Here is a 57,397-nt window from a genome sequence, read left to right as displayed (position 1 = left end):
CCTATCAAAAGTTGCCAACCGGAATGGAATAACAAAAAAGAGCAGGGAAGATGTCCTTGCTCTTTTTTTGTCGTGAGGTGGATGCGCTATGACCATTTGAATTTTAGTTAGTAAAATTTTATAAAAAATAGAAGACATTACAAGATATGCATGGGACCGCAGCAAACTAGTAGTGCCATACTATCCATACTTCACCACCACCTCAAAAAATAAATTCAATTTTCGTTTATTTTTTATGGAAAAATTATGCCAAAAAGACAATAATAAAAAAGTATTTTAGTATGTATCGAATGGTTGTGAGGATAAGATGATTAATCGATTACTAAATTTCTCAGCTCAAGTTAGAAACACTAAGTTAGCCAGTGCTGTACGTAATACCTTAACGTTGTTGTTTCCAATTATGCTGCTAGGCAGTTTTGCGGAAACTATAAAATTCGTTTTTCTAAATAAAAATGGTTATATGTCTCAGATGTTTGGCATCTATCATTGGTTGCCGTATGACAAGGAAATCAGTTGGGTCATGGGAGTTATTTTCCACTGTACCATTGACATGATTGCCTTGTATGCTGCATTTGGAATAGCCTATTACACCGCTAAAGAATATCAAAAAGAAGGAGCAATCGCTGGAGTCATTGGATTACTGGCCTACTTAATTGTTTCTTTTCAGCCACTGGAGGGTGGAATCCCAAATTTTAGCCATTTTTTGATGTCTGAAGGAATGCTATTCGCTTTAGTTGTAGGCTATTTTAGTAGTCGCCTGACAATTTTTTTTGAAAACACAAAGATCAGTGATCATTTAAAAATTATTTTACCAATTTTTATCGTGATGTTGGTTGCAGCCGTGCTTAATTTAGCCAGTTTAAGCTTATTAAGATTAGAAATTCCAACTTATGTAGCCAGCTTTGTCGTTAAGCATACGCAATTCAATGCTTTGTTGTACGTTTTAGGGATGGGTGTCTTAACTAATATTTTATCTTGGATGGCAGTCGGGGGACCATTTTCTGGAAGTCCAACTTTTACCGATACGGCATCGATGGGAAATATGAATGCGGCATTAAAGGCAGGTAATTCTTGGAACGTACCCTACAAATACACTGATACTACATTGTTCCATAGTTTTGCCAATTTTGGTGGCAGTGGCGTGATGATTGCTTTGATTATTGCTATTTTAATTTTTTCTAAAAAACAACGGACTCGAAATGTTTCCCACTGGTCAATTTTTCCGGCGATTTTTAATAATCACTATGCAATGATGCTCGGAATTCCAGTATTATTCAATCCAGTATTTTTGTTGCCGTTTATTATCGTGCCATTATTCAATATGCTAGTTGCCGCAATTTTTATCAGCCTACATTGGATTCCGATTGCGGCATATCCAGTTCCTTTGGGGACACCGGGACCTTTGATAGCCTTTATCGGAACGAACGGTAACTGGTTGACCTTAATTTTAGGTGCATTTTTATTAGTGATCGACGTCTTGGTTTATTGGCCATTTGTTAAATTATCCGATCAAATTAGTCAAAAAGCTGGTGAAATCGATGAAAACTAAAATTTGGTTTAGTAGCATTTTAGGGGTAGTCGTGGCTGCAATTTTGATTTTTGTTTCGCTCGGGTGGTCACATCAAAATGTAAATGATCTTTCAAAACTACGTAATTCTAAATTGTCGCCAGTGATTATGATCCCAGGAAGTTCCGCGACTGAGAATCGCTTTGACACGTTGGTCAAGAAGCTGAATCAGCACAATCGTAATCCCCACAGCTTGATTAAAATTCAAGTCAGCACGGAAGGTAAACTGCATTTCACCGGGGAGTTGAGGAAGGGTGATAATGAACCAATTTTTGTAGTTGGATTTGCTAATAATCACGATGGTTACGACAATATTAAGAAGCAAGCTAAATGGTTCAATCTGGCTTTTAAGGCTATCACGAAACAATATAACTTTAATAATTTTAAGGCCATCGGTCACTCAAATGGTGGTTTGATCTATACGGCTTTTCTGGAAAATTATTATTCCCAATATGCCGATCAAATTACGATCAAACAACTGATGACTATTGGTTCACCATATAATTTCAATGAAAAATCGGTTCAGCACAAAACTCAGATGTTATCTGATTTTATTCAAAATCGTAGTAAAATTCCTAAGAATTTAAGTGTTTATTTTGTCGCCGGAACTGAAACTTACAATTCAGATGGGTTAGTACCATTGGGAAGCGTGATGGCTGGTAAATATATTTATCAAGGTCAAGTTAAACACTTTACAACGATTTCCGTTTCTGGTTCGGATGCGCAACACTCAGATTTGCCGCAGAATGATCAGATTATTGATTTGATCAATCGTTATATTTTGGATCCTAAGAAGTTGCCACGTAATCAGCAAGGTGCAATTTCAATGGATGGTCAATAAAAGCACTTCTATGTATTTTGCATAGAGGCGCTTTTTTTGCTGGTTAATTAGTATTATGATATATTCTATTGCACGAAAAGAGGCTTTTAAGATGCGTTGGATACCGGCATTGTTTATTTTATTTTTAGCTTTTGTTAGTGGTTTAGATATTGTAATTAATTATAGGAAGTTGACGCAACCAAGTTTTGTAGTGTTAGCTTGGCTGTATTTAGTTTGTCTTTTGGCAATTTTATTTATGCCAATTTCTTCAGATGGAATTACGATTCAAATCATGCCACCAGGGATTGGACGGGTAAATCTTCGTCAATTACAAATCAATAATCTTCAATTTTACGAAAATATTTTAATGACGGTGCCTCTGGGAGTTATAATAAAAAAATATTTGTCAAAAATTCCATTAACACTCGTGGCAATTTTAGGGATATTTTTTGGAACAAGCTTTGAGACGATTCAATACATTTTGTCACATGTGTTCTTTATAAATCGGACTAGTGATATTAATGATATTTTGTCCAATGCCTTAGGGGTTGTCATTGGAGCTATATTGATGTTGATCTATCGACAAATGAAAAAAGATAAGTAGAGGGGGGAATTCTGTGAGTTGGATAATTGTTTTAATTTTTGGAGCACTTTTAGCAGGTTTTGTTCAAGGTGTGACTGGATTTGGTTCAGGAATTGTCATGATGGTATTTCTGCCCAGTCTTTTGCCAATTAATCAAAGTGCGGGAGTTTCAACGCTAACAATGCTGATTGCCACAATTATGTTGGCTTGGCGATATCGAAAATCGTTAACGCCCAAAAAATTGGTTGTTCCATTCGCAATTTATATTGTCGTAGCCGTTTCTTCGTTACTTATCAGTGGAAGTTTAGCTAGCAATCACTTGAAAATCTTGTTGGGACTTTTATTGATAATTTTATCATTGTATTATTCAGTCATGAGTTGGAAATCTATTACCGTAAAGGCAATTCCGTTTATTGTTATGGTAATTTTTGCCATCATATCGGGCTTTTTCAACGGTCTATTTGGCATTGGTGGGCCATTAATGGCACTTTATTTCTTAACCATTTCAGAATCAAAGGAGAATTACTTAGCAAATTTACAAACTTTTTTCCTATTAGATACTCTTGTGATGACGACTTTGAGATTTAGTTCTGGTATTTTGACGTTAGATAATTTGAAATTTGTTATCGTCGGTATTATTGGAGCATTACTAGGAACGATTCTGGCAAATCGATTAGTCGGCCATTTAAATATTAGAATCATGAAAATGATAATTTATCTTTTTATCGGATTTAGTGGTTGTTATTATTTGTTGACTTCAATTTAAAAATGGTGTGCTGTATTTTTACAAAAAGAGAGAGCAATAATATTAAAGTCGTTGACTGCAATATAGTTGCTCTCTCTTTTTTGAGGATTATTCAATTAGAATGTCAAATATATTTTTGATTGCTTGTAGTGCCTGTCGCTTTGCGGAATTATTTATTTTACCGACAATTTTTCCATGTTGTCCTTGAAAGTCATATCCTAATAAATTACCAAGGATAGCATATCCGTGAATTGACTGATCTTCAATTTTGATTTTCAGACCAGAGGGAAAATTTCCGGGAATTTTTGAAGAGGTTATCGGAAAGCCAACTATCATTCCTGTATTTTCGTTATAAATTTTACCGCTGATTACAAGCATTGGTCGACGAAAATTTTGATCATTGTGACCACCATATTCTTTGCCTGCATGTGGCTCTGCGTCTATCCAGATTATATCTCCTTGATTAGGGAAAGAATTTTTACCACACATTTTCTTTACCTACTAAGTTACCATTGTCCTTAATGTTCATTTCTCGCATAGCTTCTCTGAAATTAAAATCAGTATCAAATAGATTTTTATTTTTGTTAGGTTTATAAACAATTGTTCCGTCAGATTTTAATACTGGTTTATAAATTGCATCTGGAACAACTCCAAAAGATGCAGGTACAGTTAGGGTGATTGAATTTCCTTGCTTTCTAGCTTTTACATTTGATGCAGTAGCTATTTGTTTCAATTACATTCACTCCAATCCCTTTATTCTACGTAATTATATATGTAATTACGTAGGTGGGTCAAATTTTTTGGTGTATAAAGTAAATTACGTTTTTTTCTAAATTAGAAAATTGAATTTAAAAAATTATGGAAAGAACTTATTTGGAAATTTTACGTACTTTACAAAAGTTCAAAGTAGCATCATCGGTGTTTCAGCTCATCACGGAGATTGTGTTGAAGACACTTATAATCTTCACTAATAACGTTTTTAGCTTGCGTCCTATAAAAATAGTCCGTATAATGCATCTTAACTATGTTTAAGAAATGAGGATTATATATTTGATTACTGTAAGTAACGTTAGTTTGCACTTTGCCGATCGCAAGTTATTTGAGGATGTAAATATCAAGTTTGCCCCAGGCAACTGTTATGGCTTGATTGGCGCAAATGGTGCCGGTAAATCAACTTTTCTAAAAGTGTTGTCGGGTGAAATTGCGCCTTCAACTGGTTCAGTTAAGTTAGGACCTAATGAACGTTTGGCAACTTTGAAACAAAACCATTTCGATTATGACGAATACACAGTTATGGAAACTGTTTTGATGGGCCACACTGATTTGTATGAAATCATGCAAGAAAAAGATGCTATTTATATGAAGCCGGACTTCAGTGAAGAAGACGGGATGCGAGCAGCTGACCTTGAAGCCAAATTTGGAGAAATGGGTGGCTGGGAAGCTGAAGGTGAAGCGTCACAAATGCTACAAGGGTTAAATATCCCTGAAAGCCTCCATCAAGAAAAAATGGCTAATCTAACTGCTGGTCAGAAAATTAAAGTTTTATTAGCGCAATCACTTTTTGGCCAACCAGATGTTTTGCTTCTCGATGAGCCTACTAATGGACTCGACGTTGATTCAATCGACTGGTTAGAGGAATTCTTGATCAATTTTGAAAATACGGTTATTGTCGTATCCCATGACCGTTACTTCCTCAATAAGGTTTGTACCTACATGGCCGATCTCGATTACAACAAGATTCAACTTTATGCTGGTAACTACGATTTCTGGCAACAATCTTCACAATTAGCTCAACAGATGAAACAAGATCAAAATGCTAAAAAAGAAGAAAAAATCAAGGAATTACAAGATTTTATCGCCCGTTTCTCGGCTAACGCGTCTAAATCTAAGCAAGCGACTTCTCGTAAAAAGATGCTCGATAAGATCACATTAGACGATATCCAACCAAGTTCGCGTCGTTATCCATTTATTAAATTCGTTCCTAATCGTGAAATCGGTAATGATTTACTACAAGTTAAAGATTTGACGATTTCAATCGATGGCAAGACCGTATTAAAGAATGCTAATTTCATTTTGAACAAAGATGATAAAGTGGCTTTCCTAGCCAAAAATGATATGGTTACGACTGCACTTTTCAAAATTCTAACCGGTGAATTACAGCCAGATTCTGGTACAGTAACTTGGGGTGTAACTACTAGCCAGGCATACTTACCAAAGGATTTCAACGCGATGTTTGACGAGGAGACGCCGATTATTGATTGGCTACGTCAATTTGCCGAAAAGGGTGAAGATGACGATACTTTCTTACGTGGATTCTTAGGAAGAATGCTTTTCTCAGGGGATGACGTAACAAAGTTGGTCAACGTTTTATCCGGTGGGGAAAAAGTTCGAGTAATGTTATCCAAGATGATGTTGTTAAAAGCCAATGTCTTGTTACTAGACGACCCAACCAATCACTTAGATTTGGAATCGATCACTGCCTTAAACGACAGTCTAATCGACTACAAAGGTTCAGTTCTATTCGCTTCACACGATCACCAATTTATTCAAACAATTGCCAACCGTTTAATTTACTTAACAGAAAACGGCGTAGTCGATCGTGCCGATACGACTTATGATGAATTTAGAAGTAATGAACAAGTAGAAGCTCAAATAGAAGAGCTTGATAAATAATAAAATAGGAGCCAGGATTGTCAAATATTTAACAATCTTGGCTCCTATTTTGATTTAAATTAAACTGATTTCTTACGGAAACTGTATACAGCTAAGCAAAGGAAAACTAGAACGTAAACTACATAGCCGACCGAAATTTGTGTCATGGTTAAATGAGTAAGTTGATGATAACTGTTAGTTTGAATTTGTGCGCCTAAATTCATCATATTTAAAGGATTCCATTTTAGCCATTCAAACTTAGCAACCAAGGCAAATAATAATTGATTGAAAACATTCAGCACAAAATAACCTATGATACCGATAGTTAGAGCAAGATTAGAACTGTTAACTAGCGTTCCTAATAAAATTACAAGACTTATTAAGAATAATAAAGTTAAAAAATCATTGAGATTAGTGAGTAAGAAATTCTTCCAAATCTTTTCAGTCAAATCAACTTTATTAGCAAAAATGAATTTGAAAATCACACTAACGACTGAACTGCAGATGACAGTTGAAATAGTGAACAATATTAAGGTAATGATTTTACTAAGGATAACTTGCACGTAAGAGAATTTCCGATAAAGTAGGGAGCGCAAGGTACCAAATTGACGTTCTTTTGTGATCAACATGCTACAAATAGCAATCATGAAAAAGAGTATTGGTGCACTAGCAAAATAATTGCTAGTAAAAGCGTCTTTTGGTGAATAAAATTTTGGATATTTCATTGAAATAACAGCAAAAAATAATTGGAAAGCAAATAAGACGATTAAAAACAATTGAGTACTACGTTGTTTGCAGAGTTTATAAAATTCTTGTCTAATTAAGGTTATCATTTTGAGCTCCTTGTCCATCTAAAACTTGTAAGAGTGATTCTTCCAGATCGCCATCTTGCTGTTTAATGTCACGAATGGTGATATTAGCAGATAACAATAGTTGTAATAAATTATTAATTGAAAAATTATCGGTGATAGGGATCTTCAAAGCAGCTTGTTGCTCAGCTTGATAATTATTTCTCAATAACAGATCAGCAGCTAATTGATTATTGTCAGTTTCAATCAGATAAAATTTCTTATTGGCTGCTAAAAGATTTTCCATCGTTGTGGCAGTAACGATTTCACCATGATTTATCACTACCACGTCGTCGGCGATACGTTGTAACTCACTGAGGATGTGACTGGAGATTAAAAAGGTGACGCCATTATTTTTTTCGCTAACGATTAAATCACGCAATTCCTTAGTAGCTTTAGGGTCAAGACCGTTCATTGGCTCATCCAAAATAACCAACTGGGGATCATTTAAAAGTGCCAAACCAACACCGAGTTTTTGTTTCATACCCAATGAGTAACTCTTAGTTTTTTGGTTAGCAAAACGCTCCATGTGTAGCTTTTGAATAATGTTGTTGACCTTTTCTTCACGATTTTTGCCAGTCGCAAATAATCGCAGTTGTTCACGACCAGTCAAGTATGGATAGAGTCCGGGATATTCAATCAAGGCACCGACTGATTCAAGTGGTTGGTGTTGATTAATTGAAGCTTCTTGGTTAGCGATAGTGATTTTTCCATCAAAGGGCAAAATTCCTAAAACGGCTTTCATGATAGTAGTTTTACCGGCCCCGTTAGCCCCAATTAAACCAACGATATGGCCTTTTTGCATTGAAAAATTAATGTTTTTTAGAACGTTTTTATGACCAAATGATTTGTGTAAATTTGAAATTTCGAGAAATTTAGTCTCCAAATGTATCTCCCCTTTATCGTATGTCTGTATCAGTACACTAATACAGTAAAACATCACATGCGAAAAAGCAAGATAGTTTTAGTATTTTTTTATCGTGTCACGCTTTCGAACTGAAACGAGTTACACAAGCCAGGCCCAGCTATATAGCTACATTTCCCAAATCACACGCAAGTTCGGCGTGCAATTCGTGAAATTAGGCTATCTGTCTTGGCCTAAACGGCTTGTTCCACTCTCTGATACAAAACACTTGTCAGAAAAAAAACTAGAGGTCATACTAATATAAAGCCTTATAGTTACAAAGGAGAGATAATTATGTTTGCTAGTTTAGTAAATGAAAGTAAGCAACTGTATAAAAATGTAAAAGTCGGATTCTCATGGACAGAAATGATCTTTGGATTTTGGACGCCTGTTTTTCGAGGGGATTTCAAATGGGCCTCGGTATTAGTACTATTAGAGATTCTGTTTGGTTCATTCACTTGGGGTGGGGGAGCCTTTTTAGTAACGTTTGTTTTCGCTTTTTTCTACAATCGATTTTATGTCAAAGATATGGTTGCTCAAGGATATAAACCGGCTGATGAAACTTCAGCTAATATTTTGAGAACATACCGTTACATCTAAGAGTGATGGGGATATTTTTCTAAGCGAAATAATCCTTCTACATCACGCTTAGTTTGACTATTTTTAGGCTGATAACCCATTTTTTTGTAGGATCTTAAAGCTGTGATGGAAGGCGGTAAGACCCATAGTGATCACTTCCTATAAGTGTTTAAAAGTTAAGGTGATTTGAAAATTATTAGGACGGGTATCTAATTTTACTTTTCCCCCTAGGGTGGTAACGAGTGACTGAACAATACTTAGACCCAATCCGATACTTTGATTGTTGCGAGAACTGTCAGCAGTGTAAAAACGATTGAGTAGCTGATTACTATCAGTTAGATTCTCATCGGTTTGATTTTGAAAAATTATCTGGATAATTTGTTCGGATTTAAATAAGGAGACAGTCATATTATCTGAAGCGTATTTTAAAATGTTTCCAATTAAATTTTGGAAAATGCGTCGGAACATCATTTCATCACTTTTTACAATGATATTAGGTTCGATTTGAATGTGTGCTTTGATTAAATGAGCTGACAATTGATCATAATAGTTGAATAATTCGTTTTGCAAAGTATCAGATAAGTTGAATTGTTTAGGATTAAGTTTCTTACTTTTTTCTTGAATTAAATTGAAGTCCATCAAGTAATGTAAATAATAGTTAACTGAATCTAAGTTATTTTTAACGCGAATTAATTCTTTATTTTCTGGGACGCTGTCTTTTTGAGTGAGTAGTTGTACATATCCCATTGAAACAGTTAAAGGTGTTTTTATATCATGAGTCAGATTAGTTAACATTCGATTGAATTGTTTATTTTGTTTCTCTTGGTTTTCTCGAAGTCGGTTTTTAGCCTCTAAGTTCAGATTAATTGCTTTAGATAATCGTTTTATGATTTTAAGATTAGAACTAGTAGTCACGTTACCATTAGTATTGTTTTGATTAATGTAATCTAAATCTTTGGTGATGCGGGAAATTTCATGTAGGAGAAGAACAAGAAATAAAACCAAGACTATGCAAATTATTAGTAAAATTATCACAATATTCACCTTTCAAATGAAACGAATGCCAATACCCCAAATGGAAACTATGTAGTCTTTACCAGTCGCGACGTTTAATTTGTGTCGTAAATTACTGATATGGACATTTAGAGTATTATCGGAACTTTCAAAGTATTCTTCTTTCCATACCAGTTGGAACAGTTGACTTTTTTCATAGACTTGGTGTGGATGTGATAGAAGTAAACGTAATAAATAGAATTCTTTTTTTGATAGATTTAAGGATTTTTTGTTGGCAGTAACCTTGTGAGTGGAATCATTTAAGAAAATATTATCGTATGACAAAAAGTTTGATTTAGATTGGGAAGTATTCCTTAATTGCACTTGAATTCTTGCCTGCAATTCTGCTATATCAAAGGGTTTTGTTAAATAATCATTAGCTCCGTCGTTTAAAAGTGCGACGGTTTTTTCTTTGCTTTGAATGGCGGTTAAAACGATGATAGGAATCTGAGACTGCTCTCTAATAATTTTGAGAACACTTTCCCCATTAATCTGAGGCAACATTAAATCAAGAATTATTAGATTGGGTTTAATACTTTTGAAATCTTTAATACCACTGATACCGTTTATTGATTTGTAAACTAAATAATCATTTGATAAGACGTCAAATAAAAGTGATTGAATATCTTGATTGTCTTCTATTATCAGTATTTTCTCATGCATAGCTTTCTCCTAAGTATTTGTTACCTTAATCATATCTTATAAGAGTTATTGTTTCTTCAGAATTAATAATTAATTAAGGTTTATTTATGCAACAAATTAATTAATCTTGTTTAGTATATTAATTGAAAGGAGACAAGCCGCTATGTCAGAAAATGTTTTGTCAGTCAAGAATGTCAGTAAAAAATTTGGAAATTATAAAGCAATTGATAATGTTAGTTTTTCATTACAAAAAGGGGATATATACGGATTAGTTGGCCCAAATGGAGCTGGGAAAACAACAATAATGCGTTTAATTACCCAATTGTCACCACTGAAAATAGGCGAGATAAAAATGTTTGGTCAAAATATTAATCAGCAGGCCCTGAGACATGTAGGAGCAGTCATTGAGACTCCAGCCACTTTCGAAAAGTTGACCGTTCAAGAAAATTTAAAATTAACGGCAATTCAACGTGGAATAAATGATTTTGACAAAATTACTGAAATTGTTCAATTTGTAGGTTTGACGCCAAAGATTAATACTAAAGCCAAGAATCTTTCATTAGGGCAGAAACAACGTTTAGGTTTAGCAATTGCACTGTTGCCTGATCCAGATTTGTTGATCTTAGATGAGCCAATCAATGGGCTTGATCCTTCAGGAATTATTGAAATTAGAACTCTTTTGGAGAAAATCAATCATGAGAAACAGGTTTCTATTTTGATTTCAAGTCATATATTGACTGAATTATATCAAGTCTCGACCCGCTTTGGATTCATATACGGCGGACAGATGATTAAGGAAATTACCAAAGAAGAACTTGATCGGGTAAATCGATCCGGCCTAGTTTTGTCAGTGGATGACGTATCAAGAGCAGCTCGAGTAATTGATGAGGAATTTCAAGAAAAATTTACTGTTTTAGATGATCAACGAATTTTGATCCACTCACTTACTCTAGACTCTTCAAAATTGAATCAACGATTGGTTGAAAAGGGCGTCCTAGTTAACAGTTTGACTAAAGAAGAGAAATCTTTAGAGGACTATTACACAAAATTGATTGGAGGCTTTAAGAATGCTTAATCAATTAAGAGCTGATAATTTTCGTTTGCGTCACACACTGGGAATTTACTTAACATTATTATTTACCATAGTCTATTCAGCTTTTATTACAGGTAAGAGTATTGTAGGCGGAATCTTGGTCACTGATGATTCTATGGATAAATTAGACTCGGTGAAAATTTGGACTATCAAAGACGGCATCAATGCCAGTACCTTATCATCGAGTTTATTATTATATGTTTTGATTAGTATTTTTGTAATTATAATTGGAACAGAATTTAGTCAAAAAACTTATAAGAATACATTAGTTTCTGGTATTACTAGAACTCAATTTGTGTTAGCTAAATACGTATTAATGTTGCTCAGCATTTTTGTCCTAATCATTACTTATTTTTTAACAAGCGTTGTGATGGGGATGATTCTCTCCCGCACAACTGGAAGTAGTTGGAGTGAATTGATGTCAATTATTTTGAAAGATTCACTTGTGATTGCCTTTTTTATTAGTGTGATTTTTGGTCTAGGTATATTAATTTTGTTTTTAACATCTTCAATTGTATTTAGCTCTATTTTTATCGTAGTTTGTCCAATCTTTGTGACTGTGTTAAACAATCTGGTTGATTGGAGTTGGCTTAAATATATCGACTTCTTTCGAGCTGCAGTTAAAATCAGTTTACGGTTAGTTTCAACTCAGCAAATTTGGATTTACATTTTGACTAGTATGGTGGTCTTAATAATCACTATTTTTTGTTCGGTATATGTTATTAATAATAAGGAATTATAATGTATTTGAAAAAAACTTCATAAAATGATCACTTCTTTTTAAGTTTGTTTAAATAAAGCTTCGTTAAGCTGTAACTAAGCAAATGAAGAAAGGAGTGATGTGAGATGCGTTTTATTCCCTTGTTAATAATCTTAACTGTTTCAAGTTGTTTCGGCTTATACATTCTTAGTTCGGTGACGGAGTTTGAGAAGCGTCATTTCGAATTCGTTAGTTTAGTCTATCTGACTTTTCTAGGGATGATTCTATTCACCCCAATTTCCTTTGATGGAACTTCAGTCTATGTGATGCAAATGGGACTCGGTCGAGTTAATCTGCATCAGCTGAATGTTTTAGAACTAGGATTCTTTGAAAATATTATTTTGACAATACCATTAGGATTCTTGATTAAAAAATACTTTAATAATCTCTCAATTGCTTCGACTGCCTTTTTCGGTTTCTTTATCGGAGGGGCGATTGAAACGACTCAGTATATTTTGTCACACATCTTCTTGATCAATCGAACTAGTGACATTAACGACGTGATTGCCAATGCTTTGGGAATCGTTATTGGAGCTATTTTGATGGTAGTTTATAATTACTTGAGTCATAGAAGTGTCGTTGAGAGCAAATAAAAAAAGTTCAAGGTAATCAGTGTGATTACTTTGAACTTTTTATTCTTGTCTTAATTGGCATAATTATTGATCTTAATACCGAGCTTTTTACTTCTAGCAACATTGACAGTTTCAACACGGTTAGCTTTAAAGTATTGATTCTTACCAATCTTCCACCAAGTATTGTTGTTTATTTTCTTTGATTCAGCTTTCCAATGACGGATGCCCTTTTTGTTATTGATGGAGACTTTCTTTTTAGTAGCGACCATCTTCTTGTTCTTTAACTTGTAAATGCGATACTTGTTGGAATTGCTAGTCTCGGATGCAGAAATAACGATTGTTTCTGGATTCTTTATTAGACTTAGCAACAACAATGTTCGGACTTAGTGATAGTACTTAACGTCATTTAATCATAATTTTTCTTCAGTATCAAAAGAGATTACATTTCAATCGGTCTAACTAATTTTTATTTCGTATGCTAGAATTAATGATATTGGGGGCGCTTACAAATGACAGACGAAGAAATCAAACAAGCAATTTTAGAATTTAGAGAGGGAGCTAAGAAAAACGACGATCAACGAGATGCTGGACTACCAACTGAAGTTGAGGGTGTAAAACGTTTTAATGATATTCCTTATGGAGATGATCCTAAGTGGAACCTGCTCGATGTTTATCTACCGGAAGAAGCTTCAGGTCCAATTCCAACCATTATTAATATCCATGGTGGTGGCTGGTGTTATGGTACTAAAGAAACTTATCAATTTTACGGTCTAAACTGGGCTCAACGTGGCTTTGCCTTCGTGAATGCTAATTATCGACTTGCACCAGATGTAACTTTTCCAAGTGAGTTAGATGATGTCAACCTTTACATGCACTGGGTTGAAGATCACGCCCAAGATTATCACTTTGATACTAATAATGTCTTTATTGTCGGTGATAGTGCTGGTGGTCAAATGGCTGAACAGTACGTGACGATTTTGAAGAATCCTGAGTATCGAGCAATGTTCGGTTATAAAGTTCCTGATATGACCTTTAGAGCCGTGGCACTTAATAGTTCTGCCAATTTCATGTTGGATTCAGGCACGATTAAAAATGTTATCAATGGTTACTTTACACAAGATACACTCGAGAATCACCGTGAAATGTTAGATACTGAAAAGTATATTCAAAGTAACTTCCTACCAACTTATATTTGTACCGCAAATGAAGATTTTATTAGAAATAATTCAATCAAATTTGATGGCTTTCTAACTGCTAAGAATGTGTCACACGTATGTAAAATGTACGGAGATGAGAAGAATCCTCGAGGTCATGTCTTTTTGATCAATCAAAAGGATGATTTAGCACGACAGGCTAATGACGATGAGATGAATTTCTTTAAAAAATATATTAAATAAAAAAACCGCTATTTAGCGGTTTTTTTAGTGATTACTCATCTTCATTTCATGAACTGAGGCGGCATAATTTTCTAAAATAGAATTGTAACCAGTCATAAAGGAAACAGCGACACTTTCAGCTGTATCGTCACGATTAATTTCGACCATCACTTCAAATTGATGCTTAGGGTCGGACAAATTGACGAGTATGAAGTCGACCACAGCTTCAGGGTCACGAGAAAATTCAATCTTCAAATCTTGAAACCTGTCTTGCTTGAGTATTTCCGCCAAAAAATGTTCTTTGAGTGCATCATACAATTCAGGATTACTGATATCAGGGTCTAAAACAGCGTTTTGACGGAACTTTGCTTCATTTTTGTAAAGTAATTCAAAGTGATTAACAAAATAATCAAAACAGTCGGTTGCATTTAGTTTAAGCGTTGGCACAACGATCAACTCCTTAATTAATTTGGTAATGAAACCTTATATATAAGTATATCAGAGCTTGTAACCGTTTCCAAACTAATGCTTCTTTCTAATAATTAATTTTCTCAGTTCTTCAATCAAAAAGATAGGAACAGGAATTATGACTAAGAAAATCCAATCTTTGAGTTGCAATGGGGCAGTGTGAAAAATTGTTTGTATGCCTGGTGTATAGACTAGGACTGCTAATAGGATAATTTCAAAAATGATACCCAACCAGACTTTGTGATTACTAAAAATTCCTAGTTTGAAGACAGAGGTATATTTACTCCGACAATTTAAAGCTGCGGCAATTTGACAGAAGATAATGGCTGCTAAAGTCATAGTAGTTGCCCGGCTATAACCTGATCCTGAACTTAGCAGAGGGATTCTTGGCCAACCGTTTTCGAGATTGACGAAGAAATAAGCTAGAGATGAAACAATAGAAGCAATTGCACCATACCAAGCAAAGGCTGTTAAAATTAAATGTTTATTTAAAAGATGAGAATTGTGGGCTCTTGGCTTCTGATTCATAATCCCTGGTTCTGGTTGTTCAGAGCCTAAACCAAGTGCTGGTAACATATCGGTACCCAGATCAACCGTTAAAATTTGAAGAACGGTTAGTGGCAGAGGAATCAATCCACGACTGAGCAAAAATAAAGCTGATGGTACGGCTTCTGGTACATTTGAATTGAAGATATATAAGAGAAATTTTTGAATATTACTGTAAACCGTGCGACCTTCTTCAATGGCAGCAACGATTGAGGCAAAATTGTCATCAGTTAAAATCATATCGGCACTATCTTTTGCAACATCAGTTCCGGTTACACCCATGGCAACACCAATATTAGCTTTCTTTAAAGCTGGTGCATCATTAACACCATCTCCTGTAGAAGCCACAATTTGTCCCATACTCTGTAGGGTTGAAACTATTTTGTACTTTTGTTCTGGAGCTACACGAGCAAAAATGATTTCACCCTTTAAAGCTTCTTTCAAATCACTCTGACTCATTTTATCTAATTCTGAACCGGTGACGACACGTGCATGATCACTAGTAATGCCAATTTTTTCAGCGATAGATTTAGCGGTGATTTCACTGTCGCCAGTAACCATAATAATTTTTATACTAGCATCATGACATTTTTTAACGGCATCATAAATTTCTGGACGTGGTGGGTCGGCCATGACGGTTAAACCGACGAAGGTCAAATTATTTTCAGTATTTTCAATTGATAATTTTTCAATTTGAGATTGATCTGTTTGATCAATTACTCGATAGGCAATGGCTAAAGAACGCAGTCCCTTGGTAGCATATTTTTTATTTGCTTGATTGATATTTTTTAGATCTTCATCGTTGATAGGTCTTATTTGACCGTTGATTTGAATAGTAGTGCATTGTTTCAAGAGATCACTCAATGATCCTTTTACAGCAATAAAAAGTTTTGAATTAAATCTATGAATGGTCGTCATTCTTTTACGATCTGAATCAAATGGCAATTCTTTGATCCGGGGCCTATTTTTTAGATCTTGTACAGTATTAAATCCTGCTTTTTTAGTGAGTATCACTAGGGCAGCTTCGGTAGGTGTTCCCAATATCTTGGGCTTTTGATTGCTGAATTCTACCGTTGTATCATTGTCAAAAGCTGAGACCCTTAATAGTTGTGTTAAATCAGGATCATCCTGGAAATGGATTCTTTTGTGATTCTTTTGAATTTCACCATTGTTGACATAACCTTGTCCGGTAACTTGGTATTCACCAGCAGGTAACCAAATATGATTAACAGTCATTTGATTTTGAGTCAGGGTACCAGTTTTATCAGAACAAATAACGCTAGTTTCACCTAATGTTTCGACGCTTTCAAGATCCTTGACTAATGCGTGCTTTTTAGCCATTCTTTGTACACCTTGAGCTAAAGACAAGGTGACAGTAGGCAAGAGACCTTCAGGAATAAAGGCAACAATCATTCCTAAAGCAAAAATAAACGATTGTGCAAGGGGATGATGAACGAAGACAATAGCTGCAATAAAGAAGACTAGGCCAACTGCAATGGCAATCATTGAAATTTGTTTAGTTAGACGATTTAGTTCTTGTTGTAAAGGACTGATGGTTTTATTTTGTTTTTGCGTCAATGAAGCAATTTTACCGAATTCAGTATTCATACCTGTTGACAAAACGACTGCAGTACCATCACCAGAGCCAACCGTCGTTCCAGCATAAACTAAGTCTGATTCGGAAAATTTACCCTTTCCTGGGACAAATTTGACAGTTTTAGATTCAGGGACTGTTTCACCTGTCAAAGCTGATTGATCGACTTGAAGAGACGTTGCATCAAGTAAGCGAGCGTCAGCTGGAACAGAATTGCCTGCTTGAAGTTGAAAGACATCTCCAGGTACTAGGTCTTTGGCATCTAATTGTTCGATTTTTCCATCTCGAAAAGCCCGCGTATAGGTGGGTAACATTGCCATCAAAGAATCGGTGGCTTTGGCCGCTTTATATTCTTGCCAGAAACTGAATAGTCCATTGATAATATTGACTAACCAAATAGCAATTCCTAATTCAGTAGAGCCAGTTAAGACTGCAATTAGACCACTGACCCAAAGTAGAATAGCCATTAAACTAGCAAAGTTTTTTAGAAAGGCTTTGATTTGAGATTTTTGTTGACTACGGTGAATCGTATTGGGCCCAAAATGTTTGATCCGCTTAATGGCCTCTGTTTGGGTAAGACCATTTTTCTTAGTTTTCAAATCACTGAAAAGTTTTTGAAGTGGTTCTTGAACGTTGTCAGTTGATAATTGTGTGTGAATATCCTTCATTTTTTCACCAGCTTTTAAAAATTAATGAAAATTATTTGATCACAGGTATACTTTCATCACTTTCATCAAATCAATTATAAAGCGAATAAAATTACTAAGTGAAATTTTATCACGACTTTTTTAGAAAATACTCAAATTATGAAATATAAAAATCTGGTTATTGATTAATTATTCAATTCATACAAAATGTATTTTTTATAACGTAATTATTAAAAATTCAACATTTTTATAAATTGTCAACACAAAGTTGCAAATTTTAAAAATATATTTCTGAAATAAACTAGGTCTAGAATTTGATTCTTGGTACACTAGTAGTAAATTTACGGTAACTGAGGGGGCTAATGACATGATTGAAATTAAAAATCTATCTAAAAATTATGATGAAAAAAAGGCTTTAAAAAATTTGGATTTAGTAATTGAACCAGGACAGATTTTTGGGTTTTTAGGACATAATGGGGCAGGGAAGTCGACAACTTTAAAAAGTTTGGTCAGTATCATTGAACCAACTAGTGGAGAGATTATTGTCGATGGGTTGAATTTGAAAACAAATCGGCAGGCTATAAAAAAGAGAATTGCTTATGTACCAGATACTCCTGATATTTTTTTGCAGTTAACGGCTATGGAATATTGGGATTTATTGGCAGCAGCTTATGAACTTGATGATATTAAGGATAGACGTTTGAAGTTAGTAACATTATTTGGCATGGAAGAACACGTCGACGAAACCTTAAGTAGTTTTTCTCATGGGATGCGTCAAAAAGCTATTTTGATTGGGGCTTTATTGTCTGATCCTGATATTTGGATTTTAGATGAACCGTTGCAGGGACTCGATCCTCAGGCAGCTTATGATTTGAAACAGATGATGCAATCACATGCTCGAAAGGCTAAAACGGTAATTTTTTCTACTCACAATCTTGATACGGCACAACAATTGTGTGATCAATTAGCCATTTTGAAACAAGGGGAATTGATTTATAACGGCTCAGTTCAAAACTTACTGGCTGAACATGAAAATGAGTCACTTGAAGAAATTTATTTAGGAATGGCAGGGAGAATTGACGATCAGGAAATGGTTGATGATATAGAAGGTGAAGGCCATGTTTAATCGACAGTTTAAAGCCTTAATGGCCGTGAATTTGCGACTGTTAAATCCACAGATGACTAGTAAATATCGAAAAAAGGGTCTAGTCGGTACCAAGATGACTAAAAAGTTGTTCTTGCAATTTATCGTCAATTTATTGATTTTTGGAGTGATATACGGCTTTTCAATGTTTTCAATCGATTATAGCCAAATGCCAGGGATGTTCACCTCCTATATTCTAATGTTTTTGATTTTAGGGATTTCTCAAAGTATGTTCGGCATCTACAACGTTTTCTTTGCTGGCAAGGATTTAAATAGTTATGCGCCACTGCCATTCAAGCAATCCGAGATTTTTATCAGTAAAATATTCACAGTGGTGTTAAATATCGTGCCATTCACCATACCGCTAGTGACAATTTTGTTTCTAACTGGGATGAGAAGTGGTGTCACGCTACCAATTAATGTGCTAGTTTCATTGATCTCTTATTTATTAGTTTTAGCGATTGTTTTATTAATTTGTGCCATTATCGTTTTAGAATTGACTCAAATAAAAGTGGTCCAAAAACATCCCAGTATGACAATGAATGCACTGATGATGATTTCACTAGCTGCAGCGATGTTTGGAATTTTAAGCACTAATCAGGCTAGCAATGCTAGTGGGGATTTCGTTAAGATCAAGTTTTTATTGCCACTGTTTTATTTGAGTAAGGATCCACTTTCAAGCGGTGGTTTAATTACTTTATTAACTTTATTAGTAATATTAATTGGTTTAATTTTTGGTGTGAAAGTTTTTGTATTACCACATTTGATGGACCAAGTAACCCAGGTTAGTGCAAGCTTTCAGCACAATACTTCCCGCAGAAAACATCATGAATCTCACAGTATCGTTAAGATACTTAATCTATACAATCGGCAATTACTCCATGAACCAAATTTACTGTTACAAGTATTAGTGAATTCGGTCATGGTACCTCTGATATTTGTCATTTCCTTTGGCTTTGCAAGAATACCGACTGATCTTCCTTTGAAATGGGTGGGAGTATTCTTTGTCGGTGGAATTGCCTTAGCTTTTTTCAACACGAATCAAGGAACGCTGATTGCTAATTTAATAGCTTTAGATCGAGAAAATTTTGATTTCGTGAGGTCATTGCCGATTTCGATGAAGAAATATTTGCGACAGAAGTTTCTATTAGGTTTTGTTTTTCAAAATGTAATCAATCTAGTTTTGGCAATAGTTATCGCAATTGTTACTAAGATGAGTCTTGTAATGTTAATTTCGACTATTTTCGGTAGCCTTTTAGGGACGTATTTAGTTGGTCAGTATTATTTTGCCCGCGATTTTCGTTTACGAATCACTAATTGGACTAGCATTACCGAGTTATTCAATCGTGGTGGCGGAAATTTTGAAATGGTGGGAATCATGTTTATCATCATCATTGTCAGTGTCATTGCTCTAGTGGCTTATAGTATGGCAATTTTGCAGGCAAATAATCCAACGCTTATCAATAGTTTGGTTGCCGTTTTGATTTTAATAGTCTCAATTGCAGTACACTTGCATTACCAAAAGTATTTTTGGAATAAATTTGATTAAATGTAGCAGGGAATTATTTTGCTATAATTTATATCCATAGGAGTTGATTTTATGGATATTTGGGAAAAACTATATCAGAAAGCACAGCCGCTATATAAACCGGCCGAATTAAACGATTTTATTTATGCCAATAATGTGGTTTGTGCCTTGGAAACCAAATCAGGCAAAATTTACACAGGTGTTTGTGTTGAAGGTTTGTGTGGGGTCTTGAATCTCTGTGCTGAACGTGTGGCTTTGTTGAATATGTTACAAGATAGTGGCGAGATGGAAGTTAAACGCATTATTGCCTTTCGAGATACGCCACCTTCAGGGTTAGACGGGATGCCTTGTGGCAGTTGTCGTGAAGCCTTGATGCAGTTTTCGGTTAATAATAAAGATACTGAAATTATGGTTGATTATGAGAATCGTAAGACAGTAAAGTTAGGTGACATCTATCCTCAATGGTGGGGAACGATGAAATCGGAAGACAAGTAATCAGATTTGCGGTTACTTGTTTTTTCTTGTGCTGTGATAAGTGGTATTATTAAAAGATATTATTTTTATGAGGTGTCTTTATGAGTATTAAATTAGTTGCTTTTGATATGGATGGAACGTTTTTAAATGATCAGAATACCTACAATCATCAACGTTTCGGTGAAATTTTAAGACAATTACGGGCTAAAAATATTCGTGTCGTAGCAGCTAGTGGTTCCCAGTATCAACGCCTGCTTGATCAATTTAGTGAATTCAATTCAGAAATGGATTTTGTCTCTCAAAACGGAGCAGCTGTTTACAGTGAAAATCAACCACTTCTGATCAAAGCGATGCCAAAAGATGCTGTGACACAAACCTTGAATGTTATCAATCAAGAGTTTTCACCGAGTGATATTGCGGAACACTTAGTAGTTGGACTTAAATCGGCTTACGTTGATCAAAGTATTTCACAAGTAGCCTTTGATTTGACTTATCAATATTACAACCATTTACAAAAAATCCCTGATTTGGCAACAATTACGCCTAAAAAATTGCAAGATCAAATCACTAGTATCGGGATAACCTTTCAAGCAGGGGTCGATTTCAATAAAATGATGGGCAAATTACGAGGAAAGTTGCCAGACGAATTGTCTAGTCAAACTTCTGGTTTTAATACCGAATTGATCAGTGAAAGTTCTGTTAATAAGGCTAGTGGTTTGAGAGAATTGCAACGTCGTTTCAATATTGCTGATGATGAAATTATGACTTTTGGTGATAATGAAAATGACCTAACAATGCTGAAGATGACGCCATTTGGTTATGTTGTTGACAATGCCGAGCAAAAAATTAAAGATCAAGTAAATCACTTCACGGAATCAAATAATGATGAAGGTGTTTTGAATGTTTTGAATCGGTTAACATAAGCTTGTTATTAGTTTTTTATTAAATAATCGTGGTATACCGAAATTCTCTAACGTGTAATAATGTGTTGGAGGAAAAGAATAACGATGAAAAAAACACTAATGCTTTTATTTACACTAGTATTTGTTTTACCATTATCCGCTTGCTCTAGTGGTTCAGTGAGTTCAATTAATACTGTGATTACCAAGAAAAATTATAATACCTGGCAACAACTAACCGCACAATTACCGGTGATTCAAGCTAATAAAGAGGGCAGTGATCAAGGTTTTACCATCACTGATTCGAATGGAAAAGAGTCGGTAATTGAAGCTACCGTTTATAATCTAAAAAAGATGAACGTTAAAGCAAATCATGCGCATACGCAAGTAACTGTTCATGTGGATAGAGTGCTTAATGGTGATAAGGCGCTTCAAAATAAAACGATTGACCTAGTATTTGATGGAGGAGTCACGACCACTAATTCATGGTATAAGAATAAAAATCAAACTCGTGAAGCCAATCACCATATAATGGTTGAATATAATAAAAAACTTCCAAAAATTGGGTCGAAAATCATTATTGAAGTCGATCCAGTTGATTCCAATGATGAAAGTGACAAATTAGAACTATTGCGACAAAATAAGATGGATTTGAATAAAACTTATAATTGGCACGTTTTGGGTGCTGATTATTCGTTCTAAAAAGCAGTCAGAAGTGATGATAAGTCACTGTTGGCTGCTTTTTTGATAAATTAATACATAAGAAATATAAAAATATAGATTGTCATATTTATTGTCATTATGTATATCAGACTCGATAATTGACCCAAGATGAGGGGAGAGCAAAAGTTATGAAAAAAAGTAATCAAAGAGAATTATTTGAATTGGAATCACAAATGTTAACAGACTTAGAAGATGTTTATAACAGTTTTGAACTGCTGCCAAGAACTGATCTCAAGGAATTGATTGCTGAGGCGATTGAACAAATTAAAGAAACTCAAGACATAGATATGGTTTCTGCTTTGCTATGTAGACAAATTGCCAAATCATATTTAAATAATCGTCAGAATTTTCCTAAATCAATGGTACGATTATACTATCGATTGCAAATTAATTATTTGCATATTGATGATTAAGGGAGATTTTATGAGTCGAAAAGAACGAGAAAAAATCATGATGAATCGTTTAAGTAAGACTTATTCAGATTCTGAAATTAAACAGGATAAAAAACTGTCAGAGTTGATTTTAGAAGCAGCTAAGGAAGTCGATAATGGAGATGATCCAAACTTGGTTTCTTCGAAGCTCTGTCGTTTGATGTCACTACATGCGGTATCATTAAACAATGAAAATAAAAATCTACCTAAAGCTGCATTGGACTTGTATCATGAAATTGTTCATCAGAAGAATATTTACGATGGCATTGCAGCCACGGCTATTTTGACTGGTGTGTGGTTTAATTAGTAGTCATGAAAATTTAGTAAACGTTTGCATTTATCGGTTTATTTCGATACAGTGAAATAGTAATTTAAGAGTGAGAGGGAATTGATAAATGTATAAAATGATTGTTTGTGATTTAGATGAAACATTGATGAATGATGATGGGACTTTATCAGAAAAGAACGTAGCAGCTATTAAAGCAGCTACAGCCAAGGGAGTGCACTTTGTACCAAATTCTGGTCGTAGTTACACTTCTTTTCAAAATGATTTGGAAAAAATGGAATTACGTGATAAAGCTAATGAATACTCCATTTCTTATAACGGTGGGTTGATCTTGGAAAATAAGAATAATCGACCAATTGCCATCAATGCGATGCCATATGAAGTTGCCAAAGGTGTTTTTGAAGCTGGAGCAAAGAATAAGAAAGCTGCCACACACGTTTATACTCAAGATGTACTTTATATCTTTAACCCAGTTCCAGAAGATTCAGCATACTTGAAAAATCGTGGAGTAAGTTTTCAAATTTTAGACAAACCTGATTTTGAACAATTTAAAGATGAAAATGTTATGAAAGTTATCATGGCTTTGCCAACAATGGATGACAGAAAGCAAATGCGTGCAGATGTCGAAGAACAAGTTGATCCATCAAAATTAGCGGTCACATATTCATCTGACCGTTATGTTGAATTTAATCCAGCTGGAATTGACAAAGGAAGTGCTTCAGTTCAACTAGGAAAGTTGTTAGGAATCAAGCCGGAAGAAATCATTGCGGCAGGAGATAACAGTAACGATTTGCCAATGTTAAAAGCAGTTGGCTTGCCAGTTAGTGTTGCCAACGGAATCGATAGTGTCAAAGCTGCTGCTAAATATGTAACCGAAGCTGATAATAATCATGATGCTCTAGCTGAAGTTATTAATAAATTTGTATTGTAATCATTAGTACTAGACAAAATCGTCTAGTATTTTTTATTATTATTTTACGAACGTAAGTTCTTTTGATGAATACTATTTCAACACGTTGGCTAGATTTATTCAAGCAAAAATTGGAAAAAACAATACAACAAAAATTCCAAGTATCTTTGATTTGTTCTAGACAAGGTCGAGACCTAATGATATATTTTAAATACACTTAATTAGCGAAGTTTAAAAAGCTTCGTAGATAGGATGGAAGCATAAACATGAAAATTGAACACGTAGGTTTATTTGTAGAAAATTTAGAAAAAACAGTCGAATTTTATCAAAAATACTTTGGAGCGGTTGCTTCAGAAAAATATCATAATCCCAAAACAACTTTTTCATCACGTTTTTTAACTTTCCAAGATGGGGCTCGCTTGGAAGTATGCACACGTGAAGATTTAAATACGGAGAAGTTATCTGGTTATCCTTTAGGCTACATGCATTTGGCAATATCGCTTGGTTCAAAAGAAAAGGTTGATGAAATTTCTAGTCAAATTGAAACTGATGGGTACACTCACTTAAGTGGCCCAAGAACAACTGGGGATGGTTATTATGAAAGTGTTGTGTTAGATCCTGAAGGAAATCAAATTGAACTAACTGTCTAAATCTATATGAATTAAATGATGATAATAATTAGAAATTACCTCAAAAATATTTTTTGGTATATAATTATATATATAACAAATTATTGAGAGGCGGTTATTTGAAACAACAGCAGTATAAATTAAAGGATGTCAGTCAAGGTGATATTCATGATTATGATTCAATTTTGAAGTATTTTAATGATAAGCCAGCCGTTCAAAACAAGAAGTCGACATATCATTCAATTACCTTTGTAACAACAGGGATCATCGAATATGATGGTGGTCAAACCACAATGCTACATTTGGGAACTTTATTGAGTCAAAAAGGCTATGATGTTTATTACCTGAGTTATGTACCACAATCACAAAAGGAAATGGAACATAACGCTGAAGCCAATTATGAAAATTATCAAGGAACTTGTTTGAGTTTTGATAAGCTAGATACGCATGAATCAGACATATGGTTTGCAACCTTGTGGGAATCAGCTTATGTAATTAAGAACAAGCCAGGGTATAAGATGTATTTTGTTCAAGATTATGAACCTTACTTCTATCCTTATGGTGATCGTTATCAATTAGCTCAAAAGTCTTATAATTTAGGACTACATATGATTTCTTTAGGTCCATGGTGTGCCAAGATGATTGAAAAAAATTGTACACAATATGGTAAAATCGACCAAATTACATTTCCTGTAGATTTAGTAAATTATCCATACAAAAAACGTAATTTTGATAATTATGGAACGAAAAAAACTTTTGATTTAGCTGTATATACAAAGTGGGATAGCCCCAGACGAGCACCAATTAATTTACAGATGGTGCTAAAGAATACCCAGAAATTACTTGAAATTGAAGATGGCATCAGATTTAGAATTCATTACTTTGGCTCAACCAAGGATAAGCAGTTCATCAATGGTGAAAACCTAGGTAAACTTTCGAAGTCGGAAATGAACGAGCTTTATAAAAAGTGTGATTTTGGAATTGCTCCTTCAATGACCAACTTTTCATTAGTTCCTTTTGAAATGATGAGTACTGGTCTGCCATTTATTGATTTTACTGAAGGGACAGGTAAATTCTTTATTCCTGAGAATTGCCGTTTTAACGTCCACATGGATGAAAAAGAATTAGCTAATTTATTCATGACAGTGAAGGAAAATGTTGATGTTTTAAAGAATAATAATGAAAAAACTCAACAGTTCTTGCAAACTATTCAGTGGTCACACACTTTGAATGATTTTGTCAAAATTATTGAGAATATATAGAAAAAATCCGACAATTAAGTCGGATTTTTTTGTTTAATTGATAAAATTTTAAAAATATTAATTAATAAATATATTACAATAACAAAATTGCGTGCATAAAACCAAAATTTATATACGTATTTTGTTTGTAAAATATAATATTAAAATCTAATATTTAAGATATAAAATTTAAAAAATGTGATCAAAATTTGTGGGAGCTATTAATGAAAATACTAAATTGGGTAAAACAGCGACTTTGTTTGCTATTAATTGTCTTTGTTTCTTTGATTTTTTTTCTGGTTTTAACATATAAAATTGACGAGTTACCAGGTCTTTTTATAGATGAAACAAATTATATGAATGAAGTTATTAGCGAAATAAATTTTTCAAAAGATATTAATGGGTTGCACAATCCAATTTATTTTGGAAGTGTTTGGGGTCAAGGACAGTCAGTATTGTATTCTTGGCTAGTTATTCCGTTAATTAAATTAGTGGGATTTAGTATTCTCGCGTTTAGATTGCCGATGGCAATTATTAGTTTTCTTGCAATTATTGGATTTACGATTGCCACTTATTTAACTCAAAAAAATAAATTTTTAGCTTTTACCATTCTAGTAATTTTATGTACTTCCCCATGGGTTTATATTTCAAGCCGCTGGGTATTAGATGCAAATATATCACCTGTTTTTGTTTCTCTAGGATTAGTCCTTTTTTATTTTGCATTGATTATAGAAAGAAATAAATTTCTGGTCATCTCGTTTTCAGGAATTCTAATTGGTGTTTCAGCCTATGGATATATTGCATCGTGGATCTATTTGCCATTTTTGGTGTCGGGAATTTTCATTATTTCTTTATTCAATAAATGGATTTCACTTAGATATTTATTGCTTTGGATATTATGTTTAATGGTTGTCAGTAGTCCACTAATTGTTTTTGCGTACAGAGTTAACATCATGCATATCAGTCGTGTTTCACACCTTTTTTTCTTTGATTATCCATATTTGCCGGCAAATAGAACTAGTTCGTTGATCCTTTTTGATCACAACATAATTAATAATGTTTTAAATAATCTAACTACTGGAATAAAACAATTTTTTGCTGGAACGGATAACTTACCACAAAATGGTGTTGCAAAAAAAGGAATCATTTTTTTACCTTTATTTATCTTGGGTGTGATTGGTGGATTATTTACAAATCAAGGATTGAACATTAACACAATCAAGCTTAAATTTTTATGTCTAATAGCAAGCATTAGTTTCATTCCGTGTGCAATGGTCATAAAAGCAAATTTTAATCATTGGAACCTTGTTTGGTATCCTCTGATTGTCTTCACAGCTTTTGGTTTTTTTTCTTTGATTAATAGATTGAACCTTCTATTAGATACCAAATTAGCTTTTATATTATTGGGAATTCCGATTGCTTCGTTTATTTCATTTACTGTTTTTTCATATTTCGGTGTTAACGGGAATGAAACTTTTTTTAATAGCTCTGATGGTTCTTATTCAGAAACCTACAAAATTGATGCGATGATGAAAAATGAATATCGAGGTAAAAAGTTATTTTTAAATGGCCTTTATGACAATTTTTCAGTGTTTAGATTAGTTGAAAAACCAATTGATCGAAAAAGTTACCTTAGAAAACAAGAAACTGATAAAGATTTGATTGGAATCAGTCCATTACTTAAATATGGATATCTGAGAGACTTTCAGGATTTATATGAGGCAAAGAAAGGTGATTTAGCGATTCGTAGTAAATTTGATCAAATTGATAGTTTCAAAATTGATAATGGTTGGAAATGTATCGATATTTTGAAATTTAACCATAATTATGTGAATCTTTATGAAAAAATCTTTTAAAAATGAAATTAATTTAATTCAGTTTTTACAGATTTTTGTGGAATAAATAAGCAAATTACAGAACAACCTAGTAACAACATTGAAACGATGTATGAACTTGCGGGATTAACCAAATTGTAGAGTAAGACTAAGCCAATTGTTCCTAGTGGCATGGAAATGATTGAAATTGTATTCATTAAACCAGTTAGACTGCCGATGATGTCTGGTTCAGCCGTCTTTAAAAGTGCGGCAGTCAACTTAGGGTTAGCTTGACCCATACAAAATCCACCGATTGCCATGGTGATGATCACAATGGTAAAGCTATTAAAGTTATTTAGGAGATCTAAGTAAAAGATGATCCAGGAGACGACACAGGTTATCATCACGCTTTTAAATGATAATTTTTTGAACCAGCCAGAGTGTAGAACACTTCCCGAAATTTGTCCGACTACCAAAACGGTATTGATCACGAAAACACTAACGCTAAAGGAAAAGGGCAAATATCGTGCTTGATCAACTAAATACAGATTAATGATGGCGTCAAGCGACGAACCAACGGCGTTGATGAAGAAAATACTACCAATCAGCCCCCAGGCATTAATATCGGCACTAGCTTCCAAGGTTTGTTTCATTTGTCTTAAGAGTCTTTTAGCTGATGGAGCAGTCTTTTTTTCTTCTTTAACAGTTAAATTCTGGTAACCGACTAGCACTATGATTCCGGCAATTAAAAAAGTTGCTGCATTGACGTAACCGGCTAATTGATAGTCCTTCGTGATGGCAAGTAAGGAAATTCCGATAGCTTGGCCAACTGTCTGCATGATAGTTAAAATTCCCGAATTGACACCAATAGCTTGTTCCTGTTCATTTTCGTCGATTTTTTGTTGAATAATTGGCATTGTCAAACCATTGTTGTACATTCCCAACAAGTCGGAAACGATATTGATGGCAATGATAATCAATAGAATAAATACTTGTTTTTGATTGATCAGTTGAGCCAGTAACAAATAGAGTAGAGCTTGAGTAAATTTGGTGAACGCTAGCCAGAAACGTTTATTTTTGGTACGATCGGCGATTTGCCCAGTGACGATGCCAAAAATTCCTGGTAAGACTGTGGCAATTGAAACTAGTGAGACCATCAAATGAGCCTGTGCGAAGGTCCTCGCGTAGGTCAAAAGAATGATATTAAACAAACTCATACCGATGGTTTCAAATAAATCGACACTCGTTAAAGTTAAGAAAGCTTTGTTACGTAATAAATTCTTCATAGAAATCACTCCAATTAAAATTCGTTTTACGTTTAAATTAATTTAAATGATAAACAAACTTTAACCGTTTGATTTTAATTTGTCAAACATTTATGCTAAATACGAGGTGAAAATGATGTCGAAAGTCACAGTAGACCAATTTGCTAAATTAATGGTGGATGATAAAGTTGGAAAGATTTTGAATGCCACCCAAGAAAAAGATGGGCTAACGCCTAAAGAGATTTCTAAAGCAACTAAAATTGCTAACAACAAGCTTTACTATACCTTGAATAAGATGGTTGAAGCTGATTTGTTAGTGATTGTTAAACAAAAAAAGGTTAAAAATTTGACTGAGAATTATTATTCAAGTTCGCATTTAAGTCAACAAGGACAATATAATTCCTTTAAAGAAGATAATGTTATTAATTTTTCAGATGATTGGATTAGAGAACATGGTGAGCAAACGTTACAGTTAGTCATGCTGCAACATCATGAATTAATTGAAGCTTTAAAGAATCAATTAAAAAAGAAATCAGATGATTCAATTGCCATGTCATCACACAGTGAAATTGATCTTTCAGCTGAAGGTGAAAAGAAATTAATCAGTGATTTATTTGAAGTCCTAGGCCATGCTGAAGAAAACGACCCAAATCCAAACGCTAAGAGTAAGCGTCGCGTCAAAGTTCAATTGGAAAAATGGTAAGAGAGTTGCTCTTGTGTAACTCGTTTCGACCAAAACAAATAAGCCAAGATAATCGCACTTCAATTATCTTGGCTTATTTCACTTTTTTAGATACATTCTTGGGCAACTCGTTGAACTGCAAAATTTGATAGGCTATAGATTGCATCAAAAAGATTGTCACCTAATTTGGAATTAACCCTCTCTGGTTGCTTAAGACCTTGATTGTTAGGTATTTCTGCCAAAATGGGGATAAATTTATCCAAGTCATTGTCAGACAGAAATTCAAAAGACTTTAAATGAGTTGTTAAAGCGACAGTGAAAGAAAATTTGGGATGATATTGGCGCATTTGATACAGTTGGCGGGCAGCTTGTTTATAGTTGATCTCGGGATCATTTCGCAAGCAGTGTCTCAATAAGTTATCGTAAACGTCTCCATAGTGCAGTAACCAGACTAAAAAGTCGTGTGACGTCACATAATGAAGATTCATGTGAATATCTTTATAATTATTAATCACATCTAAGACATTGTTCCAATCAAGCCAAGTCATAAAGGAGTGAAAAAAAACTTCAATATCGACATTTTTTCCGTTGCCAATATGTTCTAAACCAGAAAAGTTCTCAATTTCCTTAGTGACAAAATTTAATTCTTTAATATCCATACTTGAACTCCATCTTTTATTAGAAAAACATTTCGCCGCATAAAAATTGACTAACCGGGTTCGGTTAGCCACGTGGTTACTTGAATTCTCTTGTTACATATCAATTTAATTTTACTTTTCTTTAGTAAGAAAGTCCAGTCTATAAGTGTTATCCCAAAGAAACATACAGTGTTTGGCTACGATAAAATTCGATTTTTGCTAATTTGTTCACTAATTTAAGCATTTCTTTGTTGGAATGGGTGATAAATTCTTGTCGGTTGAAGCCAACTTCTTTGACTAAGTAATCATTTCCATGGGCAACCACATTGATACTGCGGTCCTTTTTGAAAGTATAGAAAGTAATCGTCAAAAGAGGGCCTTGAGAATTTTTCTTGAGGAAATTTAGAAGTTGCTTACGAGGGATTCGTTTCATTTTTTAGAGCTTCCTTATCAAATTCTTTCTTTTCGAGTGTGGTGCTGAGATAAAAAATATTGACCTTTCTTTGTTCAATGTTAAAAGCAAACCGAAAATTCTTTTTGCCCAAATGAATTCGCATTTCGTAAGCACTTTGATCAGAAATTTTTCGAATTGGTTTGATCCGATAATAATCATTTTGTAGATTAATATTTAGTTTTTCAATTATTTTTTGAGAGAAAAGTTTTCTGTCCTTTTTAGGCAGCTGAGCCATCACACTTTGATTGATCTCTATGTTGTACATAACGTGACCTTTCGATTAGATTCTAAATCTGTTTTACTGTAAATAGTTATTTTGGTCAAGTTCGTTAAATAACACATCGTTATGATATCGTTGCAAAATAATCCAACTAACGGTTGAGCAAATTCAACTATTGGTTGATAGTAAAAATCACTCTCTTGTTGGATATTAGAACTGACAGGGAGTGATTTTTTGAATAAGAGTAAATTACAGATAATTGCAATGTTAACGATGTTTTGCGACCATTTGGCAAAGGTTTTGATATATCCAGTAGTTATTGGACAACATTCAATTGCTTGGTTGCAAATACACAGGCTTTATTTACAATCATACGATGCACTGACTTTTGTAGGTAAAGTAACTTTTCCAATTTTTGCCTTTTTTATCGTTGAAGGATTTTTCCATACGAAGAACTTGAATAACTATATCAAAAGATTGTTTGGTTTGACCATTATTTCAGAGATACCTTTTGATTTAGCTACTTCAGGGAAACTCATCAATCTTAAAAGTCAAAATGTGATTTGGACTTTGTTATTAGGATTACTAATAATTGTTAGTTTGCAAAATAAGGAGCGCTGGCTGGGTTTGATTTCGAGTTTAGGATTGTCAGTGGTTGCGTACTTTTTAAAAGTTGATTGGGGAGTGTATCCGGGAATCCTCTTGATAGTAGTCTTTTATTTGATTAGAGGAAATAAAAAGCTTTTGCCGTTAGGATATTTATTGATGATACCAGAGGTAGGAATCTTTTCTGGGGTTGAATTGGCCTTCGTTTTACTAGCGTTATATAACGGTAACAAAGGTCGAATCAATAGCTATGCTTGCTATATTTTTTATCCGTTACATTTATTGTTGTTGGGTATATTGCGACTCATTTTGATATGAATAGTGCTAGGATACAGATCAGCCAAATAATATCAAAAAAACCGAATATCAATCCATATCTCACAAGATGGGTGATGGGATATTTGTTAAATAAGTAAATTAAGCTTGCCAAAATAATGAAGAAAATAATGGCACTGACAATCATGCTGAAAAAATCGTGATTAATTTTAGGACTAAAGCTAAAGCTGATGATTAAAGTTACGAGGTAATACAGACTATTGAGCGTCAGTAGCAACCATTTTCTTTTGTCATCATAGGAATCTTTTGAGCTGTTACTTCCAATAAAATAGTTGATTTCTTTGCCAAGTATTTGTGATAGGTCGTCAATTTTGTCCAGACTAGGGGAGCCTTGATTATTTTCCCATTTGGAAACGGCTTGTGGAGTGACGAATAATTGATCTGCTAACTGTTGCTGGGTCAGATGTTTATCAAGACGTGCAATTTTGATTTTTTCACCAAGATTATTCATTGTGCTCACCTTGAGTAAGGGTAGAGTCAGCTACTTTTTGAATATTCTTTTTCAAATCTAACAATTGAGTTTGGTTCATATCAGAAAAAGATTCTAGTTTGCTGATGAGCCAATTGCCGAGTTGAACGTATTCGGTATTACTCAAGTTAAATTTTTGGGCATAAGTATACTGAATCGCGGCCTCGTATTTGTGATGGAGCAATAAATTTTCCAAATCGGTATAATTTTTGCCATTTTGATTCTGCTTTTGTTCAAAAACGATTTCACTTTTCGCTTGGCCTTTTTTGCCCACCATCATGCCAAAGCCTTCCGCAAAGGATTTTAGTTGTCGCATCAAAAAGTCTTTGTCATCCATAATTGCCCTCCAGATTAAACATCTTTATCATCATTATGAAGTGGTCGATTGATTTAAGCAATAGAAATGAAAGCGATTATTTCTCGATAATTTAGTGGTATGATATATTTCTGAGAATAATCAATTGGAGGAAGTTATGGCAACTAAAGAAGAAATAACGATGGCACAATTAGCTGAGCCAGTTCAAAAGCAGCTCAGTCAATATCGTGTTCAACAAATTCAAGCTGTTTTAACACTTTTAGATGAAGGTAACACTGTGCCGTTTATCGCACGTTATCGAAAAGAGCGGACGGGAACACTTGATGAAGTTGCTATTCGAGAAATTGAAGATGAAACCCACCGTCTGATGAAACTAAATCAGAGACGTGACGACGTTTTGAAGTTGATCGATGAACAAGGCAAATTGACGCCCAAGTTGAAGCAACAGTTAGAACAAGCGACTGTATTGCAACAGGTTGAGGATCTGTATCTGCCATATAAGCAAAAGCGGCGTACCAAAGCTACGATTGCTAAAGAAGCAGGCCTTAGTCCTTTAGCGGATTGGTTGTTGACATTTCCTCAAAAAGGTCTCGATGAGAAAGCTAAATCATTTGTAAATGCGGAAAAGAAATTACCCGACCTTGATTCAGTTTGGGCTGGTGTTCATGAAATTTTAGCAGAAACTTTCAGTGAACGAGCTGACTTTCGTGATTCCATTAGAAAATATACTTGGCAGCATGGTGAACTCACCAGCAAGGTAAAACGTGGTGCTAAAGAAAAAGATGAGCAACAAGTCTATGCCACGTATTATGATTTCACTCAAAGTTTGAAGCAGATCCCACCTTATCGCGTGTTGGCTATTAATCGTGGTGAACGGGAAAAAATTTTGACTGTGGGCATTGATGTTGATGCAACTAGAATTTTGGATTACGGTCATTCACGCATTGTTGGTAAAAGACAAGGCCCTGCGGTTGAGAAAATTGACGCTGCTTTTAGTGATGCCTACAAACGTTTCTTAGGACCGGCAATCGAACGGGAATTACGAAGAAAGATTTCAGATACAGCGGATGCTCATGCGATTCAAGTCTTTGGCAACAACTTATATCATTTGTTGATGCAAGCACCGCTGAAGGGCAAAATCGTCATGGGATTCGATCCAGCTTATCGGACGGGATGTAAGTTAGCAATTATGGATGAATCGGGTCGCTTCTTAACTAAACAAGTAATTTATCCTCACAAACCAGCGAGTCAGAAACTTCGTGAGGCCGCCGGTCCTGAGTTTAAAAAACTGATTGAAAAGTATCACGTTCAAATGATTGCCATTGGTAATGGAACCGCCAGCCGTGAATCAGAAGAATTCGTCAGTGAAATTTTGAAGACTTTGAATCGTCCAGTTTATTACGTCATCGTCAATGAAGCCGGGGCTTCAGTTTATTCCGCCAGTGCCAATGCCAGAGCAGAATTTGCTGATCTCCACGTCGAAGAACGTTCAGCTGTCAGTATCGGACGTCGCTTGCAAGATCCATTAGCTGAATTGATCAAAGTTGATCCTAAAGCTATCGGCGTAGGTCAATATCAACACGATGTTCCTGAAAAAGAATTAGATGAACAGTTGGATCGAGTGGTCGAAACGGCAGTTAACCAAGTTGGTGTTAACGTTAATACTGCCAGTCCTGAATTGTTGACGCATATTTCTGGCTTAACTGCTACAACGGCTAAGAATATTGTTAAATTCCGAAATGAAAAGGGAGCTTTCGTGGATCGTCAGTCATTAAAAGATGTTCCTCGCTTAGGACCAAAAGCTTACCAACAAGCAGTCGGCTTTTTAAGAATTATCGATGGGAGTAATCCTTTGGATAATACTGATATTCATCCGGAAAGTTATGCAGCAACGAGACAATTGCTTAAAAGTATTGATGAAACTACTAAAGAAATCGGTTCAGCCAAGTTACAACAACGTTTGGCTAAATTAGACAAAGCCAAAGTTTCCCAAGAATTAAACATTGGGGATGCAACTTTGACAGATATTATTTCTGGTTTAAGTAAACCGGGACGAGATATGCGTGACAGTATGCCGGCACCATTATTACGCCAAGATGTTTTGACAATGGCTGATTTAAAACCAGGGATGGAATTGCAAGGAACGGTCAGAAACGTGATTGATTTTGGAGCCTTCGTTGACATTGGTGTTAAACAGGACGGCTTAGTCCATATTTCACAATTATCTGATCATTTTGTCAGTGATCCAAGTACTGTAGTGACAATTGGTGATATTGTAACGGTTTGGGTCTTGGATGTTGATGAAGAAAGAAATCGTATCCAATTGACTATGCGTCATAAACAAGATAAATAATCCCCAGTGATATACTTAGTTTGTAACTTAATCAGATAAGTAATGGGGGATCGATATATTGGAAGATGAGAATTCAAAGCGAGTCTTTGAAATAATCGATGAAATGTATCAAATCTTTAAACTTAGAAAAGTTGATTCAAATGTAATGCAAATTTTGGTCAAAGCTGGTCAAGCGTTAAATGATGACCAACCGGCTGAAATAGTGGCAGCCAAAACGGTTAATGGGATAACGCTGTGGACATTGTCAACTAAGTTAAATTTGGGAAAAGAATATGATCATAAAGTATTAGATATGATCAATGAATTAACGAGAATTGCCCGTTCAGGACCTTACCAGTGGTCATATGGAGTCGGCAATTTACGAGTTCAATTTTGGTAGGATTTAATTGCTGTCCTCCGCAACAAATAGCGGATTTATTGATTATTTACTTCCATTCATTGAGGAATAATTGTTCTATTCTGGATTTTTCCTAGATGATTTAAAAAAATAACAGCATCTGTTTTTATAGTGAACGAATTAAGTTTCGAAGACTAGAGAATAGATGCTGTTTTTTGTTTTCCATAAAAGAAAGTACCAAACCATAAACTGAAATTCCAAGGATTCGGAATAGAATTGGTTATCTGAGACGGCAATTAAACGCAACCCAACTTCAATTTAAATAAAACAATTTATTCATTTTCAGAAAAAAGATTTTTCATAACTTGAATAAAAATCTTATTGTTTTCATAAGATAATAATAATCGTTGAAAAATTAATAAGGGAGTAATAAATTTACGTTAATGAAAAAAAGAATAAATATTTTATCATGTGTTGCAATCAGTGCAGTTGTATTATCTGGGATGGGAATCACAAATGTGAAAGCTGACGAAAATACAGTTGTATCTATTCAAAATGTTTCTGGAAAATCACTTAATCCTGAAGTTCAAAATGGAGGACACGTCAGTGATGACTTTACTGATGTATCTAAGAATAATTTGGGTTATGCATCTAAATTCCATATTTTTGTTAATGAAGCTACATTAAATGCACATACGAATGGGAACGTTGCTGCAAAGAAATTAATTGGAAATGTTAATTTTGGGACTAACATTACTGATGAAAAATTATTGGATAAAGATATTTCTTATATTCAAGAAGTTAAAAATATGGCTGAGAGTTCATTTGTCAGCGCTAATGACCACCGCACAAATAAAGTTATTTTTGGTGAAGTTAATGATGTTGAATTAGGTGATAACTCACCACTTGTAAATGGGACAACTATCAGCCATTTATTAAATGACGAAATTTATCAAGACAAAGGTTCAAATGAATATATCGACTTTGCTCAAGAATTTGCGAAATTAGAAGGTAAATCAGCTAATTACGCAATTGCAAATGGAGAAACTATTACTAGTGATAGTTTTGAAGATCACAATCACCGTGTTATCGATCTCAGTGATTTCAAAGTTGGCAGTAACAACCAAATCGTAATTAATCTTGCGCCGGAAGTATTAAACAGTAATACACCGTTGACAATTTCAGGCTTATCAGCTGACGCTGGTGGAACTTCAGTAATTATTAACGTTGATACAAAGGGCCAAAACCCATATCAAATGAATTCACAAATTAAATTGAGATTCAATAATGGTGAAGATGGACCAGTGGAAAGACCAAATCAAGAAACAGAATACTTTGATGACAATCATTTGCTATGGAATTTCTATGACAGTTCAAGTAGTAACAAACAATTTACTGGTGCAATTGAAATGAACAACACTTTCCAAGGTAGCGTTTTAGCACCGGATGCAACAATTAATGTACATCACAATTTAGATGGCAACATTGTTGCCAATGAAGTGAATGTTGTTGGCGGTGAAACTCATCGCTGGGATTTACAAGATAACAACAATATTGTAACGACACCAGAAGAACCGGATGAAGAAACTGATGAAAAAGAATTGACTGTTGATCCTGGATTTTCAGTAGATCCAGATGAAAGTTCAAACCCAGACCCTGATGAGAAAGATGACGAAGAAGAGGAAGAAGAACAAGTTGTTGATCCTGGTTTTACAATAGACCCTAATACAGATACTGATGAAGGAACAGACGAAGAGGATGAAGAAGAAGAAACACTAATCAATCCTGATTTGTCAGTAGACCCTGGTTTCGGAATTGATCCCGGTAAGAACTTTGAAGAAGACGAAGATGACGACCAACAAATAATTATCAATGGCGGTTCAGAAGGTGGCTTAGAAGATAAAGAACTTGATTTGAATAGTTCAATTAAGCCAAGTGTTCCTGATACTGTTAATGAAAAAACACCATTAATGAGCCAAAGTTCAATGTTTCCAACAACTAGATCAGCCATTAGTTCTACAAATGAAAGCGGCAAATTGCCACAAGCTGGAAATAGTAAGGGTATTTTGATGTCAGCTTTAGGAATGGCTATGCTTGGTTTAGTAGTATTAGTTAGGAAATTTAAGGTTTAATAAAAAAGTATTGTATTAACTGGATTTCAGTTAACACAATACTTTTTTTCATTTATAGATTTAATTCAAAAGCTAAACGGGCATTATCTTCATGATTCTCAGCTGGTTCATCAACATAAATTTTTCCACGATGAATGTAGCCAGAGTTGGTAGCTAGATGTTGCATTCGTTTATTTAGTTGATGAGTGTCAATTCGAAAATTGTGAATCCCGTTTTGAATCGATTGGCTAAGCAAATTTGAGACAAAGATTTTTCCAAGATGTTGACCTGAATAATTTGGGTTGATAGCGATGCGATGAATTGTGGCATATGGGTCAGTTTTATTTTCCCAATCGCCATTAAAGATTTCATGGTAGTTAGGGTCATCGGCGACAATCAGCGTGGCAGTGCCAGCAACTTTTTGATCGACCATCAAAACCCAACATTGTTGAGCCATAATGTCATTTTTTAAAGTGGCAATATCAGGATATCCACCTTGCCATTGAGAGCTACCGTCAGCTTTCAACATGGCCTTTGCTTGATCGATAATTTTCATGATTTCGGTTAGATCTGAAACTTGTGCTTTTTTGATGTAAATTGAACTCATCATAATCCTCCGTAAAAATAGATAATTAAATTTTAGCACTTTTCTTTTATAATTTTATGAAAATTATTTAGCTATTAAATCACGTTTTCGGTAACCAAGATAACCGATAATAATTAAAATAACAGGGATGAGTAGTTGCCACCAAAAAATTGCCACGTCGAAATGATGAACCGGAACTTTATCTATGAAGCCAAACGGTGTCACCTTTTCAGTCCAGTCGGATAATTTCAAAAGTTTTCCGATATTGGATTTTTAACTGGTGCCTTTATCCCCATTAGTATCTTTCCAGAATGGATTCAAAAAGTTATGATTGTAGTTCCAGCAAATAGTGGTGCAATATTATTTCGACAAATTATGACCAGTGATGCTTTAGAAAACGGAATTCTGTATAATTTTGGTAATTTAAATGTTTCTAGATCTGTAATGATAGCCATTATTTTCTTGAGCGGTATGTTATTCATTTGGTTTAGTGTGTTACTTATGAAGCAATATAAAAATGTTTAGTTTTATCTAGAAAAATTTCTATTGACAAAATGAATGAATTGAAATAATATTCATTCATGGATAAAGGAGGATACTTTTTTGGATAAAAAACAACAATTATTGTCTGTAGCGCATAGTGTGTTTTTAAAAAAAGGTTTTAAGAATACTAATGTTTCTGATATTACAAAAAAAGCTAATATGGCAGTAGGAACTTTTTATAATTTCTTTGATTCAAAATTAGCTATTTTTTTACAAGTATATAATGATGAAAATGAGAGAATTAAAGCAGTAATTATTAATAATTTGGATATAGATGGGGACCCTATTACTGTAGTTCAAACCGCATTAAATGAAATTATTGAGCAGTCAAAAAATAATAAAATATTACAAGAATGGTTTACCAATGAAGAAATTCATCAACAGATAGAAAAGAATAGCCAAAATTCAATTGAGGATAGTATCATTTACACAACGTTTATTGAGTTGATCAATCGTTGGCAAGAATTAGGATTATTAGCAACCGGAATGACAGAGTCCAGAATAGTGAGTATGTTTAACGCAGTGATTGTAGTAGATATTCATCAAAACGAAATTGAAACGCAAAATTATTTTCAATTATTAAATGATTTATTAACAGCAATTTTAAAAGTGATATTAAAATAATTCACTTTTTTTATTTTAGAGGAATGAATGAACGGATAAAAAATTCATTCATAAATTGGAGAAATAGGATGAAGAAAATGTTTTTTATAATTATGTTAATTGTAATTGTTTCAGGAGTACTAGTATTAGGAGCATTTTTGTGGACAAACAAAACTAATAAACGCATAAATATTAGTACGGGTTCGATACATGAGTTGAAGACTGAAACATTAAAAATTTCAGATGTAAAAACAATTGATTTACGTTTACGCTCAGCAATAGTAAAAATTGAAAATGGTACAAAAAACGAAATTTATTTAAAAGATGTTGCTAAAAATCAATTTATAGTAAACAATGATAATAAAATATTAAAGGTTTATGAAGATGATGCTCAGCGTCATCAAATAGAAATTGGTAAAACACCAACGATAGTTTTGACAGTTTCTAATCCGTATTTGAAGGATGTAATTATTAATCAATTGAATGGTACTTTGAAATTGAAAAATCTGTCCATAGAAACCTTATCTATTAAACACAGTAATGGAGGCACATTTCTTAGAAATTTAACTATCAATGATAGTAGTCAATTAATCAAAAAAAATGGTAGTACTACTTTAAGTAAGGTGAAAGTACCTGGAATCACTGTTAGTGTTGACAATGGGCAATTCAAATTGAATGGAGAAAAGAAAGCAACAAGTGGGGGAAAGTACCATCAAGGCGGATTAAGTGGACTAGTTATCCATAGTGGTTCAGGACAAGTAATATTAAATGAATAAAAATTCAAAATATAAATTCAAAATATAAATTCAAAATATAAAGGAGACTTTAATGAAAGAAGAAAATCAAATTAAAAATTGGCGTCCAAATATTTATTTGTTTTTATTTAGTCAATTTTTTTCTGGCATAACTAGTATGATCGTTCAATATTCTATTATCTGGTATTTAACAAAGCAGACGGAGTCGGCATCCATTTTAAGTATAGCTACTTTATTAGGGATGTTACCAGCAGTTATTTTGAGTCCATTTATAGGACCGTTTGTTGATCGTACTAACAAAAAAGCACTTTTGGTTATACCTGATGTAATTGCGGCAATCTTTGCGATTATCTTATCAGTCGTGGGATTTTTATCTCATGATTTCCCAATTTGGCTCATTTTTATTTCGTTATTGATACGTTCGATTGCTCAAACCTTTCAAATGCCAACAATTCAATCGATTTTTCCAACCATGATTCCCTCAGAGCAACTAACTAAAATAAATGGTCAATTGGGAATGGTTCAGTCAGCAAATTTTATTATCGCACCAGCTTTAGGAGCATTTTTATTTTCGATCATTTCAATGCCCCTGTTAATTTTATTTGATGTTTTAGGTGCTATAATTGCGGTTTTCTTTATTATATTTTTAGTTAAAATTCCAGAGTTTTCTCATATTGATGAGCATGTACATATTTTGGCAGATGCTAAATTTGGATTGAAACAATTGTACTCTAAAAAGGGTATTTGGAATATCACGTTAATGGGAACTTTCTTTACTTTGGCATTTATGCCGGCAGTCAGCATGTTTCCACTGATGACTATGTCATACTTTAAGGGTTCAGTTATGGAGGCTGGTCTTATTGAAGTTGTATATTCAATTGGATCACTTTTAGGTGGTGCAATAATTGGTTTTTTTGGAAATTGGAAAGACAGAATTAAACCAATAACTTGGTCAATATTCATTATTGGGATAAGTATGGGATGGAGTGCTTTTTTACCGCCAAATCACGTGGGATATGTGTGGTTTGCAATATTAAACGTTTTTGGAGGAATTTCTGCGCCATTCTTCAATACTTTATTAATGGCTATTATTCAGCAAAGTTATCCTGCTAAGAATTTAGGTAAAATTCTAGGAATTATGAATTCGTTGATGAGTTTGGCAGGTCCTGTTGGCTTAATATTTGCTGGTCCACTAGCTGATAATATTGGAGTGAACAACTTATTTGTTATAGCTGGTATTGGTACGTTATTGTGTGGTTTCTTTGTGACATTTAATAAATCAATTAAAGAGTACGATAAGAATTTACAAGAGGAATTGAAGCAAAAGGTTTTATAAAATGTAAGCGCTATTGCAAAAAATTTTTTTATGTTATTATAATTTGTAGATTGTGACTTCAAGTAGGCAATCTTAATATTCGAGAATATTTCTATATCGGGATTGTTATCATAAAAACGATTTTATGAGCTAAACCCAGTTATACCTTAAAGGGGATAACTGGGTTTTATTTTTCAAATAGGGAAAGGAGAAATATCTATTTGAGAATAGTGAAAGTAATCAATAACAATATTGTTACCTCAACGCAAAACGACAGTGAAGTAATTGTTATGGGTAAAGAATTAGGATTTAATAAAACTGGTGGAGATATTATTCCACAAGCTAAAATTGATAAAATTTTTGCTTTGAATACTTCAGCAAGTGTTGATAGATTCAAACTACTCTTAAAAGATGTTCCAATGCAAGAGCTACAAGCCAGCGATGAAATTATTTCATATGCTAAATTATCATTAGGCAAAAGGCTAAGCGATAGCATTTATGTTGCTTTAACTGATCATATTCATTTTGCGATACAACGTTTAAAAAAAGGCATGGATTTTGGAAATGCTTTATCCTGGGAGGTTAAACATTTTTATAACCATGAATACCTAATAGGTAAAGAATGAAAAAACGCTATGGTTTCATTTATGTAGATCGCGATAATCAAGGAAATGGAAGCTTAAAACGTAGTAAGAAAAAATCTTTTTATTGGTATAAGCGTGTTATTGCTTCGAATGGTGAAAATTTAGATATTAATTTAAAATATTAAAATTAATCTACTTTTTACTCAGGATCATCCCTATAATAGTTTCTTTGTTATGAAATGCAGTTAAAAAAATATATCAATATTTAAACTAAATTAAGAGCATCAATCAGCAATCCTAAAGATTTTACTGATTGATGCTCTTTGATTTATTTACTGATTTTTAAAGTGAGTTCTATACTGTTATAAAAATACATTTTTGACGTTTTTTACTTCAAAAATTTTTATTACTTATACTTCTTATATGGTGACTTTATTTTGCAAAATATTTCTTAGCCAAAGTCTTATAAATTTCGATGTATTGTAGATAATCGTCTTCGAAGACAAATTCGTTGATTTGGTGGGCGCTTTCATTTCCAGGTCCCGCAACCACGACGTCTAGGTCTTGATTGGCACGAACAAATTGTGATGCATCAGTTCCACCAGGTGCTCCGACGGTCAAAATATTGGTACCGAGAACTTCTTTATAGCTATCACGCACTAGTTGCATGAAGTCTGAGTCGATATCTGTCTTAACTGGCCAATTGCTGCTATCGAGTTTGAATTCTAAGTTCATTCTGGGATTTTCAGCATTTAATTTATCAATCAAAGCCTTTAATTCTTCAATGATCTTGTCATTGTTGTATTCAGGAATAGTTCTAATTTTAGCTGTTAATTCAGCATAATCGGGGATAGTGTTTTCTTGCTCGCCGGCATTCATGATGGTAACTGATGGCTTAGTAGTACCTAAAATATCATCTTCAACGGAAACTAATTGTTTGAAGTAATCCTTTTGGGCATTATAATAAGTGATCAAATTATCAAGGGCGTTGATTCCAGCTTCGGGCATTGAACTGTGAGCAGCTTTACCATGTGAAACCACTTTATAAGTAACTGAACCCTTGTGAGCACAAAAGGCCGCAAGTCTTGACTCGGCTTTTTGACCATTAGTTTCAATCAAGCCATTGTTAACTAATTGTTCCAAAACTAAACGAGATGATGAATTACTTGGCTCACCGACAACTAGAGCGTTCAAATCATTTGCGACACCAGCTTTTGCAAGTTGCTGAGCGCCCAATTCACCAATTTCTTCACCAACTGTGGCGATAAACTTGAGATTGCCAGTAAAGTTAGGATCTTCGTTTAATTCGATAAATGCAATAGCTAATCCAGCTAAACCACTCTTCATATCAGATGATCCACGACCAAAAATTTTTCCGTCGATATGTTTAGGATTGAATGGTCCATAATTCCACTTGCTATCATCAACTGTAGCGACAACGTCTTGGTGACCAGTGAAACCAAGAACTTTGCCATCGTTATTTTTGATTGTGGCGATTAAGTTGTAACGATTGTCAGTGTATTTAGTCAATTCAACTTCGATACCATTTTTTTCAAACAAATCTTTTAAGTAGTTTGCAACGATTTCCTCGCGACCGTTGACAGTTTCTAGTTTGATTAAATCATCTAGAATACTGAGTCTTTGTGCTTTGTCCATTTTTAATCCTCCAAGATAATGTATAATGTTATTAATAAGTCTCACTTACTATTTTAGTATTCTTTAATAGAAAATAATAACAAAAGGGATGTATTTAATGAAATTATTGATGAAAATCGACATGTTTTTAGGAATTGTACTATTAGTCTTAGCACTTTTAGGTTTTATTTTTAAGTGGTTCACTACTGCTAACGTAATTTCCGCGGCCGTTGCTGGAGCAGTCTTATTGTTGATTGCCGCCACAGCCGACGTTGATAAAGTACAGAAATAAAAAGGGGACAAATCAAATCGATTTGTCCTCTTTGTGTTAGTTAACTTTTTTACGTCCCTCGGGAGTGTACTTATTCTTTTGATGCTTCTTATATAAGTAATAAATTAAGCCGACGATTGCCGCAATGACAATTAGTGGCAAAATTACGTGCATGAAAATTGAAAACAAAATCAAAGCGATAAAGAAGCCCAAAACATATTTCCAAATGTTATTGTCTTTGTTCATTGAATTCTCCTTTTTAATTGTAAGATAATTTTTATTCATTCCAATAATAAAGTCAAGATAAACCTTTTAGTTGACTTTAGAAATTAAACCATGTAGTATAACCTACAATCGCTACCCTCTAAGTATTCGGAACACAAAGGAGGAGTGAATAATATGAAATATAGAATTCTTTTAGATCTTAAGGATCAATTATTCACAGCAGTTGATGTTAATGATAGCAATCGCTTTGGTAACGGTACAACCATTGAAAAAGCTATCGCTAATTTGAAGAATAAAGCTGCTTAAAATATTATTACAAACTGAGTCGAGAAAATTCTCGGCTCTTTTTTTGCTTTATTCAGGATTGTCGACCGCAAAATCGCCAAATTTCGCATTGACAGATTTTGCCAAGTCATGTGGTTCAACCAAGAGTGATTGCCCAATTTTTCCGGCTGAGACAATAATTTTTTCAGTTTCATCGGCTTCTTTTGAGAAGTAGATGGGATAGTTGTGCAGTGAATGGATTCCGACCGGACTGTTTGCGCCGTGTTCAAAACCACTAGTTTTTACTAAATCTTTTAATGGCACCATCCCGACTTTTTTATTACCAGAGATCTTGGCTAATTTTTTGTAGCTGAGGTGCTTATCCAGTGGCAACATACCAACTAATGGGCCAGTTTTATTCCCAGTTAAGACTAGTGTCTTATAAATTTTATAGCCATCACGAGTCGATTTGTCTGTTACCAATTCCTGAGTATCACCATCAGATTCAGTTTCAAACGTCATCGGAACGTATGTAACTTTTTGTTTATCGAGGATTTTCTCGACTAATGTTTTTTGAATTTTCTTTTTTTTACTCATTTTCGTCACCAATTCCTAAAACTTAACTCTTACTTAGTATATAATAACAAAGCCACTATTTTTATAAAGTAATATAATAATAGTTACTACAGGATAAGGAGCGAGTAATATGAGTTTTTTTAAAAAACATCAAGAAGATCCTGCCGAGAATGATTTTAGTAAAATTTCTTCAGAAATCAAGAATAATCCTAAAAAATTATCTGAGGCTCAAAAATTATTTAAGAATGATGAATCTTTACGAAAAAAAGTAGTTGATAAAAAAGTACAATCTGATCAATAAGAGTTTTAAGCTTGGGTGGTGTTTGATGCCGTCCTCCACAACAGCTCTGGGCACGACTTGAAGCTTACGCAAAGTGCGCGTAATCTCCAAGCTCGGCCTTCCACTAGGCTAAAGGGCCAAGAGGAATTTCAGGGCTGAGCATTTCCCAGAGCTGTTGCTTCAGACTAGATTTAATTTCATGAAAAAAATAGAAGATCTCACAAGTACTGTGGCAAATCGCTGCAATTTTGTAAGATCTTTTTTGTTTTACATTGTTTTTATTTCTATTTTAAATAGGGGGAAACACAATAACTTGTGAAAATATCAACCCTCAGATCAGAATAGAATTAGTGTTCTTAAATAAATGGAAAGTAAATAAAACATAGAAGTGAGATTCAGACCTCCACGAGAAATATATTTAGCTATTTTTCATAAATATCATTATTAAATAAAACTAATACTTTTCATAATATAAAACATATGATATTATATAAAAAACGAAATGAGGTGTTAGTTATGGGAGTAAGCGTAGAGAGGTATCACTTGATTGAAACGAATGTGTTGTTGGATCGATTTTTGACTTATCGTGAGGTTTTTACGGAATATTTTAAAACGATTAAGGTGATTGAACGTGGAGAAGCGTTGCGTTATGAAACTTACTCTCGTTTGGTGGAGAATTACATGATCAATGTGCACCAGTTTATCAAATTGTGTAATTCCTATGTTGTCAAATATCATCTTGAAAAAAGTTTTCTCGCGGAAACATTGAATAATTATTTCGTCAATATTATTAGTGCCTTGGATTGCTTAGATGTTGACAACAATTTAGTTGATCATCGACGTTTAGAAGCAGCAAAGAAAAAAATTCACGCTAGTGAAGCAAAATTTATGAATTCTATCGGACGTTTAGCAAAATAACTGCTCAAACGTCTTTTTTTTGTCGTTAATTTTTAGTAATCTTAATACAATGGAGGAACTAGTATGATTTGGAAAAAAATTACGGTTGAAATTCCTAATGATTTCGACCCAGAGATTATTTCTGATGTCCTAATGCGCGTTGGTGCTAACGGGACTGAAATGGTCGATGATGAAGATAAAAGTGTCAAAACGAAGATCAACTCTTACTTTGACCCAAAAGATTATGATGAAAAAATTTTAAATAATTTACAACAAGCTATCAACGAATTGCCACAATTTGGCTTTAATATCACTGGAGTTGAAGTTTCTGTCAGTGATTTAGATGACAGCGCTTGGCAAAATGAATGGGAGAAATATTACCATCCTGTCAAGATCAGTCGCTATTTGACTGTTGTCCCTAATTGGGTCGACTACAAGCCACAAAATCCTGACGAGCACACTATTGTGATGGATCCAGGTAAGTCCTTTGGTACTGGAACTCATCCGACAACTTTTTCTTGTATGCAAGCTTTAGAGATGATCCTTGGAGATGCCAAATCACTCTACGACGTTGGAACAGGTTCAGGAATCCTTTCGATTCAAGCTCGACAACTCGGCGTTAAAGATATTCAAGCCTTTGATTTAGATCCAGTCGCCGTAAAAGCTGCTAAAGAAAATATCAAATTGAATCCAGGTTGTGAGGACATTGAGGTATTTGAAAACTCCTTACTAGATGGCGTGAACGGGAAAGTCGACGTGATTGTTGCCAATATTTTGGCCGATGTGATTTTACAATTCATTCCTCAAATCGATGCTCATTTAAATGCCAACGGTTTTGTCGTCTTATCTGGTATTATTAATGAAAAAGAATCCTTGATCACGCAAAAAATGGCAGAAATTGGTTTCATAGTTTTGGAAGCCATCCATTTAAAGGGTTGGTCAACGTTGATTTGCAGAAGAAAAGAAGAATTCGAGGCAGAAGATGGAGCAATACTTCGTTAAAGAAAAAATTGATTCAGATGAATTCAAAATAACTGACACAGAAAATTATCAACATATAATTAAAGTATTACGACATAAAATTGGCGATAAGATTTTCTTAGTTGATAATACTCAAAGTTTGTTTGCGGCGACAATTAAGGAAGTCGATAGTGATAATAAAGCTTTTTTAGTTGAAACTAAAAAACAAACTCTGAAAACAACAGAACTGCCACTTAATGTGACGATTGCTTGTTCATTATCGAAAAAAGACAAGGTTGAGTGGATCACTCAAAAGGCAACTGAACTGGGTGCGACACGGATCGTCTTTTTCAATTCTAAATACGCTATCATGCATTGGAAATCCAATGTAGTTGAAAAGAAATTGAGTCGATTACAAGAAATAGCCAAAAATGCCGCTCAGCAGTCAAAAAGACGAGTGATACCAGAAGTTAGTTATTTAAATAAGTTAACTGATTTGGTTGATATAAAAGCGGCTACTAATTTGGTGGCTTATGAAGAGTCAGCCAAACAAGGTGAGATCTCACTTCTAGCACAAACCTTAAATGAGAATCCAGAATCGATTCTTTGTGCTTTTGGACCTGAAGGTGGTTTTGCACCGGATGAAGTTGAGTTTTTAAATGATCACGACTTTTTATCAGTCGGATTAGGACCTAGAATCATGCGAGCAGAAACGGCCCCCATGTACTTTCTATCAGTGCTATCATATAAGTATGAACTAACAGTAAAATGAGGAAATAGAACGTGAAAAAAATTTGGAATGCAGTAGAAAAGTCAAAAACAACTTATATTGCTTTAATCTCAATTATTTTGGTATTTATTATGCCAATTCTCTTTAATCTCTTTCATCTAGGGAGAACAAATCGAATTATTTGGCTCTTCTTTGTTATTAATATTTTGTTTGCTGCCTTTATCGGTTGGTTCACAAGAAAGTATCAATTATCATTTTTTAATTTAGTTATTTTTCCGGTTATCTTCGTAATCAGTGTTTTCATTAAATATGGACGCTACGGTTACTTTTTGTCAGGAATCTATCTTCTACTAAGTATCTTGATTTATTTCCTATTTGAAGATAAAGAAAATTAATTGTAATTTTGTGATAAAGCAATCTATAATAATAGATAAAATTAAAAAGCACTCATTGAGTGCTTTTTATTGTAACGGGGTGAATTGAATGAAGAAAAATAAGGATTATACTCCTGAAGAAGTGTTAGACATTTGTCGTGGATATATGAACGACGATCACGTGGAATTTGTTAATAAAGCTTACCAGTTTGCTGCTTATGTTCATAAGGAACAAAAACGTGCCACTGGCGAACCGTATATTATTCACCCAACTCAAGTTGCACAAATCTTGGCTTCTTTGAATATGGATCCATACACAGTTGCGGCTGGCTATTTACATGATGTAGTTGAGGATACCAATATTACTCTGGGGGATGTTAAAGAGTTATTTGGTGATCAAGTTGCGACAATCGTGGACGGCGTGACTAAAATCAGTAAGTATAAGTATCACTCTCACCAGGAACTTTTAGCTGAAAATCATCGTAAGATGCTTTTAGCAACAGCAAAAGATCTGCGTGTCATTATGGTTAAATTGGCTGATCGACTACACAATATGCGCACATTGAAAGCCTTACGCCCCGATAAACAACGTCGCATTGCAACTGAAACATTGGAAATCTATGCTCCTTTGGCTGATCGTTTAGGTATTAGTAAGATCAAATGGGAACTTGAAGACTTGTCTTTACATTACATCAACCCACAACAGTACTACCGAATCGTTCATTTAATGAATAGTAAACGTGATCAGCGTGAAGCATACATTGCTGAAGCAATTGATTACATTAAGAAAAACGTTGATGCCTTGCATATCAAATATGATATTTATGGACGACCTAAACACATTTATTCCATCTATAAAAAAATGCGTGACAAGCATAAACAATTTTCCGAGTTATATGACTTGCTCGCAATACGAATTGTCGTGGAGTCGGTGAAGGACTGCTATGCGGTTTTAGGTTCGATTCACTCAAAATGGAAGCCAATTCCAGGTCGTTTCAAGGATTATATCGCCGTTCCGAAAGCTAATGGTTATCAATCACTACATACGACAATTATTGGACCGGGTGGACAGCCACTTGAAGTCCAGATTAGAACATTTGCTATGCATCAAGTTGCTGAATATGGTGTTGCTGCTCACTGGGCCTATAAAGAAGGAAACTTCGAAGGTGTTCACCTGGATGAAGATGAACAAAAAATCGATGTTTTTCGTGAAATTTTGGAATTGCAGGAGAACTCGAGTAATGCCTCTGACTTTATGAAGTCAGTTAAAGGTGAAATTTTCAATGATCGCGTCTATGTCTTTACGCCAGAAGGTGAAGTCATTGAATTACCAAAGGGTGCTGTAACATTGGACTTCGCTTATCAAGTACATACCGAGGTAGGTAATCATTCAGTTGGTGCTAAGATCAATGGCAGAATGGTGCCACTTAATTATCAATTGAAAAACGGCGATATTGTTGAAATGTTGACGAACTCCAATTCTGAACCAAGTCGTGATTGGGTCAATGTTGTCTTTACTTCTAGAGCACGAAATAAAATTAAACGTTACTTCAGAACTAAAGACCGTGAAGAAAACATTGAAATCGGTCGTGAGCAAATTGAAGAAGAGCTAAAAAATCGTTCCCTTTCTAGTAAGAAGTATTTGGATAAGAAGCATTTGGAATTAGCCATGAAAGTCTTTAACTACACTGATCCGGATGAATTGTTCAACGCCGTTGGATATGGTGAATTATCACCGATCAACGTGGTTCACAAGTTACTTAACGAAGATCCCGAAAAGAAAAAGGAAGCTGAAAAAAAGGAGCTTGAAGAATCTGTTATTACTGAGGACGAGCAGCCTAAGCAACCACAGACTGACAGTCCAAAGCTTCAAAAAGAACGTAACAATGCTAACAATAGTATTTCCGTTCAAGGAATTGACAATCTATTGATCCGTTTGGCCAAGTGTTGTAGTCCCATTCCTGGCGATAAAATTGTTGGTTATATTACTAAGGGGCGTGGTTTGACGATTCATCGCGCTGATTGTCCAAATGTTCAGAGTGAAGAAGCTAAGAAACGTTTTATCGACGTTAGTTGGGATAATGTAACAAAAGAAAAACGTTATTCAGCTGAATTGGATATTTATGCCTTCAACCGAAACGGATTGATCAATGAAATATTACAAGTAATTAATTCCAATACTAATACTTTGAACAATGTTATTGGACGCTTGGACAAAGAGAAAATGGCAATTGTTCATGTCAGTATCGGAGTAAATAATAAAGAGCATTTGGATAGTATTATTTCAAAACTGAAGAATATTCCAAATGTCTATGAAATTAAGAGGACGGTAGCGTAATTTATGAAAGTTGTTATACAACGAGTTTCACAAGCTAAAGTCACTGTCGATCAAAAAATCCTTGGTCAAATTGATCAAGGATTTTGTTTGTTAGTAGCTTTTGCAAATGAAGATAACGAGGAAACTATCAGTTATATGGCACGTAAGATTGCTAATATGAGGATATTTTCTGATTCTGATGATAAAATGAACTTGTCAATAAAAGATGTGCAAGGTAGCATTTTATCGATTTCCCAGTTCACACTCTATGCTGATACCAAACATGGTAATCGGCCTAGTTTCACTGGAGCAGGGGACTTTGAGTCTTCGAGTAAAAAATATGATCAATTTAATAAGGCCTTGCGTGCCTTTGATCTAAATGTTGAAACTGGCGAATTTGGCGCTGACATGCAAGTGTCACTTACTAATGATGGACCAGTAACTATTTTAATGGAGCGATAATAATGAAAAGTATTGTTTGGGACTTTGATGATACCATTGCTAATAGTTATCCCGGAATAGTCGCAGCAACACAGGAATCACTTCGGGAAAATTTTGGCATTAGTTTATCAAAGGACACTATCTTTAAAGAATCAAAAAAAACATCTGTCAGAAAGTACGTCACGCAATTGTTGCAAGAACAAGATGACGTCGATGCAGCTGTAAATTTGTTTTACAAAACGTATCATCATGTTGAGAGTCAGTATCATGACAAAATCACATTGATTCCTCATGTTTTGGATGCCTTAAAATATTGCGATGAAAAACATTATATTCAATTCGTGGTAACACACCGTGACAATTCAATCTATGAATTAGTCAAAAATCTGGGAATTGAACATTATTTTAAAGAAGTTGTCAGTGTTGAGAATGGTTATCAGCGTAAACCAGATCCTGATATGCTGAATTATTTGATGTCAAAATATGACTTAAAAGCTGAAAATCTCTGGGTAATCGGTGATCGCAAAATCGATGTTGATTTTGGTCGCAGTGTTGGTGCACATACAATTTTATTGAATGATTCAAATGTTGATTTTGATTATGATAATAAAATTAATGATTTATTAGAGATCAAAAATTTACTTTAATGAGTATGAGGAAAATTGCTTGGAAAAATTAACTTATGACCAAATCGTTGCCATTCATTTGGAAATAGAATCCGGTGAAGAAATTGTTTTTAGTGAAAAAAGACTTCGTAGCAATATCGAATTCTTAAATCAATTCGATGATTTATCTTGGTACGCAACCCATTTGATTTGTACAATTATTCGGGATGATATTTTTGAGAAATATAATCTTGAAACGGCCTTGATCACATTAGACTTTTTCTTACGTCACAATGGTTATACTTTAGGTGATAACGATGAACAAAGAAAACGAATGTCTGAACTATTGCACAATATTCAAACTGCAAACGAGTTAAAAAAAGACGAGCTAGCAAAAATTAGAAATACTTTGAAAGAATTGATCACCAAAGATTAAAATGGAAAATCCGTACTAATGAAAAAATGGCTCTTTATCCAACCTTATAATTAATCAGAGTAAACGACAATCACGGTTAAAATAAAAAGAAGTTGAATTAATGCATGTAGCATTAGTTCAGCTTCTTTATTTAGTTTTTGTTTTTTTGAACTTGTTCTTTGTAGATTTTATGATATTTCTTCCATTCTGGTTTGTCCATTAAATAAGTACTACCAGTTTTCATGTTTCGAACTTTGAAAGTGTAGGAGAAAAAGTACAAATCAAGAAGTGAACCTACTAAGAAGATAAGACCGAGTCCACGCATCATTAATGTTGCTAAGCCGATGACTACTTCAAAAATTTGTCGGTTACCATAAGCTCGAAAGAGTTTAGGCAAGTTGCCGTCTTCGTCGTAGAGTTCAGTGACGGTTTTCTTTGGAAAGATATTTTTGAGTCTATTCATAACATAACTCCCTTTAAAAGCATTAGAAATATTATAACAAAGTTAATTGATTATTAAATGGACTAATTATAATTAATTTCGTAAATTCCGCAAAATGGAATTTCCCGGTCGCCAGTGTATTGAGCCATCACACCACCGTGAGTAACGCAGGCGATGCAATCATACTTGTTTTTGTAACGATCTAAAACAGAATTAACGCGCGTCATGACCTCATCACGGGTTTCGAAATCAAGAGTGGAATTGTGCGTGCCATTTAAAAAATCTTGGTAAGCTATATCTAATTCTTGTTGGGATGCGTCCATTTTGTTAGATTTGTCAGGTCGCCATTCGTGAAGTAATAATTCAACCTGATTGGGAATTTGATGATACTTGAGAATTTCGTGAGCTGTTTGCATAGTTCGAGTATAGGGGGAGATTAATAACATTTGAACTTGCTGAAAAATTGGATTCTGAGCTGCTTGATCAGCTATTTTGATTCCCTTTGGAGTCAGTCTAGTTAAATCTCTAGCTAAACCTTTGTATCCAGCTGCATCCACTTGTGAAAAATCTGGTTCGGAATGTCTAATTAAGTAAACCTTCATGATCAATTATCCTCGTATTAGTTTTACTTTTACTATATCAGATAGAAGACAAAAAAATCGGGAAGCTTGATAGTTTCCCGATTTTTCTATTTGAAGTATTCTTTAAGGCCATTTGTGACATCTCTGGCAACCTCATTTTGGTAAGAAGTTGAATTGATGTATTTGTAATCACTTGATGAATTGATATAGCCTAGTTCAAGTAAAACTGAAGGTTGACTGTTGTAATGTAAGACGTAGAGATCTTTTTGAGCGGTACCACGACTACCGATGGAGAGATTCTTTAATTGAGAATTCAAATCATCAGCTAATTGTCCATCTTTATTTTTATTGTAGTAGTAAGTGGTTACTCCTGAACCAACATTGTCTTGAGCACTAGAATCGAAGTGCAGACTGATAAAGGCATCTGCTTGAATACGACTGGATAATCTAGCTCTTTGACCGAGGGTCTTACTATTATCACCGGAACGGGTTAGAACTACTCGAGCACCAGTTTTTTCAAGCTGAGCTTTGATGGCTTTAGCAAACTTAAGTGTGAAATTCTTTTCGTAGGTGTTGTTCTTTGATTCAGCACCAGAGTCGTCGCCACCATGACCTGGATCGATTACGATCGTTGCTTCAGAGATATTAGTAGCGGCCGATTTAACAGCACTCTTAGTGCCAGAAATAGTTACGACCCAACTGGCTACATAGCCAACTGATCCATCACTATCACGAACTTTGTACCATTTACCGTCTTTTCCTAAGTAATCAAAACGTTTACCGACTTTAGCGGTTTTAACGATTCGACCACTGGAGTTAGGCTCAATTCTAATTTTTGTATTTGGTTGAGTAACAGTGACTGATTTAATATCATTATCAGTATTTGAAGTATTAGTTGAGCCGGAAGTCTGTTGAGTTCCTTGAATGAAACTAGATTTGACCCAGCCGGCAGTTCCGTTGTAAAGGATTTGAGTCCAATCTTGTTCTTGATAAATTATCGTAACTTTTTGGGACTGTTGAATTGTACCTAAGACGTTACCATTGGCATCAGCAGTCTTGAAGACAGTTGTATTAGGAACTTTGACGATCCCAACTTTATTGGTTGCTGAACTTACTTCAGTGTTGTTGATCAACCAGCTGGCAATCCAGCCAATTTTATCTCCGGATAATCTAACTTGGTACCATTTGTTTTTTTCAGCTAAAATGGCTAATTTATCGCCTTTTTTAACTTGTCCCATATTACTGTATGCTAATCCGGGACCAACTCTGACGTTAACTGATTCTGATTGAACAACGACTTGATTAGCACTAGCTAAAGCAATCGTTGAAAAACTAGATAGTGCAAGTAAAAAAACAATGGCAACAAGAATCCGATTTTTAATGAAGAACTTTTTTATTTTTTCCATCATACCAGATCCCTCTATGGTAATAGATGCATACTACTTGATAAGTATATCTTACTGAAAAAAAGGACAACTTGAAAGCGACAATCACATTTTTTTGCAAAAACTTGACTTTATAGCCGTTTTCGACTAATCTACAAATATATTAAAGAACCGATAATTGTTTTACAGAGAATCTGGTAGCTGAGAGCAGACAACAATTGAGCACGTGACTATTTATCGTTTGGCAGGCGTTAACTGCAGCAAAAATACTAGGTGGTACCGTGCAAAAAGCACCCTTGTCTGAATTGGACAAGGGTGTTTTTTATTAAGGAGGAATATATGCGTTATCAAAAACCCAAGGGGACGATGGACATTTTGCCGGGTGAATCTGAAAAATGGCAATACGTTGAATCAGTCGCTCAAGATACATTTAATAAGTATCGTTTTTCTGAGATTAGAACACCAATGTTTGAGTCTTATGATGTTTTTGAAAGATCATCTGGAGATACTTCAGATATCGTTTCAAAAGAAATGTACGATTTTCACGATAAAGGAGATCGTCACATTGCTTTAAGACCAGAAGGAACAGCCGGAGTTGTTCGGGCATACGTAGAAAATAAATTGTATGGACCTGATCATATCAAACCTTATAAAGTTTGGTACAAAGGACCAATGTTTAGATACGAACGTCCACAGTCTGGTCGTCAACGTCAATTCCATCAAATTGGTGTAGAAGCTTTTGGTTCCGATTCACCAGAGTTGGATGCAGAAATTATTTCAGTAGGTTTGGAATTCTTACATCGTTTAGGAATTAAGAATTTGAAAGTTGCTTTAAATACTTTAGGTGATCCTGAATCACGCGCAGCTTATCATCAAGCTTTGGTAGATTATTTCACACCATTTAAAGATCAGTTGAGTGAAGATTCTAAAGTTCGTCTAGAAAAGAATCCTTTAAGAATCCTTGATAGTAAAGACGAAAATGATAAGAAAATTGTTGCTAATGCACCATCGATTTTAGATTATTTGAATGATGCTTCTAGTCAACGTTTTGAATATTTGAAGAGTTTATTGGAAGATTTGGGTATCAATTACGAAGTTGATTCAACTATGGTTCGTGGATTAGATTATTATAACCACACTATTTTTGAATTTATGGTAACGGACCCAGCTTTTGATAATAAAGAAATTACCGTTTTAGCTGGTGGTAGATACAACGGTTTGGTTGAAGAATTGGGTGGCCCAGAAACTCCTGGTATCGGTTTTGGACTAGGAGTAGAGCGCTTGATGTTGTTGATTGATGATAAAAATATTCCAGCAACATCAAACTTAGATGTGTACTTAGTTACTATTGGTGACAAAGCTGAACGTGCTTCGGTAAAAATTTTATCCGAACTACGCTTGGCTGGTTTCTCCGCCGATAAAGATTATCTACAAAGAAAAATCAAAGCTCAGTTCAAGACGGCCAATAATTTAAATGCTAAATACACGGTAACTATTGGCGATACAGAATTGGAAAATGATACAGCAAGTGTTAAAAACATGGCAACTGGCGAACAAGTCAGTGTATCATTGAAAAATTTGGCTGAAGAATTGAAAAAGATCGAGGGATAAAGATGGAAGAAAGAACAGACTATTGTGGCAATATTACTGAAAAATACGTTGGACAAAAAGTTTCTTTAGACGGATGGGTACAAAGACGTCGTGATTTAGGTGGCTTAGTTTTCGTTGATTTGAGAGACTACAAAGGAATCGTTCAATTAGTTTTTAATACTGATCACAAAGAAGTACTTGAAGTAGCAGAAACATTAAGATCTGAATATGTAATTAATGCCATTGGTACTGTTAGACTTCGTGGTGAAGGTGCCACTAATGATGATATGACAACTGGTAAAGTTGAAGTTGTCGTTGAAAAAGTTGAGATTTTAAACAAATCATTGACACCACCATTTGAAATCAAAGATGACATCGATTCTTCAGAAGAAACAAAATTAAAGTATCGTTATCTTGATCTTCGTAGACCAGAAATGCAAAAGGCAATTAGAACACGTGCCCAAATCAAACATTCTGTAAACGAATATCTTTATGAAAATGGCTTCATTGACATCGAAACACCAAATCTTACACCATCAACACCGGAAGGTGCCCGTGATTATTTGGTTCCTTCACGTGTTTATCCAGGACGTTTCTTTGCCTTGCCACAATCACCACAATTGTTCAAGCAACTATTAATGGTCGGTGGATTCGATCGTTACTTCCAACTTGCACATTGTTTCCGTGATGAGGATCTTCGTGGTGACCGTCAACCAGAGTTTACCCAAATTGATCTTGAAACTAGTTTCATGAGTAAAGAAGAAATCCAAACTGTCACTGAAGGACTAATTGCTCGTGTCATGAAGGATGAAAAGGGTATCGAGGTTAAGACACCATTCCCAAGAATTGACTGGGATGACGCGATGGATCGTTTCGGTTCAGATAAACCTGATGTTCGTTTCGGTATGGAACTACAAAACTTGAATGATGTTTTGAAGGATACTGAATTCAAAGTCTTCAAGAATACTATCGACAATGGTGGTCAAGTTAAAGCTATTGTCGTTAAAGATGCAGCTGACAAATATTCACGTAAGAATATTGAAGCTTATCAAGAATACATCAAGCGCTTTGGTGCTAAAGGTCTTGCTTGGTTCAAATTCAATGATAACGATATGACTGGTGGCGTTTCTAAGTTTATCAAGGATCACAAGGATGCTTTAGTTGAGCGTCTAGGCCTTGAAAATAATGACTTAGTATTATTTGTTGCTGACAATAAGAAGATTGTTGCTGACGCTTTAGGTTACTTGAGAAAAGCAATTGCTAAGGAACAACACTTGTATGATCCAAATGAATTTGCCTTTATTTGGGTTGTTAACTGGCCATTATTCGAATATGACGAAGGAATTCAAAGATGGACTGCTGCTCACCATCCATTCACAATGCCAAACGAAGAAGATGTTCACTATCTAAATGATGGCGAAGATCCTCATAAGGCATATGCTCAAAGTTACGATATTGTTTTGAACGGTTATGAACTTGGTGGTGGATCAATTCGTATCCATGATTACAAGATTCAAGAAAAGATGCTTAAAGCTTTGAACTTCACAAAAGAAAAAGCCTATGAACAATTTGGCTTCCTACTAGATGCTTTGCAATACGGTTGTCCTCCACATGGTGGTTTGGCTATCGGTTTGGATAGATTTGCTATGTTACTATCAGGCAAAGACAACATTCGTGACGTGATTGCATTCCCTAAGAATTCAAATGC

The 57,397-nt window shown here is 34.5% G+C and carries 67 protein-coding genes and 1 pseudogene (2 of these 68 cut by a window edge); 45 read left to right on the top strand and 23 right to left on the bottom strand.

Annotated features, from left to right (window positions below):
* The 5 genes from U8521_RS01100 to U8521_RS01080 form a co-directional block, all read left to right on the top strand.
* A protein-coding gene (locus U8521_RS01100) for a bacteriocin immunity family protein (protein ID WP_334332856.1) crosses the window boundary here: on the top strand, nt 1-32 show its 3' portion. Its footprint begins 256 nt before the window's first position; 32 of the gene's 288 nt are visible here — the last part of the coding sequence; its start codon lies off the left edge, out of view; the stop codon is at nt 30-32.
* Between the two features lie 275 nt (nt 33-307).
* Nucleotides 308-1,549, top strand: a complete 1,242-nt coding sequence (locus U8521_RS01095; protein ID WP_334351578.1) for a PTS transporter subunit EIIC — start codon at nt 308-310, stop codon at nt 1,547-1,549.
* Nucleotides 1,539-2,408: an alpha/beta hydrolase gene (locus U8521_RS01090; RefSeq protein WP_334351577.1), complete on the top strand. Its 870-nt coding sequence runs from the start codon at nt 1,539-1,541 to the stop codon at nt 2,406-2,408. The genes U8521_RS01095 and U8521_RS01090 overlap by 11 nt, the downstream gene beginning before the upstream one ends.
* 91 nt (nt 2,409-2,499) lie before the next feature.
* Nucleotides 2,500-2,991 carry a VanZ family protein gene (locus U8521_RS01085; RefSeq protein WP_334332853.1) on the top strand — a complete coding sequence of 164 codons (492 nt, stop codon included), beginning with the start codon at nt 2,500-2,502 and terminating at the stop codon, nt 2,989-2,991.
* Nucleotides 2,992-3,004: 13 nt separating this feature from the next.
* Nucleotides 3,005-3,736 carry a TSUP family transporter gene (locus U8521_RS01080; protein ID WP_334332852.1) on the top strand — a complete coding sequence of 244 codons (732 nt, stop codon included), beginning with the start codon at nt 3,005-3,007 and terminating at the stop codon, nt 3,734-3,736.
* Between the two features lie 87 nt (nt 3,737-3,823).
* On the opposite strand, the gene U8521_RS01075 is transcribed toward U8521_RS01080, so the two are convergent.
* Together U8521_RS01075 and U8521_RS01070 are read right to left on the bottom strand one after the other, a co-directional pair.
* The gene (locus U8521_RS01075; protein WP_334351576.1) at nt 3,824-4,204 is read right to left on the bottom strand and encodes a type II toxin-antitoxin system PemK/MazF family toxin; all 381 of its coding nucleotides are present in this window, start codon (nt 4,202-4,204) and stop codon (nt 3,824-3,826) included.
* Nucleotides 4,194-4,448 carry an AbrB/MazE/SpoVT family DNA-binding domain-containing protein gene (locus U8521_RS01070; protein WP_334351575.1) on the bottom strand — a complete coding sequence of 85 codons (255 nt, stop codon included), beginning with the start codon at nt 4,446-4,448 and terminating at the stop codon, nt 4,194-4,196. Before U8521_RS01070 ends, U8521_RS01075 begins: the two co-directional genes overlap by 11 nt.
* 317 nt (nt 4,449-4,765) lie before the next feature.
* Here U8521_RS01070 and U8521_RS01065 point away from each other — a divergent pair, with 317 nt between their 5' ends.
* On the top strand, nt 4,766-6,388 hold the full coding sequence (locus tag U8521_RS01065; RefSeq protein WP_334351574.1) for an ABC-F family ATP-binding cassette domain-containing protein: 1,623 nt from the start codon (nt 4,766-4,768) through the stop codon (nt 6,386-6,388).
* A 59-nt stretch (nt 6,389-6,447) separates the two neighbouring features.
* Here U8521_RS01065 and U8521_RS01060 read toward each other — a convergent pair whose 3' ends face one another.
* Both U8521_RS01060 and U8521_RS01055 read right to left on the bottom strand, forming a co-directional pair.
* Nucleotides 6,448-7,200: an ABC transporter permease gene (locus tag U8521_RS01060; protein ID WP_334351573.1), complete on the bottom strand. Its 753-nt coding sequence runs from the start codon at nt 7,198-7,200 to the stop codon at nt 6,448-6,450.
* Nucleotides 7,184-8,101 (bottom strand): ABC transporter ATP-binding protein, encoded by a 918-nt coding sequence (locus U8521_RS01055; RefSeq protein WP_334351572.1) that lies wholly within the window; start codon nt 8,099-8,101, stop codon nt 7,184-7,186. Before U8521_RS01055 ends, U8521_RS01060 begins: the two co-directional genes overlap by 17 nt.
* A gap of 312 nt (nt 8,102-8,413) precedes the next feature.
* On the opposite strand from U8521_RS01055, the gene U8521_RS01050 reads away from it, so the two are divergent.
* On the top strand, nt 8,414-8,719 hold the full coding sequence (locus U8521_RS01050; protein WP_334332846.1) for a DUF2628 domain-containing protein: 306 nt from the start codon (nt 8,414-8,416) through the stop codon (nt 8,717-8,719).
* A 138-nt stretch (nt 8,720-8,857) separates the two neighbouring features.
* Here U8521_RS01050 and U8521_RS01045 read toward each other — a convergent pair whose 3' ends face one another.
* A complete protein-coding gene (locus U8521_RS01045) occupies nt 8,858-9,733 on the bottom strand; it encodes a sensor histidine kinase (protein ID WP_334351571.1) in 876 nt (291 codons plus the stop codon).
* Nucleotides 9,734-9,745: 12 nt separating this feature from the next.
* Nucleotides 9,746-10,414 (bottom strand): response regulator transcription factor, encoded by a 669-nt coding sequence (locus tag U8521_RS01040; protein WP_334351570.1) that lies wholly within the window; start codon nt 10,412-10,414, stop codon nt 9,746-9,748.
* Between the two features lie 142 nt (nt 10,415-10,556).
* Between U8521_RS01040 and U8521_RS01035 the strand changes: the two genes are divergently transcribed.
* The 3 genes from U8521_RS01035 (at nt 10,557) to U8521_RS01025 (ending at nt 12,839) form a co-directional block, all read left to right on the top strand.
* Nucleotides 10,557-11,468 (top strand): ABC transporter ATP-binding protein, encoded by a 912-nt coding sequence (locus tag U8521_RS01035; RefSeq protein WP_334332843.1) that lies wholly within the window; start codon nt 10,557-10,559, stop codon nt 11,466-11,468.
* Complete coding sequence (locus tag U8521_RS01030) at nt 11,461-12,228, top strand: DUF2705 family protein (protein ID WP_334332842.1); 768 nt, start codon at nt 11,461-11,463, stop codon at nt 12,226-12,228. The genes U8521_RS01035 and U8521_RS01030 overlap by 8 nt, the downstream gene beginning before the upstream one ends.
* Before the next feature lie 104 nt (nt 12,229-12,332).
* Complete coding sequence (locus U8521_RS01025; RefSeq protein ID WP_334351569.1) at nt 12,333-12,839, top strand: VanZ family protein; 507 nt, start codon at nt 12,333-12,335, stop codon at nt 12,837-12,839.
* A 50-nt stretch (nt 12,840-12,889) separates the two neighbouring features.
* Here the strand turns inward: U8521_RS01025 and U8521_RS01020 are convergent, their stop codons facing one another.
* Nucleotides 12,890-13,186, bottom strand: coding sequence for a hypothetical protein (locus tag U8521_RS01020; protein WP_334351568.1), 297 nt, complete (start codon nt 13,184-13,186; stop codon nt 12,890-12,892).
* Between the two features lie 141 nt (nt 13,187-13,327).
* On the opposite strand from U8521_RS01020, the gene U8521_RS01015 reads away from it, so the two are divergent.
* A complete protein-coding gene (locus U8521_RS01015; protein WP_334332839.1) occupies nt 13,328-14,215 on the top strand; it encodes an alpha/beta hydrolase in 888 nt (295 codons plus the stop codon).
* A gap of 24 nt (nt 14,216-14,239) precedes the next feature.
* Here U8521_RS01015 and U8521_RS01010 read toward each other — a convergent pair whose 3' ends face one another.
* Complete coding sequence (locus tag U8521_RS01010) at nt 14,240-14,641, bottom strand: hypothetical protein (protein WP_334351567.1); 402 nt, start codon at nt 14,639-14,641, stop codon at nt 14,240-14,242.
* 75 nt (nt 14,642-14,716) lie between these two features.
* Nucleotides 14,717-17,470, bottom strand: a complete 2,754-nt coding sequence (locus tag U8521_RS01005; protein WP_334351566.1) for a cation-translocating P-type ATPase — start codon at nt 17,468-17,470, stop codon at nt 14,717-14,719.
* A 346-nt stretch (nt 17,471-17,816) separates the two neighbouring features.
* Here U8521_RS01005 and U8521_RS01000 point away from each other — a divergent pair, with 346 nt between their 5' ends.
* The 11 genes from U8521_RS01000 to U8521_RS00950 all read left to right on the top strand — a co-directional run bounded on the left by U8521_RS01000 (nt 17,817) and on the right by U8521_RS00950 (nt 27,570).
* Complete coding sequence (locus U8521_RS01000) at nt 17,817-18,575, top strand: ABC transporter ATP-binding protein (RefSeq protein WP_334351565.1); 759 nt, start codon at nt 17,817-17,819, stop codon at nt 18,573-18,575.
* The gene (locus tag U8521_RS00995; protein ID WP_334351564.1) at nt 18,568-20,142 is read left to right on the top strand and encodes a permease-like membrane multi-spanning protein; all 1,575 of its coding nucleotides are present in this window, start codon (nt 18,568-18,570) and stop codon (nt 20,140-20,142) included. The genes U8521_RS01000 and U8521_RS00995 overlap by 8 nt, the downstream gene beginning before the upstream one ends.
* A 51-nt stretch (nt 20,143-20,193) precedes the next feature.
* On the top strand, nt 20,194-20,616 hold the full coding sequence (locus U8521_RS00990) for a cytidine deaminase family protein (RefSeq protein WP_334351563.1): 423 nt from the start codon (nt 20,194-20,196) through the stop codon (nt 20,614-20,616).
* Between the two features lie 80 nt (nt 20,617-20,696).
* The gene (locus U8521_RS00985) at nt 20,697-21,518 is read left to right on the top strand and encodes a Cof-type HAD-IIB family hydrolase (protein ID WP_334351562.1); all 822 of its coding nucleotides are present in this window, start codon (nt 20,697-20,699) and stop codon (nt 21,516-21,518) included.
* An 84-nt stretch (nt 21,519-21,602) separates the two neighbouring features.
* The gene (locus U8521_RS00980) at nt 21,603-22,196 is read left to right on the top strand and encodes a hypothetical protein (protein ID WP_334332834.1); all 594 of its coding nucleotides are present in this window, start codon (nt 21,603-21,605) and stop codon (nt 22,194-22,196) included.
* Between the two features lie 149 nt (nt 22,197-22,345).
* Nucleotides 22,346-22,630, top strand: a complete 285-nt coding sequence (locus tag U8521_RS00975; protein ID WP_334351561.1) for a hypothetical protein — start codon at nt 22,346-22,348, stop codon at nt 22,628-22,630.
* 10 nt (nt 22,631-22,640) lie between these two features.
* The gene (locus U8521_RS00970; protein ID WP_334351560.1) at nt 22,641-22,955 is read left to right on the top strand and encodes a bacteriocin immunity protein; all 315 of its coding nucleotides are present in this window, start codon (nt 22,641-22,643) and stop codon (nt 22,953-22,955) included.
* An 88-nt stretch (nt 22,956-23,043) separates the two neighbouring features.
* Nucleotides 23,044-23,865: a Cof-type HAD-IIB family hydrolase gene (locus U8521_RS00965; protein WP_334332831.1), complete on the top strand. Its 822-nt coding sequence runs from the start codon at nt 23,044-23,046 to the stop codon at nt 23,863-23,865.
* 245 nt (nt 23,866-24,110) lie between these two features.
* Nucleotides 24,111-24,494, top strand: a complete 384-nt coding sequence (locus U8521_RS00960) for a VOC family protein (RefSeq protein WP_334332830.1) — start codon at nt 24,111-24,113, stop codon at nt 24,492-24,494.
* A gap of 98 nt (nt 24,495-24,592) precedes the next feature.
* A complete protein-coding gene (locus U8521_RS00955; protein ID WP_334351559.1) occupies nt 24,593-25,735 on the top strand; it encodes a glycosyltransferase in 1,143 nt (380 codons plus the stop codon).
* A gap of 203 nt (nt 25,736-25,938) precedes the next feature.
* A complete protein-coding gene (locus U8521_RS00950; protein ID WP_334332828.1) occupies nt 25,939-27,570 on the top strand; it encodes a glycosyltransferase family protein in 1,632 nt (543 codons plus the stop codon).
* 8 nt (nt 27,571-27,578) lie between these two features.
* Here the strand turns inward: U8521_RS00950 and U8521_RS00945 are convergent, their stop codons facing one another.
* Complete coding sequence (locus U8521_RS00945) at nt 27,579-28,814, bottom strand: MFS transporter (RefSeq protein WP_334332827.1); 1,236 nt, start codon at nt 28,812-28,814, stop codon at nt 27,579-27,581.
* Between the two features lie 112 nt (nt 28,815-28,926).
* Here U8521_RS00945 and U8521_RS00940 point away from each other — a divergent pair, with 112 nt between their 5' ends.
* Complete coding sequence (locus U8521_RS00940; protein WP_334332826.1) at nt 28,927-29,496, top strand: helix-turn-helix domain-containing protein; 570 nt, start codon at nt 28,927-28,929, stop codon at nt 29,494-29,496.
* Between the two features lie 86 nt (nt 29,497-29,582).
* Here U8521_RS00940 and U8521_RS00935 read toward each other — a convergent pair whose 3' ends face one another.
* The 3 genes from U8521_RS00935 to U8521_RS00925 form a co-directional block, all read right to left on the bottom strand.
* Complete coding sequence (locus U8521_RS00935; protein ID WP_334351558.1) at nt 29,583-30,134, bottom strand: hypothetical protein; 552 nt, start codon at nt 30,132-30,134, stop codon at nt 29,583-29,585.
* Nucleotides 30,135-30,282: 148 nt separating this feature from the next.
* On the bottom strand, nt 30,283-30,546 hold the full coding sequence (locus tag U8521_RS00930; RefSeq protein WP_334351557.1) for a hypothetical protein: 264 nt from the start codon (nt 30,544-30,546) through the stop codon (nt 30,283-30,285).
* Nucleotides 30,527-30,832 (bottom strand): hypothetical protein, encoded by a 306-nt coding sequence (locus tag U8521_RS00925; RefSeq protein ID WP_334332823.1) that lies wholly within the window; start codon nt 30,830-30,832, stop codon nt 30,527-30,529. Before U8521_RS00925 ends, U8521_RS00930 begins: the two co-directional genes overlap by 20 nt.
* Nucleotides 30,833-31,021: 189 nt before the next feature.
* On the opposite strand from U8521_RS00925, the gene U8521_RS00920 reads away from it, so the two are divergent.
* Nucleotides 31,022-31,711 (top strand): TraX family protein, encoded by a 690-nt coding sequence (locus U8521_RS00920; protein WP_334332822.1) that lies wholly within the window; start codon nt 31,022-31,024, stop codon nt 31,709-31,711.
* On the opposite strand, the gene U8521_RS00915 is transcribed toward U8521_RS00920, so the two are convergent.
* On the bottom strand, nt 31,698-32,180 hold the full coding sequence (locus U8521_RS00915; RefSeq protein WP_334332821.1) for a helix-turn-helix domain-containing protein: 483 nt from the start codon (nt 32,178-32,180) through the stop codon (nt 31,698-31,700). The genes U8521_RS00920 and U8521_RS00915 overlap by 14 nt on opposite strands.
* A complete protein-coding gene (locus U8521_RS00910; RefSeq protein ID WP_334332820.1) occupies nt 32,173-32,535 on the bottom strand; it encodes a hypothetical protein in 363 nt (120 codons plus the stop codon). Before U8521_RS00910 ends, U8521_RS00915 begins: the two co-directional genes overlap by 8 nt.
* A gap of 136 nt (nt 32,536-32,671) precedes the next feature.
* Here U8521_RS00910 and U8521_RS00905 point away from each other — a divergent pair, with 136 nt between their 5' ends.
* The 3 genes from U8521_RS00905 (at nt 32,672) to U8521_RS00895 (ending at nt 37,336) form a co-directional block, all read left to right on the top strand.
* Nucleotides 32,672-34,867, top strand: a complete 2,196-nt coding sequence (locus U8521_RS00905; RefSeq protein ID WP_334351556.1) for a Tex family protein — start codon at nt 32,672-32,674, stop codon at nt 34,865-34,867.
* Nucleotides 34,868-34,925: 58 nt separating this feature from the next.
* Nucleotides 34,926-35,246 carry a hypothetical protein gene (locus U8521_RS00900; protein ID WP_334332818.1) on the top strand — a complete coding sequence of 107 codons (321 nt, stop codon included), beginning with the start codon at nt 34,926-34,928 and terminating at the stop codon, nt 35,244-35,246.
* A 401-nt stretch (nt 35,247-35,647) separates the two neighbouring features.
* Nucleotides 35,648-37,336, top strand: coding sequence for a collagen-binding domain-containing protein (locus U8521_RS00895; RefSeq protein ID WP_334351555.1), 1,689 nt, complete (start codon nt 35,648-35,650; stop codon nt 37,334-37,336).
* 52 nt (nt 37,337-37,388) lie between these two features.
* Here U8521_RS00895 and U8521_RS00890 read toward each other — a convergent pair whose 3' ends face one another.
* Nucleotides 37,389-37,922, bottom strand: coding sequence for a GNAT family N-acetyltransferase (locus U8521_RS00890; protein ID WP_334351554.1), 534 nt, complete (start codon nt 37,920-37,922; stop codon nt 37,389-37,391).
* A gap of 63 nt (nt 37,923-37,985) precedes the next feature.
* The gene (locus tag U8521_RS00885; protein WP_334351553.1) at nt 37,986-38,153 is read right to left on the bottom strand and encodes an efflux permease Rv1217c-related protein; all 168 of its coding nucleotides are present in this window, start codon (nt 38,151-38,153) and stop codon (nt 37,986-37,988) included.
* Between the two features lie 351 nt (nt 38,154-38,504).
* Here U8521_RS00885 and U8521_RS00880 point away from each other — a divergent pair, with 351 nt between their 5' ends.
* The 5 genes and pseudogenes from U8521_RS00880 to U8521_RS00860 form a co-directional block, all read left to right on the top strand.
* The gene (locus U8521_RS00880) at nt 38,505-39,068 is read left to right on the top strand and encodes a TetR/AcrR family transcriptional regulator (RefSeq protein WP_334332814.1); all 564 of its coding nucleotides are present in this window, start codon (nt 38,505-38,507) and stop codon (nt 39,066-39,068) included.
* 68 nt (nt 39,069-39,136) lie between these two features.
* Nucleotides 39,137-39,823 (top strand): DUF4097 family beta strand repeat-containing protein, encoded by a 687-nt coding sequence (locus tag U8521_RS00875; RefSeq protein WP_334351552.1) that lies wholly within the window; start codon nt 39,137-39,139, stop codon nt 39,821-39,823.
* 52 nt (nt 39,824-39,875) lie between these two features.
* Nucleotides 39,876-41,138: an MFS transporter gene (locus U8521_RS00870; protein ID WP_334351551.1), complete on the top strand. Its 1,263-nt coding sequence runs from the start codon at nt 39,876-39,878 to the stop codon at nt 41,136-41,138.
* A 209-nt stretch (nt 41,139-41,347) separates the two neighbouring features.
* The gene (locus U8521_RS00865) at nt 41,348-41,743 is read left to right on the top strand and encodes a CAT RNA binding domain-containing protein (protein ID WP_334351613.1); all 396 of its coding nucleotides are present in this window, start codon (nt 41,348-41,350) and stop codon (nt 41,741-41,743) included.
* Nucleotides 41,740-41,886 (top strand): annotated as a pseudogene (locus U8521_RS00860) (family 1 glycosylhydrolase); the annotation flags it as partial. The gene U8521_RS00865 and the pseudogene U8521_RS00860, both read left to right, overlap by 4 nt.
* 247 nt (nt 41,887-42,133) lie before the next feature.
* On the opposite strand, the gene U8521_RS00855 reads toward U8521_RS00860, so the two are convergent.
* A complete protein-coding gene (locus U8521_RS00855) occupies nt 42,134-43,357 on the bottom strand; it encodes a M20/M25/M40 family metallo-hydrolase (protein WP_334351550.1) in 1,224 nt (407 codons plus the stop codon).
* 97 nt (nt 43,358-43,454) lie between these two features.
* Here U8521_RS00855 and U8521_RS00850 point away from each other — a divergent pair, with 97 nt between their 5' ends.
* A complete protein-coding gene (locus tag U8521_RS00850; protein WP_167849779.1) occupies nt 43,455-43,628 on the top strand; it encodes a hypothetical protein in 174 nt (57 codons plus the stop codon).
* Nucleotides 43,629-43,664: 36 nt separating this feature from the next.
* On the opposite strand, the gene U8521_RS00845 is transcribed toward U8521_RS00850, so the two are convergent.
* Nucleotides 43,665-43,853 (bottom strand): hypothetical protein, encoded by a 189-nt coding sequence (locus tag U8521_RS00845; protein ID WP_334332810.1) that lies wholly within the window; start codon nt 43,851-43,853, stop codon nt 43,665-43,667.
* 153 nt (nt 43,854-44,006) lie between these two features.
* Between U8521_RS00845 and U8521_RS00840 the strand changes: the two genes are divergently transcribed.
* Nucleotides 44,007-44,138 carry a hypothetical protein gene (locus tag U8521_RS00840; protein WP_334332809.1) on the top strand — a complete coding sequence of 44 codons (132 nt, stop codon included), beginning with the start codon at nt 44,007-44,009 and terminating at the stop codon, nt 44,136-44,138.
* A 48-nt stretch (nt 44,139-44,186) separates the two neighbouring features.
* Here U8521_RS00840 and U8521_RS00835 read toward each other — a convergent pair whose 3' ends face one another.
* On the bottom strand, nt 44,187-44,693 hold the full coding sequence (locus U8521_RS00835) for an aminoacyl-tRNA deacylase (protein WP_334351549.1): 507 nt from the start codon (nt 44,691-44,693) through the stop codon (nt 44,187-44,189).
* 109 nt (nt 44,694-44,802) lie between these two features.
* Between U8521_RS00835 and U8521_RS00830 the strand changes: the two genes are divergently transcribed.
* From U8521_RS00830 to U8521_RS00790, 9 genes are all read left to right on the top strand, one after another.
* Nucleotides 44,803-44,973, top strand: a complete 171-nt coding sequence (locus tag U8521_RS00830) for a hypothetical protein (RefSeq protein WP_334351548.1) — start codon at nt 44,803-44,805, stop codon at nt 44,971-44,973.
* A 495-nt stretch (nt 44,974-45,468) separates the two neighbouring features.
* A complete protein-coding gene (locus tag U8521_RS00825; protein WP_334351547.1) occupies nt 45,469-45,870 on the top strand; it encodes a hypothetical protein in 402 nt (133 codons plus the stop codon).
* Between the two features lie 63 nt (nt 45,871-45,933).
* Nucleotides 45,934-46,851 carry a 50S ribosomal protein L11 methyltransferase gene (gene prmA, locus U8521_RS00820; RefSeq protein WP_334351546.1) on the top strand — a complete coding sequence of 306 codons (918 nt, stop codon included), beginning with the start codon at nt 45,934-45,936 and terminating at the stop codon, nt 46,849-46,851.
* Entirely contained in the window at nt 46,832-47,581 is a 750-nt protein-coding gene (locus U8521_RS00815) for an RsmE family RNA methyltransferase (RefSeq protein WP_334351545.1), read from the top strand. The genes prmA and U8521_RS00815 overlap by 20 nt, the downstream gene beginning before the upstream one ends.
* 11 nt (nt 47,582-47,592) lie before the next feature.
* Complete coding sequence (locus U8521_RS00810) at nt 47,593-47,934, top strand: hypothetical protein (RefSeq protein WP_334332803.1); 342 nt, start codon at nt 47,593-47,595, stop codon at nt 47,932-47,934.
* Nucleotides 47,935-48,022: 88 nt separating this feature from the next.
* Nucleotides 48,023-50,251, top strand: a complete 2,229-nt coding sequence (locus U8521_RS00805; RefSeq protein WP_334332802.1) for a RelA/SpoT family protein — start codon at nt 48,023-48,025, stop codon at nt 50,249-50,251.
* Between the two features lie 3 nt (nt 50,252-50,254).
* Nucleotides 50,255-50,692 (top strand): D-aminoacyl-tRNA deacylase, encoded by a 438-nt coding sequence (gene dtd, locus U8521_RS00800; RefSeq protein ID WP_334351544.1) that lies wholly within the window; start codon nt 50,255-50,257, stop codon nt 50,690-50,692.
* A gap of 2 nt (nt 50,693-50,694) precedes the next feature.
* Entirely contained in the window at nt 50,695-51,318 is a 624-nt protein-coding gene (locus U8521_RS00795) for an HAD-IA family hydrolase (protein ID WP_334332800.1), read from the top strand.
* A 19-nt stretch (nt 51,319-51,337) separates the two neighbouring features.
* Entirely contained in the window at nt 51,338-51,712 is a 375-nt protein-coding gene (locus tag U8521_RS00790) for a hypothetical protein (RefSeq protein WP_334332799.1), read from the top strand.
* 130 nt (nt 51,713-51,842) lie between these two features.
* Here U8521_RS00790 and U8521_RS00785 read toward each other — a convergent pair whose 3' ends face one another.
* From U8521_RS00785 to U8521_RS00775, 3 genes are all read right to left on the bottom strand, one after another.
* Nucleotides 51,843-52,154 (bottom strand): hypothetical protein, encoded by a 312-nt coding sequence (locus U8521_RS00785; protein WP_334332798.1) that lies wholly within the window; start codon nt 52,152-52,154, stop codon nt 51,843-51,845.
* A gap of 62 nt (nt 52,155-52,216) precedes the next feature.
* Nucleotides 52,217-52,735: a histidine phosphatase family protein gene (locus U8521_RS00780; RefSeq protein WP_334351543.1), complete on the bottom strand. Its 519-nt coding sequence runs from the start codon at nt 52,733-52,735 to the stop codon at nt 52,217-52,219.
* A gap of 86 nt (nt 52,736-52,821) precedes the next feature.
* The gene (locus tag U8521_RS00775) at nt 52,822-54,123 is read right to left on the bottom strand and encodes an N-acetylmuramoyl-L-alanine amidase family protein (protein WP_334351542.1); all 1,302 of its coding nucleotides are present in this window, start codon (nt 54,121-54,123) and stop codon (nt 52,822-52,824) included.
* Between the two features lie 315 nt (nt 54,124-54,438).
* Between U8521_RS00775 and hisS the strand changes: the two genes are divergently transcribed.
* Nucleotides 54,439-55,710 (top strand): histidine--tRNA ligase, encoded by a 1,272-nt coding sequence (hisS, locus tag U8521_RS00770; protein ID WP_334332795.1) that lies wholly within the window; start codon nt 54,439-54,441, stop codon nt 55,708-55,710.
* A 2-nt stretch (nt 55,711-55,712) separates the two neighbouring features.
* Nucleotides 55,713-57,397, top strand: partial view of an aspartate--tRNA ligase gene (aspS, locus tag U8521_RS00765; protein WP_334332794.1) — the 5' portion only. 85 nt of this gene lie beyond the right edge of the window; only the first 1,685 of its 1,770 coding nucleotides appear in the window; the start codon lies at nt 55,713-55,715; its stop codon lies off the right edge, out of view.

Origin of the sequence: Companilactobacillus miaonis (genome assembly GCF_036913615.1) — a bacterium.
GTDB lineage: Bacteria > Bacillota > Bacilli > Lactobacillales > Lactobacillaceae > Companilactobacillus.
This window is presented reverse-complemented; position numbering and strand designations above follow the sequence as displayed.

Bases quoted from the DNA above. Each gene is read 5' to 3' on its own strand.
- U8521_RS01095 (WP_334351578.1), top strand. From the start codon at position 308: ATGATTAATCGATTACTAAATTTCTCAGCTCAAGTTAGAAACACTAAG.
- U8521_RS01035 (WP_334332843.1), top strand. From the start codon at position 10,557: ATGTCAGAAAATGTTTTGTCAGTCAAGAATGTCAGTAAAAAATTTGGA.
- U8521_RS00855 (WP_334351550.1), bottom strand. From the start codon at position 43,357: ATGGACAAAGCACAAAGACTCAGTATTCTAGATGATTTAATCAAACTA.
- U8521_RS00925 (WP_334332823.1), bottom strand. From the start codon at position 30,832: ATGTACAACATAGAGATCAATCAAAGTGTGATGGCTCAGCTGCCTAAA.
- U8521_RS00990 (WP_334351563.1), top strand. From the start codon at position 20,194: ATGGATATTTGGGAAAAACTATATCAGAAAGCACAGCCGCTATATAAA.
- U8521_RS00965 (WP_334332831.1), top strand. From the start codon at position 23,044: ATGTATAAAATGATTGTTTGTGATTTAGATGAAACATTGATGAATGAT.
- U8521_RS00840 (WP_334332809.1), top strand. From the start codon at position 44,007: ATGAAATATAGAATTCTTTTAGATCTTAAGGATCAATTATTCACAGCA.
- U8521_RS00825 (WP_334351547.1), top strand. From the start codon at position 45,469: ATGGGAGTAAGCGTAGAGAGGTATCACTTGATTGAAACGAATGTGTTG.
- U8521_RS00805 (WP_334332802.1), top strand. From the start codon at position 48,023: ATGAAGAAAAATAAGGATTATACTCCTGAAGAAGTGTTAGACATTTGT.
- U8521_RS00875 (WP_334351552.1), top strand. From the start codon at position 39,137: ATGAAGAAAATGTTTTTTATAATTATGTTAATTGTAATTGTTTCAGGA.
- U8521_RS00940 (WP_334332826.1), top strand. From the start codon at position 28,927: ATGATGTCGAAAGTCACAGTAGACCAATTTGCTAAATTAATGGTGGAT.
- U8521_RS00795 (WP_334332800.1), top strand. From the start codon at position 50,695: ATGAAAAGTATTGTTTGGGACTTTGATGATACCATTGCTAATAGTTAT.
- U8521_RS01025 (WP_334351569.1), top strand. From the start codon at position 12,333: ATGCGTTTTATTCCCTTGTTAATAATCTTAACTGTTTCAAGTTGTTTC.
- dtd (WP_334351544.1), top strand. From the start codon at position 50,255: ATGAAAGTTGTTATACAACGAGTTTCACAAGCTAAAGTCACTGTCGAT.
- U8521_RS00890 (WP_334351554.1), bottom strand. From the start codon at position 37,922: ATGAGTTCAATTTACATCAAAAAAGCACAAGTTTCAGATCTAACCGAA.
- U8521_RS00870 (WP_334351551.1), top strand. From the start codon at position 39,876: ATGAAAGAAGAAAATCAAATTAAAAATTGGCGTCCAAATATTTATTTG.
- U8521_RS00905 (WP_334351556.1), top strand. From the start codon at position 32,672: ATGGCAACTAAAGAAGAAATAACGATGGCACAATTAGCTGAGCCAGTT.
- U8521_RS01090 (WP_334351577.1), top strand. From the start codon at position 1,539: ATGAAAACTAAAATTTGGTTTAGTAGCATTTTAGGGGTAGTCGTGGCT.
- U8521_RS00895 (WP_334351555.1), top strand. From the start codon at position 35,648: ATGAAAAAAAGAATAAATATTTTATCATGTGTTGCAATCAGTGCAGTT.
- U8521_RS01075 (WP_334351576.1), bottom strand. From the start codon at position 4,204: ATGTGTGGTAAAAATTCTTTCCCTAATCAAGGAGATATAATCTGGATA.
- U8521_RS00930 (WP_334351557.1), bottom strand. From the start codon at position 30,546: ATGAAACGAATCCCTCGTAAGCAACTTCTAAATTTCCTCAAGAAAAAT.
- U8521_RS00985 (WP_334351562.1), top strand. From the start codon at position 20,697: ATGAGTATTAAATTAGTTGCTTTTGATATGGATGGAACGTTTTTAAAT.
- U8521_RS00910 (WP_334332820.1), bottom strand. From the start codon at position 32,535: ATGGATGACAAAGACTTTTTGATGCGACAACTAAAATCCTTTGCGGAA.
- U8521_RS00995 (WP_334351564.1), top strand. From the start codon at position 18,568: ATGTTTAATCGACAGTTTAAAGCCTTAATGGCCGTGAATTTGCGACTG.
- U8521_RS00970 (WP_334351560.1), top strand. From the start codon at position 22,641: ATGAGTCGAAAAGAACGAGAAAAAATCATGATGAATCGTTTAAGTAAG.
- U8521_RS01000 (WP_334351565.1), top strand. From the start codon at position 17,817: ATGATTGAAATTAAAAATCTATCTAAAAATTATGATGAAAAAAAGGCT.
- U8521_RS00850 (WP_167849779.1), top strand. From the start codon at position 43,455: ATGAAATTATTGATGAAAATCGACATGTTTTTAGGAATTGTACTATTA.
- U8521_RS00815 (WP_334351545.1), top strand. From the start codon at position 46,832: ATGGAGCAATACTTCGTTAAAGAAAAAATTGATTCAGATGAATTCAAA.
- U8521_RS01040 (WP_334351570.1), bottom strand. From the start codon at position 10,414: ATGCATGAGAAAATACTGATAATAGAAGACAATCAAGATATTCAATCA.
- U8521_RS00780 (WP_334351543.1), bottom strand. From the start codon at position 52,735: ATGAAGGTTTACTTAATTAGACATTCCGAACCAGATTTTTCACAAGTG.
- U8521_RS00915 (WP_334332821.1), bottom strand. From the start codon at position 32,180: ATGAATAATCTTGGTGAAAAAATCAAAATTGCACGTCTTGATAAACAT.
- U8521_RS00830 (WP_334351548.1), top strand. From the start codon at position 44,803: ATGAGTTTTTTTAAAAAACATCAAGAAGATCCTGCCGAGAATGATTTT.
- prmA (WP_334351546.1), top strand. From the start codon at position 45,934: ATGATTTGGAAAAAAATTACGGTTGAAATTCCTAATGATTTCGACCCA.
- U8521_RS01085 (WP_334332853.1), top strand. From the start codon at position 2,500: ATGCGTTGGATACCGGCATTGTTTATTTTATTTTTAGCTTTTGTTAGT.
- U8521_RS00980 (WP_334332834.1), top strand. From the start codon at position 21,603: ATGAAAAAAACACTAATGCTTTTATTTACACTAGTATTTGTTTTACCA.
- U8521_RS01060 (WP_334351573.1), bottom strand. From the start codon at position 7,200: ATGATAACCTTAATTAGACAAGAATTTTATAAACTCTGCAAACAACGT.
- U8521_RS00960 (WP_334332830.1), top strand. From the start codon at position 24,111: ATGAAAATTGAACACGTAGGTTTATTTGTAGAAAATTTAGAAAAAACA.
- U8521_RS01030 (WP_334332842.1), top strand. From the start codon at position 11,461: ATGCTTAATCAATTAAGAGCTGATAATTTTCGTTTGCGTCACACACTG.
- U8521_RS01005 (WP_334351566.1), bottom strand. From the start codon at position 17,470: ATGAAGGATATTCACACACAATTATCAACTGACAACGTTCAAGAACCA.
- hisS (WP_334332795.1), top strand. From the start codon at position 54,439: ATGCGTTATCAAAAACCCAAGGGGACGATGGACATTTTGCCGGGTGAA.
- U8521_RS00835 (WP_334351549.1), bottom strand. From the start codon at position 44,693: ATGAGTAAAAAAAAGAAAATTCAAAAAACATTAGTCGAGAAAATCCTC.
- U8521_RS00785 (WP_334332798.1), bottom strand. From the start codon at position 52,154: ATGAATAGACTCAAAAATATCTTTCCAAAGAAAACCGTCACTGAACTC.
- U8521_RS00775 (WP_334351542.1), bottom strand. From the start codon at position 54,123: ATGATGGAAAAAATAAAAAAGTTCTTCATTAAAAATCGGATTCTTGTT.
- U8521_RS00845 (WP_334332810.1), bottom strand. From the start codon at position 43,853: ATGAACAAAGACAATAACATTTGGAAATATGTTTTGGGCTTCTTTATC.
- U8521_RS00945 (WP_334332827.1), bottom strand. From the start codon at position 28,814: ATGAAGAATTTATTACGTAACAAAGCTTTCTTAACTTTAACGAGTGTC.
- U8521_RS00935 (WP_334351558.1), bottom strand. From the start codon at position 30,134: ATGGATATTAAAGAATTAAATTTTGTCACTAAGGAAATTGAGAACTTT.
- U8521_RS01015 (WP_334332839.1), top strand. From the start codon at position 13,328: ATGACAGACGAAGAAATCAAACAAGCAATTTTAGAATTTAGAGAGGGA.
- U8521_RS00950 (WP_334332828.1), top strand. From the start codon at position 25,939: ATGAAAATACTAAATTGGGTAAAACAGCGACTTTGTTTGCTATTAATT.
- U8521_RS00975 (WP_334351561.1), top strand. From the start codon at position 22,346: ATGAAAAAAAGTAATCAAAGAGAATTATTTGAATTGGAATCACAAATG.
- U8521_RS01050 (WP_334332846.1), top strand. From the start codon at position 8,414: ATGTTTGCTAGTTTAGTAAATGAAAGTAAGCAACTGTATAAAAATGTA.